Raw genomic sequence first — 57,671 nt, 5'->3', positions numbered from 1 at the left:
TAATTCCCCGAGCAGTTGATACCTCTTTCGATTGTTCAACCAATTCTTTTCCCATATCCGTAAATTCATTATCCATAATTACCTCCTGATGCATGTATGTATATATAGCCATGTAGAGTCCATAGCAACCAAAAAATTCCAAAATTAACACGCAGTCAAAAGGAAGCATACTAATTAAGGGAAATTGCTAAAATATTAGCATTTATGCTTATTGAGAATCGATCTTAGCTTGTCAGCAAGCGTATTATCAAAATCTACTCTAACCATTTCCTTGTGTAAGAATGGATATCTACGCTCAATTGTGGTTCCTCCCTTTTTAAGGTACTGGATAATTACACTTAAGCGCTCAGATTTTAGAATGGATCCGTTTAGACCAAGTATTCGAATTGTATCTTGCACTTGGCTTTCTATGAGAGTGCTCAGGCAATCGGCCGGCTTGATTGCGTTGCGCCTAAAATCCATTTCAAACCAATTGTTATTAATATGAAAGGGATCTAGCACATCTGTAGAAATGTCTTTGCTATTGTTGATGCTACCGCGGCAAAGGCGATAATTAGACCACTTATACGCGGCATTCTTATCCACTGTTTTAGGGATAAAATGGTCTATCGAACTTGCCTCGTTTCCTGTGTTTTTTGACGCTCTTGGCATCCAAGTTGCGCAAAAATTGCAGATACCCCTGTAACATGAATATAAGTCACTGTGAACATAGCTCCAATAGGCAGGGAAATCACTAGATTTTGGATTGGGATTGTTCTTTAAGAAATTCGCGCCAGGTTTCCCCACTTTATCCTGAAAACCGGGAGGTTCAGGATGCATTGTGCATTTTAACATATCCTAATCCTCTAAATAATCATCTGAGAAAAATAACCACTCAGGCCAAAATGGGTCATCATCGGCAAGCCATGTTTGCAAGTTATCATGTACTTTTTGAATTAATAATTTTTCTTCAGTTCCTGAATCGATCAATCGCCTGGCATCCGCAATAATTTTTTCCCCGCCGTTCGAGCGTGGCTCGCCTAAATCAAATAAAGTCGATGTCAAGTATCGACCTATTGGCCCTCTGTTGATGAATTCAATCATTTCAAGACTTATCCCAGAAGTGGTCAATTTGAAATTAAAAACGCCATCCTTTGAAGGTGTGTAAAGATTTTCCAGTGAGGCAACGACAAAAGGCGAATGTGTCGCGACGAGTAGTTGAACATCGAGCTCAGTATGTAGTTTGTTGATTGCCTTCAAAATTGAAGGTAGAATTGTTCTTTGCCATTTAGGATGAAGATGTGCATCTATTTCATCTATCAATATCACCATTTGAGATTCTAGCTGTAAGCCTCTCGTTTTGGCCCGTACTTTATGCTCTTCCCAGAACCATATCATCGCATATGCCAATGACAAAATACGCTTCACCCCTGCTGAGGCTTTTGTTATCGGCACCTCCCCATATGTATGACTTAATGTTGGGATTTCGCGTGGATCATCGTTTAAACGAATGGGATTTCTTATTTCAAAACCGCCAAGATCTGGGGGAGACAAAGCGATAAGCACATCTTTAAGTGTCATGAATGGACTACTATCCACAGTGTGTTGCCATTTAACCCAGTCACGAATCAGTCCCTCGCATACGCGCGGTTTTCCATCCCATAGTTCCGGGAAACTAAGCTCTAGAAAGCTATTATTGTAATGTTTGCTCTCAGATAAACCAACGGGATCCCAAAAAACACAATCCCCATTGGATTGAACATAGAGAACCAAGCCAGGAAGCGTTGCTCTTTTTTTTGAGCTTTGCCAGTCACCTATCTTATAGTTGTATTTACTTACATGCGGAAACCTTGGATTTTCCCCGGCCATCGCATGTTTAATTTCTGTTTTCTTGGGATTTAAACCTGAAGGGTATATAGGCGCCGATCTAGGCCATTCTTGTGTCATTGCCCAAAAAGCTATGTCAAATAGGAAGGTTTTTCCTAGACCATTATCTCCTGTGATAACATTAATTCTTTCTTTTGGAGCTAATTGAAAAGAATCTGCAGGCCCTAGGTTCGTTGTCTCAAGATATGAGAGAATCCCCCCTTTTTCTTGCTTAACGTCTGGTGGCCTGGGGTATCGCTCCAGCACTTCATTCCACTTAACAGGAACTGGTTGAAAGGTGTTGGAGTCATTGTTCAGTTCAGGGAGTACGCTTGTGTCAAAGAGAGTTGATAGTTCTTCCTGAGTGAGATGATAATCCTCTATAAATCTTTTAATTATGTCCTGTATACTCCAGCTCTCATCCCATGGAACATTCCGACAAATCCAAATCACGATATATGCTAATGGCATTTTCCCACGTGGATGCAACTTTTCGCTCAGCAACGAAATATAATCTTCATCCCATCCCCACAGGTCGGTATTGACGGTATGTAAAAACACTTCTTTGAATGAGCGTGTATTAATGCTTTGCAGGCCTGTTTCTGGATACTTTGGCGTTAGCCAAAACTCAGGTGAATTAAACTTGAAAACTCTTAGATAATACTCGGAGTCAGGATGTATTCGATAATGTTCATCCATGAATTCGCGATTCAGTGTATCGAGTTTTAATTTAGTTTGATCCCCTACTGGCAATTCATGCGCTTTAGCTACGAGAAATGTTATCCCAAAAAAAGTTTTATATGGCACCAGTTCTTTGAGTGCGACATCAATTATTTGCTTGCTAAAGTACTTCATGGGTCGCCCTTATTTTTTTATTCACATGGGCACAAAATTCTTTGTTCAGCTCCACGCCTATAGCTGACCGGCCACTTTTAAGAGCTGCCAACGCAGTAGTTCCTGACCCGAGGAACGGATCCAGCACTATCCCTTTTTCCGGACAGCCGATCGAAAGACAACGACGAACCAATTCCTCAGGATAAGGAGCAGTGTCTAATCCCTTGTCGCCCTTTTCGGGAGGAATTGTCCATACATCTTCGTCAAAGTTTTGATCTACCAGAGGGGTTTTGTCGAAAAAATAGTATCTGTCTTTTGCAAACATAAACACAAATTCATAACTTCGCCGTGGTCGGTCGCGTACGAATTCAGGCAAACATTTATCTCTATGCCATACGATAGGGCTTCTTAATATCCACTCATGTTCGCACATCGCAATTGCTACGCGCCATGGAATTCCAATCGCGGACTTTTTTTGTAGACCAATGCCAAGACCGCCACTTTTATCTACCGCTCGAAGGCCAAATCGTCTTTTCTTGCTTTTCTTGTCTTTACCCTGTGATTGCCCTCTACCAGAATAATATGTATCACCAATATTCAGAAACAGAGTGCCGTCTTTTCTCAGAACTCGGTAGATTTCGGTCATAACCTTGACTAAACTAGATACATACTCATCAACAGTTTCTTCCAAGCCAATCTGACCTTCTACATCATAATCACGAAGCCAATAATAAGGTGGCGAGGTAACAACGCAATTAATTGACTCGTCTGGTACATCTTTAAGTCTAGTTGCGGCGTCTCCGTTCAGAACGCACCAATATTGCCCACCTTCGAGCTGGCCTGAATAGTCCTTGCTCTTTTTAACGCCAATGGAATCGTAAATCTGACTTACCTCTGAAGACATAATGCTATCTATCCCTAAAATTATTTATTTTTCTACCGTTATGGACTCCCAATATATGTTGTCGGCTCGAATTCGTGAAGCACAATGGAGGATTACTTCCGAGGTACTTATTCTTTTTTTGCGTAGGCACAGTTCTCCCTACAAGGTGTCGCCCTGTCGGGCGAAATGGCGCTGGCGCGGTCATTTTCGCTCCGCCAATGGCGAAACTTTCACTCGTCGGAAATATCCGCCCCGAGTGCTCAAAGGCTGTCTCTCTTAAACGTCTCTTTGTTCCCTATCGTGCATTCTTTTGAGCTTCCCATTGGATTGGGAGGCCAGGTAAGCGCTCACTACACGGGTTACAGATTCGGAGAGCGTCAGCTCGTCGGCTTCCCAGTTAAATTTCGCTGTCTCGTATATGTCTTTCGAGAGGCGCGATTCATCAACCCCAAGGCATTTTAAAATGTACGCTCCTCCATTGAGCCGAGAATCGTACAAACTGAATTGAGAGATACGATCCTTTGGATCAGATTCTTTGAGCCCCATACGTGCCCATTTTGCGTACATAGCATGACATGTGCGATTAACCACATCCCATGATCCACCTGCGCGCCGAATCTTTGTAGCTCCCGAAACAGCAGCCTTTGGTAAGCCACCGATTAAGCAATGAAAATGAGGACGTCCGGTCAATTCGCCATGCTCGAAACGAAGTGCCCAGAGAAGTTCAGGAAAGTACACGTGTTGCCACTTTGCGAGGGTTCTAACCTCTGCATACCACATTTTTAGACGGTGATGGTGGGGCATGCGCTCCTTCTTAAAGGTAAGCGTGCCGAATATTTGCCACTCGATCTTGTCCATTATGTGTACTTCTGGAGTTTCCATTTTACTATGCCTCGTTGTCCGAGTTCCGGTCAGACCATTGTAAACACCGGAGGGCAGTTAAAGACGGCCCCCGCGTCTGGTAACAACTTACGCGGCTTTTGGAGCCGTAAGAATTTCTCCCCGCGTACGAATCCGACCACCGAAGCCGGCCTCAATATGAGTAAGACCGATTTCAACAATTTTACCTATGAGTTTTTCCGGATCGCCACAGGTGTCTTGATCCAGGTCGGAATAAGAATAATCAAATGTATTGATCAATCTCTTTTGCGTGTCCATATCCAGGCAGGCCAGTTGATGGCGCAGCACGCCCTTTTTAGTATCGAACTTTTCATGCCCTAGGATTTGCACTTTTACTTTCATCTTGGGTACCTCATCTTCATAAAGTCCGGTATTTCAAATTGAATATCTCCATCCCGGACTTCTTCCGATAGAGATTCCATTTCGGAAACCTTTTTCCGATGGTGTGAAATATATTCCGGTAGATCATCAAACAGCCGTAGTTGCAGAATGCCGGAGTCTTGAGGTTGATCCGCCGCGATCGAGGAAGGCTTTGAACCATGAGGGAGCAGGCGTTGCTTGATTGCTCGTTCACCGGTAGTTCCGCCCTGCGGTCGGTAGTTTTTCGCTTCGGGCGGCAAAGAAACAGGGGAGCTACGCTCCAGCAAGGATCCGCTCTTTGTTACGGACGTTTCGCTACTTTGGCTGTGTTCTGGAAAAAGGGGCGACACATCATTTTCTTCGCCGCTCCGAAGGCGCTCTGGGTGCTCTCCAGCATTGCCATATCCTCCCTCGGACATATTCCGTGATGTGCCGCCTAAAATGGTTTCGCCGGAGTGCTTCATTGTTTAGCCTCCATTTCAGAGACAACACAAATAACCATCCTGCTTTTTCTCTCGTTAGGGGAAGGGAAGCCACCATCCGCGTTCAAGCGCATTGATCCGAAGACGTTCACAATGCGCTTCAACGCTTTTACGATGATGGAGTGGATGTCGCCGAACGCACTCATTCCGAAACCTCCTTACCTGATGCAGTCCGCACAAGTGCCAGGACGGCCTCACGCAGAGGTTTGGAAAGAGTGTTCCAGCTGTTTATTACTGTCAGGAGCTGACTGTCGACGCCTGCCGTTTGAGGTGCTATTTGAGGTGGTGAACCATCATCCCCAATGTTTGCAGGGGTGTCAGGCAGGTTCGAATCCCACCCCGAGCACCATTTTTTAACCGCAGATCAATTGATCCTGCGGTTTTTTTGTGCCCGGACGGGATGTGCCCCTGAAGTCCCGTTTTTGACGGAGAGCCTAATTCAGTCGATATTGCTTTTACCCCAATGCGTGCTATATTTCCCTCGAATTCAAAAAGGTATTTATTATGACCGCAATTGCAGAAAAGGTTATGGAAAGTGCATTGGTTTTATCCCCAGTGGATCGGGCGGAGCTTATTGAACGCCTTTTTCTTAGCTTTGATGGAGCCACGGAACGCCCGATTGATGAGGCGTGGAAAAAGGAAGTGGATTCCCGTCTGGAAGCTTATGATGCGGGAAAAATTCAGGCGTCTCCGGCTAGCGAAGTTTTTGATCGGATCGCCAAAGGATGAAACTGCTTGTTCTTTCCTCTGCCGAGCGTGAACTAGTCGATGCCGTGGACTACTACAACGCACAATGCCTTGGCCTTGGCTATGAATTCGCCGCCGAAGTTCAGCGTGGCTTTAAACGCATTCAAGAGCATCCTTCCGCATGGCCTGTTTTTTCCTCTCGTTCCCGTCGCTATCTGACGGATCGTTTTCCGTATGGCATTCTATATGAAGCCCGGCGTGATTGCATTGTGGTCGGTGGCATTATGCACTTGCGGCAAGATCCGCAACCGTGGCAAGACCGTTAGGCGACTTGCTGATCCGCACTAATCCTTTTTCGGGGTGAGGCGGAGGATGGTGCCGGGATCGTTGAGGACGACGTAGACGGCGCCGTCGGGACCGCAGGCGACGTCGCGGACGCGGCCGGCGTTTTTAAGGATCACCTCTTCGTGCATGACGCGGCTTCCTTCGATGTCGAGCACGCGGACGTCTTCATACTTCAATGCGCCGACGAGCAGCTTGTTGTTCCACTTGGGGAAAAGGTCGCCGTGATAGAAGTCGATGCCGCAGACGGCGGTGGAGGGGTTCCAATACCAGACGGGCTGCTCCATGCCGTCTTTGCGGACGAACTCGGTGATGATGGAGCCGTTGTAGTTTTTGCCGTAGGTGATGATGGGCCAGCCATAGTTTTTCCCCGGAGCGATCAGGTTGATTTCATCGCCGCCGAGCGGACCGTGTTCGGAGGCCCAGATTTTGCCGGTGACGGGATGAACAGAGATGCCCTGGGGGTTGCGGTTGCCGTAGGTGTAGATGGAGGGGAGGGCGCCGCTCTTTCTCCGGAAGGGGTTGCCTTTGGGGATGACGCCGTCGCGTTGGATGCGGTGGATTTTTCCGTTGGGCTTGGAGAGGTCCTGCGCATGGATGCCGGTGCCGCGGTCGCCGATGGAGAAGTAGAGGTTTTTATCGGCGTCGAACACGATGCGCGTGCCGTAGTGGTGGCGGGTGGTGCGGTAGTCGTCGTGCTTCGCCTCGAAGAGCACCTGTTCGTCGGCCCAGGTGTTCCCGTTGATGCGGCCGCGAACAACCTTGGTCATGGCCGGAGCGCGTTTGCCGTTGGGCAGCATCTCTAGCCCGTGGCTGTAGGCGAGGTAGACCCACTGGTTGCCTTCTTGCGTGTAGTCGGGGTCGAATGCGACCGCGAGCAGGCCGCCTTGGCCTTCGGCCACCACCTTGGGCGTGCCCTCCACCGGCTTCGTATAGAGCTTGCCTTTATCGACCACGCGCAGCCGTCCCGGCCGTTCGGTGATGAGGGCGGTGTCGGCATCAAGAAAGGCGATGTCCCACGGGATTTCCAGACCCTCTGCCCAGATTTCGACGTCGATCGTGTAGTCTAAGGTTTGGAGGGTTTCGGGGATGGGCGGCTTAACAGCGCCCGCTTCTTTTTCGGCGTTGAGCAGAAACTCGGCGATGGACTTGGTCTGCGGGCCGGTCAGCGTTTTTTCATAAGCCGGCATGCCAAGGTGGGTGATGCCGTTTTTGATGTTGCTGGAAATGTGCCCGGTGCTGCCGCCAAACTGCCAGATGCCGTCGACGAGACTCTGGGCATTGCCCCCTTGGAAGTTAATGCCGTGGCAGTGGGAGCAGTGGGTTTGGTAGAGCTCCGAGGCGCTTTGGCCGCAGGCGACCGCCGCGAGAACCGCGAAGAAAGTCATGATCAGCGTTTTCATGCGAAAGACTATGAGCCTTGTTTGCTTGCTTCGCAAAGTGAAAAGAACGAATCTTAAGTCATGAATAAGGCATATGACTATCTTTTTGGCCCCGTTCCGTCGCGCCGGCTGGGCCGCTCGCTGGGCGTGGATTTGATTCCGTTCAAGACCTGCACCATGAACTGCACCTACTGCCAACTGGGCGAGACCCCCTGCGCGGTGAATGAGCGCGGCGACTATGTGCCGATGCAGGATGTGCTGGCCGAACTCGAACGCTGGAAAGCGGCCGACGGCGTTGCCGACCATATTACGCTGGCGGGTTCGGGCGAACCGACGCTGCACCACCATTTCGGCGACGTGCTCTGCTGGGTGAAGGACAACACCGATATTGCTTCGGTGCTGCTAAGCAACGGAACGTTGATGCATTATCCCGAAGTCCGTGAGGAGGCGGCCTTGGCCGATAAGGTGAAGGTGACGCTCAGTGCATGGGACGAAGCCAGCTTCCAGCAGATCCACCGCCCGGCGCAGGGGGTGACCTTTGAGCTTCTGGTAAAAGGAGAGCAGGCGTTCCGTTCGGAATATCTCGGCGAGCTGGCGGTGGAGGTGTTCATTATTGAAGGCGTCAATTCGCAAACCTCCAATATTCATAAAATTGCAGAAGTCGTTAAGTCGATCAATCCCGACCGGATCGATATCAACACCGCGGTCCGCCCGCCGGCGGACTCCAGCGTGACCGCCGTGCCGGAGGAGCGCCTAAAAGCTTTGGCTGAGCTGTTCGGCCCCACGGCCTCGGTCGCGGCTTCATTCAAGAAGCAGGGCTTCGAGTCGCTGGAGATCAGCGAGGCGGCGCTGGCGGCGCTGATTAAGCGCCACCCCGCAACCTGCGGACAGCTGGCCGATGAGTTCAACATGCCTCCGGAAAAAATATTCAAGACGCTCAAGAGCATGGTTTCGGCGGGTCTGCTGAAGGTAGACCGCAGGGGCGATGAAACCTATTATTTCCAGCGTCAGTCCTAAGCAGGGGGGAATTGCTATGAAAAACAGCGGCCGTCAAGCGTTTCGCGCGCCATGGGGGGCGTTGCTGACAGGGATCAGCGGCGGCGTGGTTGTGTTGTTCATCGCGATCTACGCCTCGGGCAACGCAGATGGTAAAATGATGGTGCTGTTTCCGCTTTTGCTGGTTTTGGCGCTGCCCTTCATTATTCGGGGCTATAAAGTTTCCGATGGCGTGCTGATCATCAAGCGGCTGGGTTGGGAAACAAGGTTTCCGCTGGACAGCCTCCGGTCGGTGGCGGTTGTGCCGAACGCCCTGCGCGGTTCCATTCGGCTATGCGGCAACGGCGGACTGTTTGTCTTCGCCGGCCTCTACCGCAACAAGGCATTGGGCAAATTCAGAGCCTTCGTCAACGATCTAAACAAAACGGTCGTGCTGTGTTTTGCGGAGCGGACGATCGTGGTTTCTCCGGACGACCCCGTCGCCTTTGTGCAGGCGGTGGAGGCTTTCGCTTCCAGACGCTAGTGCTGAGTCAGCCAATATCTCTTCTGTTCAAATCCGTCGTAAGGGGCACTAATACGGAACTAACTTGAATGGTATTCTCACGCCCGTTCCCTTTGGTCACTCAAGTTGCCAAGACACAAAGAATTCCCTGGATTGGCGTTCTTTGCGTCTTTGCGCGAAACAATTTTATTCAGGTGAATTGCATATAATTCCCTGACTGAGTACTCGGGCATTTGCCGGTAGAGCCGGAACTTGTATGCGAAGCAGCGTGGACCCGGCTTTCGTGCCGTGAGCTCCCGCCTTCGGGCTACGGCGGACCAGCCGCCCTAAGTTCCGGCATCTCAATCGTGATCCGCTCTAGTTTGAGGCCAGCATCGCTTGGGCGGAGAGGCTGCTGCAGGCTTCGTTGAATTCGCTGATGTGGTTGAGCCGTTTGGCCAGAACCCGGTCCTCGTTGAGTTCGATGGAGCATCCTGTCCGTCTTTCGACGAGCCGCTCGATTTCATGTCTGTCGAGCCGGGCCTGCGAATCGATCCGATCGAACACCGTGCGCTCCCGTTCGTTCTTCTTGTGGTCTGCAGGGAAGTAAATGGCGCCGGTTCCAAAATCAACCGCAAAGGCAACGATGCCGGGAACTAGAAAAAACAGCAGTCCGACGGCATCCATGCCCATAATCAAGAAGTCGAAACCGCCGTGCTCCTTCTGGTTGACGCGCTCGGGATAGATGATGCTTCCGCACGAGGAGAGCAGGGTCGCAGTTCCTGCAAAGATACCGGCGGTTATGAGACGTCTCTTGGTCATCGGTAATGCTCCTATTCAATAAGGGGTTTTGTCGGACTTGCTTTTCCACTGCACGAACACCGCCTGCGCTTCGGCGTTGAGGTGCTGTTCGGTTTTGAGGGACCGCGAGTGCGGGGCTTTTGCCACCTCTTCGTAGAGCAGGGCGTCGTCAAAGCCGGCGTTGGCCGCATCGTTGCGGGAGCCGGCAAAGTAGAGGGCGTCGAGCCGCGCCCAGTAGATCGCCGCAAGGCACATCGGGCAGGGCTCGCAACTGGCGTAGATTTCGCACCCGGCCAGCGAAAACGTTTCGAGGTTCGCGCAGGCGTTGCGGATGGCTTCTACTTCGGCGTGCGCCGTGGGATCGTTGGCGGAAGTGACGCGGTTCCAGCCCCGGCCGACGATTTTGCCGTCCTTCACAACCACAGCGCCGAACGGTCCGCCGTCGCCGGCTTCCATCTTTTCGAGGGAGAGCCGGATCGCTTCACGCAGGAACGTTTCGGAATACGACATGTTTAGGGCGGAATAATTTGGTGGCAGAATAATTTCCAGTGTTGCGGAAAGAGAAATTATTCAGCCTTTTGTTCTGTTTCCAGTTTTTTCGGAGCCGCTGCTTCTTTCTTTTTCGGGGAAGCGGCTTTCAGGATCTTTACGACGTCATAATGCTTGGCCTTGGCGGCGAAGGATTCGGCGGTGTCGCCATCGACATCTTGGAGGGTGGTGTCGGCCTTGTTTTTGAGCAGCAGTTCAACCACGCTGGCCTGGCCCTCGGCCGCGGCCCACATGAGGGCGGAAAAATGCTCGTTGTTGTCGACCATATTGATTTTTGCACCGCGATCGAGCAGGAGCTGGACGGTTTCTGAATAGGGGCCGCTGGAGGCAAACATGAGTGCCGTGGAGCCCGTGTTGTCCTGCGCGTTAATGTCGGCGCCCACGTCGAGAAGCTTGGCCACGACGGCGGTTTGGCCGTTGAAGGCGGCATACATGAGGGCGGTGCGGTTTTCGGGATCCCGCGCGTCAGCTGTGTAGCCCTGCGCCAGCGCTTTGTTGATGGTGTCGAGCTTGCCGTAGAGCGCGGCTTCGATGACTTCCTGCTGGGTAATGGGGGCGGCTTTCAGTACGGCTTCTTCTGCGCGGGCGGAGAACAGCGTGCCTGCAAGCAGAACGGCGGAAATTATGCGTGTAGTGGTCATGGTCGTTCCTTTGTAGTTTTAAAAGGGACATCCGACCACGTTTAAGCAGTCAAGGCAAGGCGAATCATGCCCGCTGGAGGAACGATTCGCCGCGTGGGACCGGGGCGAGGCCGAAGCTGCTTGCGAGCGACTGCGCAATGTCGTAGAAGCCCCTGCGGATTCCGAGGGATTCGCCGGAACGGCCCGGCCGGTATGCCAGCAACGGCACATATTCGCGTGTGTGATCGGTTCCTTTGAACGTCGGGTCGTTGCCGTGGTCGGCCGTCAGCAGCAGCACATCGTCTTTTCCAAGTTGGGGGAGAAAGGATGCGAGCCAGTCGTCGGTCTGCCTTAGCGCGGCGGCATAGCCGATCGGATCGCGTCGGTGGCCGTAGAGCATGTCGAAGTCGATAAAGTTGGCGAAGATGAAGCCGTCGCCTTCTTTCTGCATAAACTGCTCAACCACTTTTTGCGATTCTTCGGTGCTTCCGGAGTGGATGCTCTCGGTAATGCCGCGGTGCGCTACAATGTCTTCGATCTTACCGACGGCATAGACCGGTACGCCGGCATCGAACAGCCGTTCGGTGATCAGCGGTTCTTCGGGGGTGAAGGCATAGTCGCGCCGGTCTTCCGTGCGCTCAAACGCACCCGACTTTCCGATGAAAGGCCGCGCAATCACGCGGCCCACCTTGAGCGGATCGCAGAGCTTGCGCGCAATCTCGCAGCCACGATAGAGTTCGTCGAGCGGGATAATGGCAGTATGTGCAGCCAGCTGCAGCACCGAGTCGGCGCTGGTGTAGGCAATCCACGCCCCGGTGCGCATATGCTCTTCACCCAGCTCTTCAATGATTGCAATGCCGCTCGCCGCCTTGTTCCCAATAATTGGACGGCCGGTTGCCTTTTCAAAGGTTGCCACGAACTCGCGGGGGAACGATGGAAACTCCAATGGAAAGTTATGGAAGCCCGGAATGATTTCGAGTCCGCACATTTCCCAATGGCCGGTAATCGTGTCCTTGCCCTCCGATGCTTCCTCCATCGCGCCAAAGGAGGCGAGCGGTTTATCGACAGCGGGGCATCCGGGAATTGGAGGAATGGAAGGGAGGAGGGTTGGAATGTTGCCCAGACCGAGCTTCTGCAACGTTGGCAGCTCAAGCCCGCTGACCGATTCGGCAATATGCTGCAGCGTTGCGCCGCCCGCGTCGCCATAATCCGCCGCGTCCGGCGCCGCGCCGATCCCCACCGAATCCAGAACAATCAAGATTACTTTCATGACTCAAGAGGCTGGGGCATGGCGGCGAGGTTGGCAAAATAATTCGATCGGATGTTGTAGGCGGGGGCGATGCCCCCGCTTTGCGGAAACCGGAGTCAACGCCTCCGGCTACAGTTCCGGGTCGTCGCCCCGGGCTACAGCTTATTCGTAGCGCAGGTTGTAGGGGAAGGGGATTACGCGCGGGGCGGCTTTCTCTCCTTCGGCCATTGTTGCCATGGTGGAATAGCTGCTTTCCGGCAGCTGGCGCGAGACGGCGTAGTGGTAGAAGTAGAGCTCGATGTCGTCGAGCTCATCGATGTTGAGCACGGGGACGCCGAGGTCTTCGGTGGGGACGGTGAGCTTCCAGCCGGTGGCGGCGACGCTGCGCTCCTTGAAGATGTCGATCTCGCTGACGGTGGGCGGCACGCGCGGGTCGGCGCTGAGCTGCATCGTGACCGGTGAGCTGAGCGCTTCGCTGAAGCGCCACTTGGCGGAAGGCGCGTGGAAATACCAGTAGCGCGTGCTGTAGGCCGTCTCCTCGTTCTGCAAACGATCGAGGCGGTCGGGGTGGAAAGTGCCGACATCGAAGTTGCGGATAAGGCCGGTACCGCCGTAGGAGAGTTCGCCGGCGAGCTGGGTGCGGTTGGTGTCGGAATGGTTGCCGGGCAGGTTAATCTTCAGCCATTTAATCTTGTCGAGGAACAGCCCCGCGCTGAGGACGTTGTTATTCGCGTCGCGTCTGGCACCGCGGTAAAAGGTGCCGCCGGGGATTTCGCGCCGCGTGCTGAAGGTCAGCTTAATGTTGCCGATGGCGTCCTGTTTTGTGCGCAGGTAGCTGCGGAAGGCCATCGTAGCCGAGTTTGTGGCGGGGGCGTCAGGGTTGGCCGGATCGGTATAAAAGAGCTGATTGGTTCCGGTGTCATCGAATTCATAGTAGCCGAGAAAATCCTCCTTCACAGAGAACCAGTCAAAATAGTCGTCCGAAGGCAGCTGCACGAGGCTGTTGAAGCTGGCCATGGCGTTGTACATCTGTTCGAGCTCATCGGCATTGCGCAGTTTATAGAGGGTGCCGGTCGACCATTTGCGGCCGAGGTAGAAATAGTTCATGAACGGCGTGTTCCATTTGTATTCCAGAGCCCGCGCCATGAAATAGAGCCATTTCTGCGCCTCGTCGAACGAGAGGTTGGCGAGCAGGGTCTGGTGCTGGCTGCGCAGGTGGTGGACCGGGTCGGCGAAGTAGCGGCCAGCCAGACTGGCGCCGCTTTCGGCCAACGTCCGCTCCAGTTCATCTTTCTCGCCGATCAGCGCGGCGAGGCGCCCCAGTTCCTGGGTGAGCAGTATCGCGGCTTCCTGCGAATCAATCGCCAGCGTCTTCATGCCCAGCATCAGGGTTTCCACCTTGGCGGCGTTTTCGATGTTTTCCAGTTTGGCGTTTTCCTGGGCCGCCAACCGTTCCTTGTCGGCTTCCAATTGCCCTTTGCCCTCTTCGGCCGCGGCTTGCACCACGGAATTGACGGCATGCGCGGCCGCGCCGGGGCTCACACTTACGGTGGCGCTCAAAAAGCCGCCGGAGACCGATATGCCATCGGCGGCGGCCGCCAGTTCATTGGCAAACGCCTGCGCGGCATTGATATGGCCGATCCACTCGGTCAAACTGGCCTGCTTGTTGCCGTAATAGACGAAGGTGCTCTGAACCGATTGCGAGCGTTCCACTTCGATGCGCACCTCTTCCTCCAGGTTTGAAATTTCGGCGCGGTTGCGTTGGATTTGAAGCTTGGCGATATCGATGCTCTTGAGTTGCATCCAGATTTCGCAGCCTTCGTTCGCGTCGGGCCGCTCAAATTCGGGATCGCCGGGATAGGCGCCGGTCAGTTGGTAGAGGCGGTCTTCGGCAGCTTCAGTGATGTAGCTCAGCTGGGTTTCGAGTTGATCCTGATAGCCCCGGTAGTCGTCGTAGGAGGCAACGGCACTGTCCTGCAGCGACAAGGCATAGCGCAACGGACTGGAGAGGTCGGTGGGATTCAGCCGGAGCTCATAGGCATCGAACGAATCAAAGATATCCGCCGATTGTCCGGTAAACTTTTGCACCAGCATCAGGAAATCGTCCTCGAAACCCAGCAGGCTGGATCCGCTGCGAATGGATTGGGCCAGAGATTCCAGGGCGGCCAGGCTCACGGCCACACCTTTCGAGGCTTCCGCCAGTCCGGATGCGTCGTCAATGTCAAGATTCGGGAAGAGACCGAGCAGCTTGGCCTGCTGCAGGAAAAGGAAGCGTGCGGCATCGGTGGCCAGGGTTTTGGCTTCTGCCCGGTCGCCTGCATTGTTCCGGTTGGTTTTGAGCCGTCCCGCGGCTTCTGCTTCTCGGCCATAGTCGCGCAGGCCGTTGAGCAGCAGCACGAGATCCTTGTAGCCGTCGAACAGGAGGGTGGTGCTGCCGGTCACGGAAACCAGGTTGGTGCCATAGGTGGCCGGTTCCAGTCCACGGGTGGGTACGAGATTTTTAAAGATCGCGTATCCAGCCGGCGGGGAATTGGTTAGGCCCAGAGAGTCGGACAGAAGAGAAACACCGTCGGCGAGCGCAGATTGATACGCCTCCAAGGCCTGCTCGTGCAGGTTTATTTCATCGTCGATGACCAGGCCGCTGGCGACCGTCGCCGGCCCCATGCGCATTTGGTCGGCGGTTCGGCCATCCGTGGAGCGCATGTTTCCGGCCAGGATGAGTTCTGCAGCCAGGCGGTCGTAATACAGGTCGAGCAAAAGATTTTGCAGGAGCAGGCTGGAGGGATTCTGGATCAAGCCGTCGCGCAGATCGCTTTCGGCGTTTTGGGCGCGGGTACGCTCCGCCGTCCCGTAGAGCGTGCCCATGTTCGCGGTATTTGCGCGGACGCCACTCGTTTCGTTGGTATAGAGCAGCACCTTGTAGCGGAAGGCGGCTGCATTCTGGTCTGCGGCATCCGGCCAATACAAAATGTCCTTCACATAATCGGCAACGGCGGCCTCGTCAGTAGAGCCGAGTGCCAAAGCACTGCCGGAGCAGGCCAGCCAAGCGAGACAAAACAGCAATGTTGAGCAGATTCGGCTCATAGAGCCGACACTACACCCCTGCGCTGTTGTAGCGTTGGCTCTATGAGCCAATTCGTTTGCATGGGATTGCGTTGATTTTCGATTTGTGATGTTTTTTGGATTCAACGTTTTCATGATCATTCTCCTTCACTTGTGGAATAGAGGGAAATTTCGTTGGTGGAGGCAGCGGTGGGCGGCCGGTCCAGTACGAACGGGACGGTTTGCGCCGCATCCAGATGCGACAGTCCCGGCACCTTGACGACCAACGTCGCTTCGCCTTCGATACTGCCGGAACTCACGTTGGTCTCGCCGGAGCTGTTGGCCGCATCCAATCGAAGATCCAGGTAGCCCATCGGGTCGTCCGTATAGACCGCCAGCGGAATGTTTTTGGCCACTGCGGTGAAGGCATTGTCCGAGAACAAAAGCTGGACGAGGATATTGGTCGGGAAAAAGCCGAATCCATCGCTTTGGATCCGCCCGTTGAACGTCCCGTTGTCCTGCAGCATGGCGAGGGTGAACCCCAGCATGCCGCACTCGGTTTCGATCACGCCCTGCCAGTCGGCATCGTTTTCTTCGATGGTCACCCGGCTTGCGGTGTTGCCGGACCGCACGTAGCCCGTTCCGGCGTCCAGTTGCAGGGTCAGGTGTTCGAGCAGGCCGACTCCGGCATCATCGGAGAGGATAGCTTCGGGAAGCGGAATGACGACTGTTGTGCCGTTCACCGGCACCGTGTCGGTATAGTTCGACCCCAACTCATCCGTCCAGCTATAGGCCAGTTCGCCGGAGAAGATGCTGTTAAACACCACGACGACTCCGGCGACAGTCCGGCCTTCCTCGGTCTCGAATTCCGTGGAGGCAAAGCCGCCCTGCAGCATGCGGAAGCCCTTGATCCGGTAGAAGCCGGCATCGCCCTGCGCCGCTGCAAGATCCAGTTCATATTCCCCTCCGCCTAGATCGAGTACATTCGCGGCGGCCGTCCACGTACTGGTCGGCGAAAGATCCGGCCGGTATTCCACCACATAGTTGGTGGAGGCGGTTCCATCGTCATACATCTTCAAACGCCAGGCCTCGCCCGAAACCGGTTGCGCCTCCAGATTCAGCAGCTGCGACGGATCGACCGGTACAACCGTCAGGGTGAAGGTTTGGCTGGCGGACTGCATGCCGTCACTCGCCGTCAGCGTGATCTGCGCGGAACCCGAATGGGTTGGATCGGGGGTGATGCCAAGGCTGGAGCCAGCCAATACCAGGCTGTTTTCCGGCAGCAGGATCGGATTGTTGCATGCCACTCGAACATCCACTCCCGCCGGTGCCGCAGTGAACCACACGGAGGTACCGCCCCCTTGCGGAAGGGAAAGGTCGTCCGGTGCGGACAACGACGGTGCGCCGAAGGAGGGGGGCAATAAAGTGAACGTCCGGTCAGAGCCATCCGTCCGGCCCAGGCCGTTGGTGGCCACCGCCCGGTAGTGGTAGGTCATCCAGGGAAGCAGCTCTTCCTTAAAGGTGCTGAACGACTGGGCATTTGTTGTGATATCCAGTGGAACCGTCGGGGTTTCCTGTCCGTAACTGGCTCCCAGTCCATATTCGAACCAGGCCTGGGTTTCGGATGCTCTGGGATTAGCGGAGCCCTGCAAGGTTGCCCGGCTGACACCAATACCGGTGGCCGGTTCCGTCGTAACGGTCGGAAGGGTGGCGACCACCACCGTGCGGGAGGCGGTGCCGACCGCACCCAGTGAATTGGTGGTGCTGTAGGTCAGCACATAGGTGCCCAGAACTGCTGTATCCACGACGCCGTTTGTCGTGAGTGGAAGAAAGTTATATACACTGGAGGGAATGGTGGTCTGGTCGTGATAGTTCCATCCCCATCCGACGACCGAGCCGTCGGCCCGCAGCGCTAGGCTGTGGCTGCCGCCCGCCGCAATGGCCACTACATTGGTTACACTGGCGGGAATGTTGGTCTGCCCATAGAAGTTGTCTCCCCATCCGACGACCGAGCCGTCGGCCCGCAGCGCTAGGCTGTGGCTGCCGCCCGCCGCGATGGCCACAACATTGGTTGCACCGGCGGGAATGTTGGTATAGGAGTTGTCTCCCCATCCGACGACCGAACCGTCGACCCGCAGCGCCAGGCTGTGGTAAACGCCCGCCGCAATGGCCAGCGGCGTTGTGTGGATGGTTGTCAGATCAACAAAATTGCTGCCCTGTTCGAGGGTCAAAAACGCCGGGGCACGGAAATCGATGGCCGGCGTCCAGAAGGTTTGTTCTTGGCCACACGCCTCCATGAGGCTGTTGGTCGCGACAATCCGATAATGGTAGTGGATGCCCGGTGGCAGGTCGCTTAAATCGATCGCTACGTTGGTTGTTCCGCCGCCAACGTTGATCGACTCGGTGCGGTTGCTATAGTCGCCGTTTCGGGTGGAGCCCCATTCAAACCAGGCGCTCGTTTCGGTATCGTTTGGATTGACCGTGCCGTTGAACGTCGCCATGTCGTTGAGCAGATCGGTGGCCGGCAATGTTGTGACGACTATCTCCGGAAATTCTAAGGCTCCGATATCCACTTGTTCATTGAATATGCGAGGATTTCCTTCCCGGTCGGTTGCTCCGTCCATCCACGGCATATTGGTTCCGGCATTGATGCAGGGGGACAAAAATTGCAGATGGGTGTCGGAGCTCGAAACAAAGAGGGGATCGTTTGTGATGCAGCCTGTTCCGAAAGAGGGGGTGGTGCAGCAGTGCGAAAACGACATGCTGGTTCCGTATCTCTCCCAGTTGCCTTCGTTCGATCCTATATTTCCCCAAAGAATGCAATTGTTGAGCGTTCCTTCGTTGAAACAGTATAATCCGCCGCCCAACTCGTCTGTCGAATTGCCGCTGATCGTACAGTTGTTGAATGTGCCGCCTTGGCCGCAGACTGCCCCGCCGCCTTGATGTTCCGCTGTATTGGCGGCCAGGATGCAGTTGATGAGCGTGCCGTTGTTTTTGCAGTAAACCCCTCCACCATAATTTGCTGCATTGTTGCGGACGGTGCAGTTGATGAGCGTCCCTCCCTCGTTGCAGTAGGCTCCTCCACCTTCGAAGATATTTGTATTTCCGCAAATGATGCAGTTGGAAACCGTCCCCCCCGAATCAAACCAGACGCCTCCGCCGGATCGCTGGGGGGAATTTCCGGATGCCTGAGTATGCCCATGGGTCAACGTAAATCCGGCCAGCTCTCCCGCGTTGATATAGACGCAGCGTACGGCGTTCGTTCCGCTTGGACCGGCTCCCTCGATGAGGGTGTATTCGGGACCATTGACGCTTTCTACGGAAATCGCCTTGGTGAGTGCCACGCGGTTGCTCATGGAATTAATCTCGGTCGCGCCGGCGTTGTAGGTTCCATTGGTGACCAACACAAGGTCGCCACTGCCCGCACCATTAATGGCCGATTGGATGGTGTGGAAGGCCGTGGGCCAATTGGTTCCGGGGCCGTCCTGCGGGCTGGCTTGGGACACGTATAGCGTGCCTGCAAAGCTTGTCCCCGTGAAGAACGGGCAGGCTGCGAAGGATAGGGCTAGCGTGGCGAGTCGGATAATACGTAAGGTATTCGATTGTTTTTTCATGATGCGCTCCTGGTTAAATCAGGTTTAGGCGTGATAACGGCGCAGGCCGTTGAATGGAACCCGGCGAGCTGCCGGATGGAGGAGTGAGCGGAGGGCCCGCTGGTTTGTTCGGGGAGGTTGCAGGCGACTGGGCGTTGCACGTTCGGTGTTTTGATAAGGAATAATGAATTCATGTTTTCCTCCCGACGGAGGCAATATGTTCTTGTTAAACAGAAGGTCAATATAAATTATTAAAAATGAAACAGTATGGGTTTAGTCATGAAAGACTTGAACTTAATAATAGTTTATTGGTCATGAATTGGGGTTGCAAAAAACGGAGTCATTAGCGAAAACCAATGCATTCAACCGGAGATTTATCATGGCATTCACATTGCAGATCGGGGATCAGGCGCCCGCATTCAGCCTGCCGGCTACGGATGGGAAGATCTATTCGCTGGCGGATTTCGATGACAAGGTGCTGGTGGTTTTCTTTACGTGCAACCATTGCCCGTACGTGATCGGATCGGACGAAGACACACGGCGGATCGCCGAACGCTTTGCAGAGCAGGGCGTGCGCTTCGTGGCGATTAATTCGAACAGCAAGCACACCTATGCGGAGGACGACTTCGAGCATATGGTCGAGCGGATGAAAGAAAACAAGTTTCCGTGGCTCTACCTTTATGACGAGCCGCAAAAGGTGGCCGAGGCCTACGGCGCGCTGCGCACGCCGCATTTCTACGTGTTTGACGAATCCCGCAAGCTGGTCTACACCGGCCGGGCGATCGACAATCCGCGCGACTGGACGAAATCGACCACCCACGAATTGGCGGATGCGCTGGAGGCGCATCTGGCCGGGAAGCCCGTTGCGGTTCCGGCGACCAATCCGGTCGGCTGCAATGTCAAGTGGGAGGGCAAGGACGCGCACTGGATGCCGGCGGAGGCCTGCGACCTGGTCTAAAAGGCGTTGATCGGGCCCGCAATTATTTCCCTCAGAGAGGTTGAATTTAATAATTCCGCACATATACTGTTGCTGTTTCTAGGGAAAAGCGATTCGAATCAACTAATGGAGGCAGTAATGCAGATTAAGACAATTGCAATGATGGTAGTGGCGGGATGTTCAATTGGCATGTTGACAGGGTGCGGCATTCCTGAAGAGGAGCACAATGCGATGATTGCCCAGATGGCAAGCGAGCGCCAGACGTCGGAAGACGAACTCAATGGTAAGATTGCCGACCTCGAGTCTGTGGTCAAATCACAAAAGGCAAGCATCCGTACGAAAACCCTCGAACTGGATGACGCCGCTGAGCAGATTACCGCTTTGAAGAAGACCAGTGCTGCAGCCAACAAGGCTTTGGCTACTGAAAAAACCAAAGTTTCCGGGCTGGAACGCGACCTCGCTACGTCCAAGAGCTCAACATTGGCCGCGCGGGATCAGGCGCAGGAAGCTGAAAGCCAGCTGGCCACTCTGGAAGTTGAACATGAAGCGCTTAAGGTTCGGTTCGAACAGTTTGAAAGAAACATGAGAGCCCTCGGGGGATCTTCTGCTCCTTCACCGGTTGCCGATATCATGGCGGAAGAGGTGGTTGTTGAAACACCGAAGACCGACGCTGAAGCCGCTCTGGACATTCTGAACCAGATGGGCAACCAGTAGTTTAGTTGCATAAGCGGTTTATGAGAAAGGCCCGGAATTTCCGGGTCTTTTTTGCGTCCAGCCCGAGGCGGTCGATGGGCTATCGTATCCTGTCAATAAAGGTCTTTTTTTTTACAGAAGGTCGCGAAGCCTCATCTGTACCACCTTGGCGATCTTTGCGAAGATTGCTCACTCTCCGTTTCCAATCATCTGTTAAATTCCGACAGGAAAGGACAGTTAATTTCTGACTGAGCACTAAAACTCTTTTTTCATATTGAAGAAGGTGCGGCTTTCGCCGGCTTCCTCATCCTGCTCGTAGCTCATGCCTACACCTCGGCTGGGCAGGAAGACTTCACCGCCACTGATTTCGTATTCCCCGCTCTTGCTGTTCTTGCGAATGGTTAGGCCGGCTTGCGGGGTGTTCAAGTCGCCTACAACCCATGCACTGTTGAGCTTGAATTGCATAGAGCCGTCGCCGTGCAATTCGTCTAGGCTATATGACCCTTCGTACTGTTTGAGCTCTTCTGGGTCGATGGTCCCTGCGATCTGGTCGTAGAGTGAAGGCTTTTTTGGCAGTAAGACCTGGGGGTTGGCCTCCGGCGGTTGGTCTGCCCGCAGATAGGTTGCTGGGTTGGTGGCGGCAGAATCCGGGGCGACTTCGTTCACTGGCGGATAGACAGAGAATCGGTTGAGGAACGGCGGATTGGTGGCGGAAGCTTCGGCTGGGGCTAAGTTGGCTGTCGTGTTGGCCTCAGCGACCGGCTCGACGCGGATCCGCTCTTTCATCTGCATCAGCACCAGAATTAATAGGGCGCCTAGCGGTAGAATATATCCCAGCCTTCTCATGGCTTTAGTATTACAGATTTTGCTGGATTAGAAAGTTTCCGAGGTGCGGAAAATCCGTGTTTTTTGCTGCAGGGCCATGTAGGGTGCTTGGCATGAAATGGATCATCGCAATAGGCCTGCTGGCTGGGTCGTCCGCATGGGCTGGGCTCAGATGGGAGGCCTCCACGCAAACACTGAAGGTTCACCCGACCCAGATCGAAGCTATGGCGGTTTTCCGCTTTTCAAATGCCGGGGATCAGCTGGTTACGCTCTCCAGTGTGAATGTCACGTGCGGATGCCTGGCGCCCCGGCTTGATAAACGGACCTATGCGCCCGGCGAAAGCGGCGAGCTGGCGGTCAAGTTTGATCTGCGCAACCGCACCGGCAAGCAACACAAGGCGACCGTGGTGAAAACCTCCGATGGTGCGACCGTTTCGCTGTTCATCGACGCCGATATTCCTAAATCCTATGACATTGCGCCTATTATGATGACTTGGGCCGGCGACAATCCTGCCGCAACAAAAACCGCCAAACTAACGAACTCCAACAAGGAACCGATCAAGCTGCTTTCGGTTGCTTCGTCGCACAAGGCTCTCCCCGCCGAGCTCAAGACCATCCGCGAAGGCTTTGAGTATGAGGTGGTCGTCACGCGCCTGCCCGCGGCCAAAAACGCCCGCTCCGTTGTCCGCATTACAACCGAGCCTCCGCCCGGCCAGACCGAAGCCAAAACCCTCAAATTCTACGTCCACGTGAAATAGCATGGTTCAGTTCGTTAAAAACAAGGAAATCTACGAGCAGGTCGTGATGGACATGGTGCCGTCGGCCAAAGAGTTTGTCTGGATCGCCACGGCCGATATCAAAGACATGCACGTGGGAACCCGCGCCAGCTTCCGGCCATTCCTCGGTGTCCTTTCCGATCTCGTACAGGAGGGTGTTGCAATCCGGCTGCTCCACGCGAAGGAACCCGGCCCGAACTTCCGCAAGGACTTCGACCAATATCCCGCATTGCTGACGGGTCTCGAAAGAAACATTTGCCCGCGGGTTCATCTGAAGACGGTTGTGGTAGACGGACGGACTGTTTTTCTCGGCAGCGCCAACCTCACCGGGGCGGGCATGGGCGCGAAAAGCAAAGACCGCCGCAATTTTGAGTCCGGCATTGTATCCGAGGAGCAGGAGATCGTTTCCGGCGTCATGGAGCAGTTCGATGAAATCTGGATGGGTGCCATGTGCGACACCTGCCAGCGCCGCCAATACTGCGCCGATCCCATTGCGTAGGAACGCGTCCGTCGTGCGTGGAGGGTGAGGCTCTGTCCGAACCCCGCGTGCGCATGGCTCGGATGGGAACCCGCCCTCCACATGGGACGGCGGCTGAAGGGAGAGGAAATTGCTTCTAAGGGCGCAATTATGTCCGAACCCCCGCGTGCGCACGGCTCGGATGGAACCTCGCCTTCCATCTATCCGTTATTGAAACAGATTCCGAGCGTTCATGAAATTTGTTGTTGAGGCCGAGCCGTTTTTAAACTGGAGGTCGCCGCTGCAAACCACTGCGCCTTTGATTGCTGCGGGGATGGCCTTCTGGAAATCGGGAAACTGCATCTTTGCCAGCGTGGTCTTACCGGACTGGCGAGGCCCCGTGATGGTCACTACAGGATATTCCCGCGCCATTGTTTCAAGTTCCTGCTGAATTTCCCGCTAAATCATGAAGCGTTTATGCATTATGGATGTTGAATGTCACAGATGTATAAACATGGGGTTTGCACCGCTATTGCTGGACAATACCTTATACCTTACGTACCCCTGAGGAGGATTTCACCGGCGCAGCCGGCCATGCGGTCCCGGAGCTCATGCAGGCGCGCGGAGGTGGTGCGGGGGACGGTGCGGTAGCGCTCTTCGGGCAGGTCGTCGCGCGGGATGAAGGCCTGGAGGGCGTAGCGCTTGGAGCCCTCGACAAGCTGCCTCACTTCGTCCATCTGTTCGTCGGAGTGGACGGTTTCAATGACGGTGGTGCGGAACTCGTAGTCTTTGGCTTTGGCGCGGATAAGGTCGATGGATTGCTGGATGTTGGCGGTATTGGAATAACCAACTAAATCTGGATAGCCGGAGAAGCCTATTTTAACGTCCATGGCGAGGTAGTCGACCAGCGGCAGGCACTCGGCGAGCCGCTCCGGATTGGAGCCGTTGGTGTCGAGTTTGACGGCAAAGCCGAAGCGCTTAAAGAAGCGGATGAGTTCGGGGAGCTCGCTCGAGGTGGTGGGCTCGCCTCCGGTGATGACAACGCCGTTGACCCAGTCCTTCTTAAACTTGGTGCAGGCGGCTTCGAGTTTTTCCCACGAAAGGCCCGCCTGCTTTTTCCCCATCAGCGCGGCGTTGTGGCAAAAGCCGCAGGTAAAGTTGCAGCCGCTGATGAAAAAAACGGCGGCGAAGCGCTTTGGATAATCCACCATCGAGGGCTTTTCTAAGTAGGCATACACGTCGCTCATTGCATTCGCTCGAGTATTCGTTATTCAAATTGGCCCGCCCGGCGCGGAGGGAGGAGGATCGCGCCGGGCGAACCGGGTGATGAATAATTGTTAAGCCGATGCTTCGGCGAGGACAGATTGGATCATCTTTGGGGAGATGACCCCTTTGCCGACATCGGAATAGTCGGTTTGCAGGCCAATATATTGGTAGAGCTTGGCTTTTTTGCAGATGGCATCTTTTGCGCCGGGTTGTTTGGTGTCGACGAGCGTGTACTCGCCTTTGTCCTCGCTCCACTCGCCTACGATCATGGCGGGAATGCGCGACGGATTGATGCACTCGGCTTCGGAGAACGCCACGAGGCCGTCGATGGTTTCTACGTCGCAGTAGATCTTGTCGAAGTCGGCATACTCATCCTTGGCGAGCAGTTTGTCGAGGCGCTGGTTGAGGGTGTGGCATTTGTCGCAGCCCTGTTTTCCGAATACTTTAATCTGATATTTTGCAGCCATGATTGATCTCCTGGGCAGGTACGAGGCCTGCTCTTACGCGGTTACGATTTGCGGTTCGGTTTCTTCGGCTTCGACAATGTTGTATTTGCCGGCGTGGCGGGCGAGCAGCTCGCCGTAGCGCTTGGACTTGTTCCAGTTTTGGATCTTGCTGAAATAGCCTACCACGCGGGTTTCGCCGACGACTTCGGTAGATCCGCATTCGGGGCAGCTTTCGAGCAGGCCACGAGTCTGGTGTTGGCAGTTGTCGCAGAAGGTGAATTCCGGCGACACGCAAACCTGCGCGGACTGCGTGCGGTGGAACACCTCGGTCATGAGGTGCGCAATGGAATCAGCATCGGGGCGCTCTTCACCGATGAAGCAGTGGGTGATGGCACCGGATTCGATCATGTTGTGGTACTTGGACTGTTCAACGATGCGTTCGACGAGAGAGACATCGGCCTCGGCGGCGAGGTGGATCGAGTTGGTGTAGTATTCTGCATTCTTCGGACCCTTGACGGTTTCGCGGGATTCTTCCGGGAAATAGATCATATCGGACTTGGCCAGACGGCGCGCGGCGGATTCGGCAGGCGATTCTTCGAGGGTGAACTTGAGGTTGTATTTCGCCGCCAGCTTTTTGGCCTTGGTGTACATGTGCGCGACGATCTTGAGTCCGAAGCGCTGTGCTTCGGCGCTGTCGTGCAGCTCTTGGCCGATGAGGAACTTGACGGCGTCGTTGACGCCGATGAGGCCCAGGATGTAAGTGCAGTTTTCGAGATCGACATACGGCTTTCCGTCGTTGGCGGTCTTGCCGATCTGCCAGAGCGGGTGGCCGGGGCCGCTGAGCATTTCGGCGGCCTTGGCTTTTTTCTGCAGGTGGGCGTCGACGGCGAGCTCCATGGTGCGGTCGATCTCGGTGAAGAAGTTCTTCATGATGTCGCCGCCGGCGCGGGCCGCGCGGTAGGAGGCCTGCGGAATGTTGATGGTCACGTTTTGGAAGCCGCAGAAGCGCATGCTCTCGGGATGCTTGAGCATCCGGTTGTCGGAGATGGTGGTGCGCAGGCGGCAGCAGGCGGAGAGGGTGACTTCGTCGCGGTCGAAGATGAAGTAGGTCGAGCCGTTTTTGCTGGCGAGCTCGCAGGCTTCTTGGAAGATGGCGAACTGGGCGGGGTCTTCGTAGGTTTCGTCGGAAACGTGGAAGTCGCATTTCGGGAATTCAAAGATGCGCCCGTGGGCGTCGCCTTCGCCGAAGACTTTGAGCAGGGCGCTGCAGAAGTCCTGCGCTTCCTGGGTGTAGTCGGCGTAGGTGACGATGGCTTCGCCGGCGGTTGCAAGCGTGGCGGCGACGGCGGGATCGTAGATGCATCCGTCGTGTTCATCGGGGAGCTCGCGCAGCACGAGGCGTTTCCCGGCGGTTGGATCGTCGTAGTAAAGATCCATCATCTTGTTGCCGGTGGCGTCGGTTTCTTCGCGGAGCTCTTCGGTGAGTTCGGCGATGGCGCCGTCTTTAAGGCGCAGCTGGTAGTGGCCTCCGGGGCCGATGGCCGGCACGGTCTTGAGGTAGGACGGGACTCCGGTGTGGATGTTGAAGTCGAGGAACAGGGTTTGTCCGCCCCGTGAGAAGGCGTTCTGCGAGCCGTTGAAGATGAGTTCCTGTGCCACCTGCTTAAGCTGTTTTTCATCCATGCCGACGAGGAACGGAGCATAAAGAATGTTGATGTAGGCAATGCCGAGCGCGCCGGCATAGTTGGCCTGCATCGAGGCGAGGAAGGTGTTGAGGTGGCCGGTCAGCACGGAAGCGGAGCGGGCCGGTTTTGACGAGGTGTTGAGGTTGATCAGGCCGGACAGGCCGTATTTCTTGACGTACTCGATGGAGTGCGACGAGCAATAGACGCGGGTCGGATAGCCGAGGTCGTGTATGTGTACGGCACCGGTGTCGTGTGCGCGTTTTACTTCTGGACTGAAAATGGTGTCGAGCGCCCATTGCTTGAGGACAAGCTCGGCAATGCCGAGGTTTACGGCTTCAGGATTGTTGTTCACGATGTTCGAGTTTTCGGTGGACTTGGTGAACATCAGGTTTTCGAGGTAGTCCTTGGAGACGCGGTAGAGGGAGAGGTCGCGCAGTTGTTGGGAATAGCCGCGTTCCATTAGTTCGTTGTTGACCAGTTCGCGGATGAGCGTGGTGCTGATGATGGTCATGTCGCCGGCAATGATGCGGTTTTCAACGGATTTGGCCACGTTGATGGCCAGTTCGACGGAGAGGTCGGTCTTGTCGAGGATCTGCTTAACAATGCGTTTGCGGTCCCAAGGCAGGTTGATGTTGTTGGAGGAGGATTCAACCAGCAGGAGGCTGGCGTCGGTTACATCAACATTGCCGTTGGCGCCATCACCGCGGACGCGAATGTTGCGGCGGGCGATTTCGCGCTGTTTGCGGTAGCGCTTGTAGGTTGCAACCACGAGGGTTTCGCCCTGTTCGGCCAGAACGATTTCAACCAAGTCCTGAACATCTTCGATTTGCGGAATGCGCTTGGAGTTGTCGCTGGGGTGGACGTAGAACTCGCTCTGCGGATTGTTGAGCTGCTGCATCACCTGGTCGGTCACCTTCGATGCAAGGCCTTCGTTCTTGGAAATCTGGTGTTTGCGGGCTACGTCATCGACGGCGCGGTCGATTGCCAATTCGATTTTTTGCCAACTGAATGGTACGACGAGTCCCGAACGTTTCTGGAATCCGTCGAATGCGGCATTGATTCTTGTTCCCGACATTTTTTCCCCTTGATATTTAATGGTTTACGCGTGTGACTGGCATCCTCAGCGCTTTTCGAGGCTAAAAACTATCCAATCCAATGTGTTGCTGTCAAGGGTTCGGCACAACATCTTGTGGTATTTCTTGAAAACTGGCGGTTTTACTGGAAAATGCGTATAGAATGGTTGGGATTTTTCCGGTCGGGAATTTCGAGGCGGATGTGGCTTTGAAAATGCTGTGTTTAGATCCATAGTTCCAGTCTTTGGAACAGGAGGAGCGTTAATGTTGCCGGATTGGGTAAGTTATGTGGATGTTGGGTTTGCTGCCGTAGCGTTGCTGTTTGCGTGGAGCGGATGGCAGAAGGGTTTTGCTGGGCAGGTGGCGCATATTTTGACCTTTGTCATCATGGGCGGGTTGCTGTTCTTCGCCTATCCCGCGATTTTCAGCTATCTCGGTCGCGCGTTGCGCAACGTGAACGAAACCTATTTGATGTGGCTGATTCTGGGCGCCATGGCCGCGCTCGCGCTGGCGGTGTTCCTTGTGCTCAGCAAGATGCTTCAAAGCCTGCTCAAAGCCCAGATCTCGGATCAGTCCGACAAAGCCTACGGTTTTTCGCTTGGTTTGGTGCGCGGCATCTTGGTGGCCTTGTTCGCGATGGTGTTTCTGGTCATTCTCGGGCCGCCGAGGATCTATGAAGGCTTCAGTGGCCAGTCCAAGGTGGGCCGGATGGTCTGCCACGACATCGTGCCCCGCATCCAGCCCCACCTTACGCGAGCGGTGTTGGAGGGAAAGGCACAGCAGCTCCGCGACAAGCTGATGGAGCAGGAAGAAGCCGGGCAGTTGGATGAAACTTGAAATTTGAAACGTGAAAGGGAAGCGCCGGAGCGGAGAATTCCAGTTTCCAGTTTCCAGTTTCTAGTTTCCCGTTTCACCCCTGTCTTCCTCCCGCATCCGAAGGATCTTAAGGAAGAAGAGTTGCGTGTCATACTTCGACATCACAACAAGGGAAACAGTGGACAGAAATAGCGAAAGGATGCTCAGTGTCATTCGTTGGTTCAGCGCCGCAATGAAAATGCAGCCAAAGCCGATTAGAAAGAGCGCGAGGTAAACATTTCTCCGAATTCGCGAACCACGCATCAGCGCGTCGTGGAAGTCGGGCTCAAATGCTTCGTTCAGGAAGCGGGCGCTGTTTAGTTCTTCAAGCTTGGGCATCTTCATAGGGCGCTCCGTTGTTCGGAATGTCCCAAAAATTTAAGGAATTTGTCGAGAGGTTGCAACCCCGCCGGACAAAATTCTCACGCGCAGGATTGAGGGCGGGGCGGGGTTCCGGTATTCCTTGTGGATGGCGATGATTCCGAAAGAGACGATTGAAGATATACGCGCGCGTTGCAACATTGTGGATGTGGTCGGCTCCTATCTGCCGGAGTTGCGCCGCCGGGGCTCGACCTACAAATGCAATTGTCCTTTTCATAAGGAAAAGACGCCTTCGTTCACCGTTAACGATGCCCGGCAAATCTTTCACTGCTTTGGCTGCGGGGCGGGGGGCGATGTCTTCCGCTTTGTGATGGACTATGAAAAAGTCGACTTTGTTACGGCCATTAAAGTGCTGGCGGAGCGGGTCGGCGTGGAAATCGTCTACGAGGGCGGCGCGCCCGAAAAGAGCGGCAACAAGGATGTGCTCTATAAGCTGCACACCGACGCGGCCGCCTTCTACCACCGCATGCTGCTCGACAGCCCGGAAGGCGCCGAGGCCCGCCGCTACCTCGAAGAGCGCGACCTCCCCGTTGAGATCATCAAGGAATTCCAGATCGGCTTTGCGCCCAACGGCTGGGAGGAGTTGCTCTGCCGTGCCGTCAAGAAAGGCTACGAACCCCAGCAACTCGAAGCCGCCGGGCTCGTGGTGCCTTCCGACCGAGGTGGTAAAATCAGCCACTACGACCGTTTCCGCAACCGTGTCATGTTTCCGATCTGCGACCAAATGGGGCGTGTCATCGGCTTTAGCGGCCGGATCATGAACAAGGCGGAAAAGGGCGCGAAGTATGTTAACAGCCCTGAAACCCTGCTCTTCAAAAAGAATCAGGTGCTCTATGCGTTCGACAAGGCGCGCAAGCCGATCGTCGAATCGCGCCAGGCAATCGTGGTCGAAGGGCAGATCGATGCCATCCGCTGCCACCAGGCCGGGCTCAGCAATGTGATTGCTTCTCAGGGCACCGCGCTGACCGAAAACCATGCGCGGCTCATCAAGCGCTATGCCGACGAGGTCATTCTCGTGCTCGATTCCGATGCCGCCGGCCTGAAGGCCGCACTCGGTTCGTCCGAAACCTTCATTGCCACCGAGTTGAGTGTTCGCGTTGTTACGTTGCCGGAAAAGGAAGACCCCGATTCGCTCATCAAAAACAGTGGCGCCGAGGCGCTAACGAAGTTGATTGCCGAAGCGCCGTCGGCACTGGATTTTTTGGTGGACGCATTTCAGAAGCAGGAGGATATGAGCACCGAGGCCGGGCGCATGCGCGTGGTGCAGGCGGTCATCAACCTCATCAACCACTGCCCTTCGGCGGCGCGTCGCGATCCGATGATTCACCACGCGGCCGACCGGTTGAATATTTCGCCGTTGGCGCTCAGCCAGGATTTGAGACGCGCCCAGCGCCAGCAGCGGGCGGCGCCGCGCGCAGCAGACGACGCTCCGGTGCCGACGGCGATGCCTCCGCAAAAAACCTACCCGCGCCAGGAAACCGCGCTGCTGGAGCTGCTCGTGCATCATTACCACGATGTTCATGCGCTGGTGCACGACTATCTGCCGCCACACCTGCTGACCGACCCCGTCTGCAAAACGCTGGTGGAGACGCTCATGCTCGATCCGCCCGAAACGCTGACCGAGGGCTTTCACGACTACGATGAAGACACGCAGAAGGTGATCACCCGTGTTCAGGTGGAGGAGTCGCGCACTATTGATGCTGAAACAACGCCCGCCGAACTGGCGCAACGCTATATCCTGATTTTCTGGAAGCGTTTTTTAGAGCGGGAGCAGGCGGAGCTTAAGGCGCGAACCGATATCTCCAACGAAGAGCGGTTCAAGGAAGGCACGCGCCTGCGGCACGATCTGTACGCGCTCGCCAAGGGTTGGGAAGGCGCGATGCCTATGCTGGGCGCCCGTCTCCATTCCGACGTGGATTTTTAGGGCGCTTCGAAGGCGCGGCGTGGGGGCGGATTGCCATTTTATTGAAACGCTCCCGCTGGGCACTATTTGCTTCGCAAATTTCAAGCGCGTATGATCCGGCGTCTTTCTTGCGCGGGGCGCCGGATTGGAATCCGGCCCCACGATCTGCCCTTACATATTCGCGACGACGGCGTCGGCGAACCCGGAGCAGGAGAGCCATGTGGCGTCTTCCATCATGTGCGCAAAGTCGGCTGTGACAGTCTTGTTCTGAATGGCCTTGTCCACGGCGTTAATCACCAGGTCGGCGGCTTCCGTCCAAGGCAGGTAGCGCAGCAGCATTTCGCCTGAAAGCACGAGCGAGCAGGGGTTGACTTTATCTTGTCCGGCAATGTCGGGCGCGGTGCCATGGGTGGCTTCGAAGACGGCTTTGCCGTCCTTGTAGTTAATGTTCGCTCCGGGGGAAATGCCGATGCCGCCCACGCAGGCGGCGAGCGCGTCCGAGGCATAGTCGCCGTTGAGGTTGAGCGTGGCGATCACGTCGTAGTCCTGCGGCTTGAGCAGGATGTTTTGCAGGAAGGCGTCGCAGATGCAGTCCTTGACAACAATCTCTTCGCCGGAGTGCGGATTCTTGATTATGTAATCCTTTTCCGTTCCGTGATACATCGCACCGAATTCTTCCGCAGCCAGCTCCATGCCCCATTTGAGGAAGGCGCCTTCGGTAAACTTCATGATGTTGCCCTTGTGGACAATTGTCACCGATTTGCGGTTGTTGTGGATGGCATATTCAATCGCCGCGCGGATCAGGCGCTGCGAGCCGCTCTTGGAGACCGGCTTGATGCCGATGCCGGAGTCTTCGGGGAAGCGAATGTTTGTCACGCCCATTTCGTCCTGCAGAAAGTTGATCACCTTCTCGACTTCTGGGGAGCCTTCCGCCCATTCGATGCCGGCATAGATGTCTTCCGAGTTTTCGCGGAAGACGACCATATCGACCTGATCGGGGTTGTGGACTGGGGAGGGGACGCCGTGGAACCATTTAACCGGGCGCTGGCAAACGTAGAGATCGAGCTTCTGGCGCAGCGTAACGTTCAGGCTGCGGCGGCCGCCTCCGGTCGGGGTCGTCAGCGGCCCCTTGATGGCTACGCAATATTCGTTGATCGCGTCAAGTGATTCCTGGGGAAGCCAGGTGTCTTCGCCGTAGAGGGCGTTGGCTTTTTCGCCGGCATAGATTTCCATCCATTGGATTTTTTTTGCGCCGTCGTAGGCCTTGGCAACCGCGGCATCGACAATCTTAATCATGGCCGCGGTGATTTCCGGCCCGACGCCGTCGCCTTCGATGAAGGGGATGATCGGATTATCCGGCACGTTCAGGTGTCCGTATTCGAGCATGGTGATTTTTTCGCCGGCGGGGACTTCAATCTTATTGTAGCTCATGGTTTTCCCTCGAATTTGTGTGCGTCAGATGGAAAAGGAATAAATATGATAATTTTATCTATGTAAAGGGGTTTTGAACGCCGACAGGGCAAGCGGGTTCGTATTTTATGTTGATGCGTGGACCAAGCAGGAACGGGACGCCTTCTTGAGGATTGCAACGCTCCATCCTTGGGGGAAGGGGAATTCTCAAAGCCCAGTTTTTCGTGCCCATGCAGCGCGCCTTGGTTAGAAAAGCATGCAAGGAAGGGGAGAACAACCCCCTGAGTCCCTTTCTTATTATCCATAAAAGGCGGTATGTTGAGGTTCTGTGAAGCGGGTTGTCGATTGAGGTGGGGGATTTAGTCTCGCCGTTCAAGAGCACCCTAGCGGTACGCTTAATTGGCCTGACACGCTTTCATAATCCCTTTTGACCCTTGTTTTAGGAGCGGTATTAAACCCTTGTTGCTTAGTCGTATTTTACTCGAAGCATTTATAGAACAAATATATTTGACCCCCTTATCGCCGTAGGCTAAACATCCTCGCTTTCGAACAGGCAGGGGTATGTCTGTCGGTGTAAGTCCTTCTGGCAGAGTGATAAAATAAACACTTTACCGTGTTAAAAGAGCTGTTCAGACAGTGGTTTGGGCTGAAGAAAGCAGCTCGGGTAAGTGAGAATTAATGTACAATATCGGTTCTCAGAGTTGAGAAATCTCGGTTTGTTGATTTCCTCTACAGTCTGAAGTAATCAGGCCGGTTTTATTTTTTAAGGTTGGATCCGTATTTTATTTGTTTGATGGATGTCGCTTAAATTTTGATGAAACCGGGCCTGATCCGGAGGCGTTAAGTGGTTTCCGCCCGCTACATCGATTTTATACCTCCTCTCATTGGCATAGCAGATGCTTTAATCCGATGTGTCTGTTCATATTCTGGATCACGGTGATCGGAACCAGAAAACCTTTTAGGGGTAAAGAGGGAGCATGCGCGAATGCCAACTCAGAGGAAGAAGTCAATGCAGTTGAATAGTTTAAAAAGACATATGTCCATTTTTTTTGCAACGGGGATCGCGATGGCTTCCCTTTGCGAAGCGAATGCGGCCACCCCGCCACCGCCCGGGTCGCCGCCAGAAGCTTTGGTAATAGGTGTAGAAATTAGCGGGCCGCTCACCGTGGATGAAGGGCAAACGGCCTCGTATCAATGCACAGCCAGTTATACGGATGGAACGTTCCATCCTGTTGACGCAGTTTGGAGCACAAGCTCTGCAGGTGCAGATATCAATAGCTTGGGAGTTCTTTCTGCCAACAATGTTAATACGGATCAAGACGTAGCCATCACGGCTTCGTTTTCCGGATTTTTGGATTCGTATGATATTACCGTTAAGTTTGTGGCTCCCGTTTTGACTAGCATAGAAATTGAGGGACCTTCGGCATTGGACGAAGAGACGCCCGCTCAGTTTTCGTGCGTGGCGAATTATTCGGATGGAAGCAGCGTAGCGGTGGATCCTGTCTGGAGCTTGGACTCTGCGCATGCATCCATTAGCAGTACAGGGTTGCTCACTGCAAACGATGTGTTGTCGGATCAAAGTGTGTTGATTTCGGCTCGCTTTGGTGAACTTTCTGATTCCCAAACGGTTTCTATTCGGTATGTGCCGCCAGTGCAGACCAGCCTCTCAATCATTGGCCCTGCCGGTGTTACTGAGGGCTCGACAGCTCAATACCTTTGCATGGCCTATTATTCGGATGGAACGAGTGCGCTTATCGATCCCGCTTGGACCGTAAGCCCATCATATGCATCCATTTCAGCGACGGGATTGTTGACCGCAAACAACGTTACGGCGGATCAAAGCGTCAGTGTTTCGGCCAGCTATGGCGGGCAGATAAAGTCCCTCGCCGTGGCCATCGGCTATGTTGCTCCCACGCTAGCCAGCATTCAGGTTGCAGGGGCTTCATCTGTTGATGAGCAGGATTCGACGCAATATACCTGCAAGGCTTTCTATTCGGACGGTACGAGTGCAACCGTCAGCCCCATCTGGAGCGTAAGTCCATCTTATGCATCCATTTCATCGGCGGGGTTGTTGACTGCAAACAACGTTACGGCGGATCAAAGCGTCAATGTTACGGCAAGCTATGGCGGACAGACGAAGTCCCGTTCCGTGGCCATCAACTATATTCCTGCGTTAACCAGTCTGGTTATTGAAGGGCCGTCGCTTGTTGAGGAGCTTACGAACGGTGTCCTGTTCACTTGTGCAGCAGTCTACGATGACGACTCCTCTGAGGTTGTCGAGTCGGTGGTATGGTCTGGAAACTCCTCCGGTAGCTCTATTAGCGCAGCCGGCGACCTCAGCGTCGGAAACCTTGTGGCCGACGAGATCTTAAATATCACGGCTAGTTTTGATGGAATCACGGTTTCGCAGGAGATCATGCTTAAAGCGGTGGGCACTCGGGTATTCTATCCTTTGAGCAACGTCCATGATTCACAAGTGCGAGCCGAGCTATGGATTTGGGACGAAATTGCCCAGACTCATCATCTTGTTGAAGAGATCAGTAATCCCGAAGAGCTTGTTCTGGAGGGTCTCGACCCGGACCGTTGGTATTGGCTCGTTGTAGAGGAATACAATGAGTTGTCGGGACAGTGGGAAACGCTGCACACAAGCGGCTGGGTAAACATGTAGTAAATTGGAAGAGGTTAATCATGAAAAAATATATTGCAGCATTGATAATTTTGGCGGCCTGCGGAAGCGTATTCTCTGGCCAGGTGGGATTGCCCATGGAGCGAATTGCGCTTCCCCCTGTGGAAGGGTCGCAGTTGGTCTGCATTTGGGATGATACTGCCGGCCAGTGGGTCGGTGCCTTTGAAGACTATGACCATGCAGGGGTCTATGACTTTCAAGTTCCGGAATGGGGCAAGTGGTATTGGATTGGTCTTTGGGACGAAGCGGCTGGAGAATATGTGTTCGGCAAGTGGATTGGTCATTTCATAGTGGATTAGACCGAGGGTTGGTGGCTGGATGGACGCCTAATATTGCTTGATCGGTTGTTCGGCGGAACTTTCCCGCGCTCTTCGGAAACCAGAAGAACTTGCTTTATGCAGGCTGAATAGTCTAAAGAACAGCCCAGCAATTGAGGCTGTTCTTTTTGTGTTAAGGGGGTGTTTGTGCCAAGATTTTATGAATTAGGGGTGCTCTTGGGTGTGGTCCTTGCGATGCTTTCAGGATGCACCACTACCGGAACTGATTCACCAAGCAGTTTTTACGAACGGTCGCTGGAAGAGCCTGCCATCGACAATATGCTGCTTACGGGAGACTCGTTGGAGCTTTCCGTGGAAGCTGACGGCAGTATGGAGGTTGGCATGTACCGAACAAAGGTAGATGCCCGTGGCATTGCAACATTCCCATTGGTGGGCGAGATTAAGGTGGGTGGCATGAGGTTGGAGGAGGTTCGCAAGGTGATTGCTCTCAAGTATGGAGAGTACTATGTGAACCCACCGGTTATAATGTTTTCAGAAGTTGATGAAAGCGAGGTCAGTGAGTGGGGGCAGGTTAGGGTTTTGGGGCGTGTGAACCAACCGGGGCTTGTTCCTCTGATGTCGAGTCGCGGCATCAATCTGTCGGCGGCCATTCAAGGAGCCGGCGGGTTCTCTGGTAGCGCCAAAGCCTCCGATATTCAGGTTTCGCGTATGTCCAAGGATGGAAAGAAGGTGCGGGTTAGGGTGAATTTTGATGAAATTGGCCAGTTAGGCAACGCCGATGCCGACCTCAAGCTGATCGACGGTGATATTGTCTATGTTCCGGAACGGATATTCTAATGAAATACGGATGTAAGATTTTAAGTGCCTGCTTTCTCTTTCTGCTTCCGTGTGCCTTAATGGCTCAGCAGGTGCCCGACGATCTAGGCTTCGAGGTTGGCGTTTTTCGGATAGTTCCGGAAGTATTCGCTCAGGGGTCTTATGACAGTCGCGTGAAGATCGATGAGTCGGGCGATGCCCAAGACGACTTTTATGGTGAGATGGGTGTTGGACTGTCTTTCGACAACACCGACGCACAGTATCAGTTGTCCGGTTCTGGAAATTACGGATATCGAAAATACGATAAATATACATCGTCAGACGGCGATTTTTACGATGCGTCGGCTTCTTTTGGGTCACGACAAAATCCTCTAAAATACGGTATTTCCGGGACAGCGCAAAAAACCTTGGATTACGACACAGATGGGTATGTTGAAGAAAGGCAGGATCTTGAATCAATCCTCACCTCCGAGGAATCAACCAGTTATTCGGCCACTGCTGACATCAGCTATGAAAGGCGCCTGACTCCCAAAACGACTCTGGTTCCCGCGTATGCATTTTCGTACTACTATCAGGATTTTGAGACGGAGTCGGATGCCGAATCTCATACTCATCAAGCAGGCTTGTTGCTTGGGTACGATTATTCTGAAAGGACAGTGCTAACCCTTGCTGGCTACGGCAGCTTTCAGTCCAATGACGAGGAGGACGGCCAGGTCGGAACCATCGCCGTTGGCGCCAGAAGTTCTGTGACAGATAAAACGTCATGGAGCGCAGAGATGGGCTACTCTGCCGCGGACTATGAGGACTCGGGATCGGACCAGAGTGTTTTTAGCTCTGTGAATGTAAATTGGCAGGCGACCGAAAAAGTTTCTGTTTATGTGCGTGGCGGTGCCGATTATGAGCCGGGCTATGGCGGTGGATCTGCACGAAAGGTTTACAGGTTGGGTTACGGGGCTAGCTGGAATCCGCTATTGAAGTGGTCATTCAGTGTTCAAGCGCTTCACGACTACGAAGAAGAAATCGATGATGAAGCCGAAGAGAATCCCAGCAATGAAGAGTGGCGCCATTTTTTCAGCGCCCAAGCGCAGTATAGCCTGACCAAGCGAATGGCCATGGCTTTGATAGGTTCCTACAACAAGGATGAAGAGGATGACGATCAAATGATCGTATCCCTTCGTGCAACATACCGCTATTAGTCTTGGGTGTCGCACTCGTGCTTACTTTTTACAGTTCCGGGTGCGTTATGTATCCGGAGTGTCCGTCCAATTGAAAGAGCAAGGCTTCCTGCCTTAAGCGTTGCTGAGGCGGCGTATAGATGCATAGTTTTGTACGGCCTTGAGACATAGGATGCGGTTGATATTAGGCTGTTTCCCGCTGTTTCACTTGTCAGCCAAAGACTTGGTGCATTATATGCTTTGTTTCTAGAATGCACCTATTGAAGTTTGCGTTACGGCCCTAAATGATACACTATCCTACTACTTGACGATTCAAATGCTGTGCAACTTATATTTATATTTTAGAGTGAGTCTCGGTAAGTCAGTGTTGGACTTTGCCTGATCGACCAAGGGCGGTAGCGTGTGGCCTCTCAAATATGCGATTTATCCATTTTACAACACCGTCAGGGCTTGGTTGCTTATCTCTAGAAAAGAGGTTCTTTCAGATGATTTTGGAGGTTGATCCGCGATAAAATGGAGTTTTTAGATTCTGGAGACCTGAGTTGGCGTGCGCAATGCTAATAAAGACCATAGGTTCATGCTTTTTTGGCGGGATCTATAATCGCTCAGAAAACAACCACGGGATGCAATCGTGAGTCCGTAAGTTTTTGATAGGAGAAGTTTATAATGATAAACAATAATTATTTTAGATTGTTCGGCGCGGTGCTAGTTATCTCCGTGCTTTCCGTTTCTCAGGTTGTGGCTGGATATCCTGACGTTCAGGATCGGGTTGAGCCAACCACAATCTATCCGCCGTCCTTTTCCGCTTTCAATCCTCCCGTTGATGCAAGCATGGCCATTAATGCCGTTGCACCGCAAACCGCGGAGTGGACACGACAGAGCCAGCCGGGCGACACGATGGCGCTGACGGCAGAAAATCTGAATCAGAACTTTCTGGAGTTTGTCGTTTATGGCGAGAACGCAGAGCGCGTTGCCGTTGCATGCGATATAGTGCATGTGGATGGAAGGCAGGCCGCCGTAACGCTTTCGGATGCATTGACCCCAAACGAATTTTACCTAATGTGGTTAGGCAACGCCAACGGATTCGGTGAGCCGGTTGGGATCAATCAAACAGAGGCTTGGTGGGTTGGGTTCGATCAAGTCGATCCGGGCGAAACGTTCTATGTCTACGGGCGTAATCTAAAGCTCGGCGCTGGCGAGTGCCATCTCTACATCAAAGAGCTTGACCGCTGGCTGACCAGTGCGAATGCAAACCCCTACAGGGCTCCATTTATAATGCCAAGCAATGTTCCCGCTGGAACCTACACCATTTACGCTCACAACGGACACGGGAAGGTGTATGGCTGGGCGAAGCCCATGATTATAAAAGTTGACAACCCGTATGATTGGTCAGGCAATCAATACAATTTGGTAACTGATTTTGGCGCGAACGGAACGGACAAGAACGACGATCAAGAGGCTTTTAATGCAATGCAGGACGCAGTAAGTGCCAATCCAGGATCGACCGTAACCATTCCGGCGGGCACGTATTATTTAAGCGGTTATTTTACGGCGAAACCTTACACCAGATATTATGGCGCCGGCATGGGGCAAACTGTCATAAAGCCCTTGCCGACAAGGGGGAAAGGAGATTATTTGAGAAGCGGTTCCAGTTATGAGCTGAAGGACATGACGTTCGTTGCCGATGAAACGATAGTAACGGACAACGCCTTCAAGTTTAACGAAGCATGGGCTCATGATGCCTTGCTGGAGAGGGTCGAGTTCATTGATACCCGGGAAGAGGATTATGGGTTGCACGGGTTTCTGTCGCTCAACAAATCCGCTAGGCAGACTCTTCGCGGCTGCCGGTTCATTACGTATCACAGTGTTCTTGTGGGGCAGGCATCGTATCTGAGAATGGAAAACTGCGAGTTCCTCGGGTGTCATGATAATAACCAGATGATGACCATGGGGGGCGGTGGATTTAATGATATTTCGGGGTGCACCGCACAGAATTACGATATGTCGGATGCTTCGGATGGTTTTGGTTGGGCAAAGGGACGTTGGATCGTTGTGTCGAGTCGCTTTTCAAACATCTATCTCGGCGGCAATCGAACTGTCCAGATTCAGCCTCGTGATCCCACTCCCTTCGTTTTAGGCCTCAAAGTGTCTTCTGTTGGGGAGTTCGGCAATGTGCAGCAAACTTGGTACGGAACATTCGGCGAACAGACCCTTTCTTTTTCAACGGATATCCCTGATGAGTTGCACGGTCGAGGAAATAATAGCATTCCGTGGTCAGGGGCGATGGCTACACTGGTTGCTGATGGGGGTGCCGTTACACGCGACTATCGCGTAAGAACGTTGGATGCTCATAACAACACGCTTACGATTCAAGTTACTTCTCCCCTTGCAACAGACCAGAATTGGGAGACTGTGGAGATTAAGGATATTGTAGATGGAAATGCCGGCGAACAGATATTGTTTGAAGGTCCACAACCGCGACAGGCTGGGTGGATCACGGGAGCCACGGACGGTAGCGTTTTCATATCCTCGGCAGACGCCTCTGGCGGTTTAGGGGCAACGGAATTGTTTATAACAGGTGGGCGGGGGCTTGGGCAGGCTCGTCCGATCAATTCAATCAATGCGACGACCGGGGAGGTTATCCTTGAGGAATCTTGGCAGGTAGCCCCCGATAATACGAGTACCTATTCCATGGGGATTGGGGCGGGGAACGTAGCCATATATGACAATGATTTTTCAGGAAGGGAAAGTGGAATCGGTTTTGACCATCGGGCCACAACAGCGTTGCAGGCGAACAATGCCTATAACCTGATCTTTGCCGACAATACCCTGACCAACGTGCGAAATGGTGTCCGGCTTTACGGATATCATAGTGAAATGGATTCCTTGTCGGGGAAGAGCGCTCCTGCTCCTAACTTTTTCTTTCAGTGCATCAACAACGTTTTTTCAGGTGTGGCCGATGGTTTTGTGGTGGATGTCTTTAGCTCTGGAAGCAACCCGCTGGTACCTGGCGACTCGTGGAGTCTCGGTCATATGTTCCGGGGAAACCGCATGGAGAACATCACTTATCAGGCGGCGTTTCATTTCAGGGACGGCAATGATGCCGATGGTGCGATCGGGATGAACGTTATTGACGGGAATCAAGTCTCGGATCTGAGTTATGTGGAGAATAACGGTAGTATCGTAAGTTATGCTGACGTGCTGGATCTTGACCCCTACGCAAGTGATCAGGTTTTGGTGAACAACCGTTTTTTCGGGCATTCAAAAATTGCCGGTCTCGACAGCTTGAATGTGGTTCTTCGAGGTAACTATTGGAGCGGTTTCAGCTCAACCTATTCAACGGACTTTTCAAGGTTGAGCATTCCTCAGCCTGTTGCAAAAAGCAGTACCGTTGTTCTTTGGAACACCGGGACATCCAGTATGAACTGGACGAGTCCAACGCTTGGAGGAGGGGTCATTGTGGCAGAGGGCTCGACAAATCTTAATGACGTCCCCGAAGGAGTGCATACGATCATAGCGGGATCGCAGACAATGCAAATCGAAGTTTTTCATCTTTCTCCGGCAACGCTAACTGAGCTGGTTTCTTTTCCCGTGCTCGGTCTAGATGGCGAACTAGTTTCGGCTGAGCTGGTTAATCAGGAAACAGGGGGCCGAAGAGCACTTGGGCCATGGAATAGTCCTGCTACTATTTCTGTTGAAGGTTTATCTGGTCCGGGAGAGTTGCTTATAATTAAAAAATGGGATGCTGTGAAAAATATTTGGATCCCTGTTTCTACTAACTTGATAGGCCGTTCGCCCCGATAAATTGGTCAGGGCTTCGCGTCACATGCCTTTAAAGATAGCCTTGTTGACGGGCAATAATAATCGTTCTAAAGAAAAGAGATTCTTCCTCAAGTACTCCTGCTTGCGGAGCGGTAGGATTTTCTGTCCTAGTACATATTCCCGATTGTAAGAATACCATGATTGCGTGGGGCTCTAGTTATCTTGCGTAATGTCGGCAGAATTATCCTGAATTTAATTGGCTTTCAGCTTCATGAGCGAAACGACTAAACAATTTAAGAAGCAGTTGCCAAAAAATGCCATCATGGCATTGTTGTCATTTATTACCTATTCGATTACGGCAATATGGTTGACTCCTTATCTAATTACACATTTGGGTGCAGCGGCGTACGGTCTAATACCGCTTGCCGGGCTCTTTACGCAGTATGCTTCTATCATTACAGCACAATTGTCGGGTGCGGTTAATCGCTTCCTGACGATTGAAATTCTAAAGCCAGGTGGAAATCCAAATGTAATTTTCAACTCTGCCTTTGCGCTTTATTTGATTCTCATCGTTATTCAGCTTCCGGTCTTTGGTTTCGGAATTGTTTTTGCCGATCGCATCTTTTCTATCCCTTCAGAACTTAAGGTTGATGCCCTGCTCTTGCTTGGTTTCAGCGCCGGAAGTTTTTTGATTAACATGCTGGGCGCTGTTTTCGGGGTGTCGTTCTATTCAAAAAACCGGCTGGACATCGGTTCTCGCATGCAGCTGGTTGGGCTTAGTTTGCGCCTGCTACTCATTCTGCTCGCATTTTCGGTGTGGGGGCCAAGGCTCCGTTATATCGGCTATATAGATTTCGGACTGAATATGCTCATGCTTGGCGTCAGTGTTATGGTCTGGAGAAAACTGACGCCGGAGTTGTTTATTTCTTTTCGCAACATTGACCGAAAAATACTTGGACCCATATTTCATATGTCACTATGGACGCTTATAAACCAGTTGGGTTCGCTTCTATATTTGCGAACGGACATTTGGATTATTAATCGATTTATTTCGCCTTTGATAGCCGGTCAATATGCCGCCATTTTGGTGGTGAGCAACTTTATCCGACAGATGGCTAATCTGGGTATTGGCCAGCTTGGTCCGGTCACCATGAGTTACTGGGCTAAAGGTGAAATAGGCGAGTTGAGTCGTATGCTTTTATTTTCGGTTAAGCTTTTTGCCTTCGGCTTGGCAGTGCCTATCGCTTTGCTATGCGTCAATGCAAAGCATATTCTTTCCATGTGGCTCGGGCAGGACTTTGAGGGCTTTTCTCTATTGTTTATGGTGATGACGGTTCATTTATGCATTAACACAGCGGTCTATCCACTGTTCCAGCTTCTTTCCGCTACTAACTCGGTTCGGATTCCCGCTATCGTCACCTTTTTTATGGGAGTTACCAATGTGGCTGTTTCCTATTGGTTAGGTGTGACCCTCGGCATGGGAGCCATGGGAGTGGCTTTGGCGACTGCAATCGTACTTACTTTAAAGAATGCTTTTTTTATACCAATCTATAGCGCGCAAATCTTAAAAATGCCCCCCAGAACTTTTATCGGACCATTGCTTGGAGGTTTGTTGGTAATGGGAGCGGTTTATGTGCTAACAAAATTACCTGTTGCGGGGTGGATCCATGTTGGAGCAGGAACGCTTGCGGGAATGGTTGTTCAAGGACTTTTTATTTCTTTTCTTATGGGAATATGCGGTTGGCAATTCGCCCTAACTTCAGGAGAGCGTAAGATTGTTATAGAGACCATTCGTAGAAAGCTGGAGAAGCTCGTCCGAGTGTAGTGCTATGGAATATGGTGTTTTGATTGTTTGTTATTTTCTCCCTCGATGGCGGGTTTAATATGATGCAACAAATTGTTTCCAGTGGGTACTGTATCGGTTGCGGAGCCTGCCAGGTTGTAGATGAAGGCATTGAGATTGTCCTGAATTCACAAGGGATGTATCAGGCGCGCCTAGAAAGTGCATCAGAGAAAGGCTTGGCGCTAGCCGAGAAAGTTTGTCCGTTCTCGAATAAAGGTCCTCATGAGGATGAGATCGGTGCAGAGATGTTCGGGAATGCTTGTCAGAAGGATATCCGAATTGGTTACTACCGTTCATTGTTTATAGGATATGTTGCTGAAGGTGATTTCCGGGAGAAAGCCACCTCCGGGGGCTTGATTTCATGGATCTGTTCTGAGTTGCTCCAGCAAGGATTGGCTGATCGAGTATTGCACGTAAAGAAGTGTGACCGGGCAAATGATGGCAGGCTTTTTAAATATGGGGTCTCAACGACTCCGGAAGGCGTTATGGTTGGAGCAAAATCACGCTATTATCCTGTTGAAATGTCAGAGGTCCTTAGGGTCATAAGGGAAGTTCCAGGAAATTACGTAGTCGTCGGTCTTCCGTGTTTTATAAAGGCAGTGCGAAGGTTAATGCGAATAGATCCAGTTTATCAGGAAAGAATCAAGTATAGTATTGGCCTTGTCTGTGGACACTTAAAAAGCGCGGCATTTGCTGATTCATTTGCATGGGAGGCAGGAATTGAGCCGGGGGCGCTAGAGGATATTGATTTTAGGGTTAAACAATCCGACGCGCCGGCAAGTAACTATGCGATGTATTTGCAGGGAGGGGGGTATAAACTGGTTCGGCCAACGCGTGAGTTTCTTGGCGCAAATTGGGGCCACAATTTTTTTAGGTATGAAGCTTGTGACTACTGCGACGATGTTTTTGCGGAAACTGCGGACATTGCTATTGGAGACGCTTGGTTGCCGCAGTACGACCAGGATCCTAAGGGGACAAGCGTTGTAATTGTGAGGAATGAAAGACTGCATGATTTAATCGAGAACGCGAGATCAGAAGGGCGTCTTTGCCTAGCTGATTCAGAGGCGGATGAGGTCGCCTGTTCTCAGTCCGGTGGACTGAGGGATCGCCGGCAAGGATTGGCCTATCGTTTGTTTTTAAAGAAAAAAAAGAAGATGTGGGTTCCGAATAAGCGAGTCTGCCCCGGTACTTCAGGTGTGTCCTATACTCGCCGTAAGATATACAGGCATCGGATGTTAATGAGAGAGGCCAGTCATCAATTCTGGGGAGAAGCTGTTTTTTCCAGCTCATATGATGTGTTTGAATGTGGGATGCGGAAACTGATAACTAAAAATAATAAAATATATAAATCGCCAATTTCACGTGCGGGAAGATTGCTTAAGAAGACCGCTGATTTATTTTCATGAGGATAGAATGAAGATAGGTATTCTGACCTTCCATTTTTGCTATAACTACGGGGCTTTGCTTCAGTGCATCGGGCTCTATCGGGTACTGAAATCAATAGGCCATGACGTTGATGTCATTGATTTTCATCCTGTTCAGGAATCTAAAACTTCTTTATGGCAGGGTTGGCGATTACGCGAGGGGATCTCGAAAGAAAATTTCATGCGTCGTTGGGCGGAGCTTAGATATGGTAAAACAATGGAGCGCCGTTTCACTTCGCTTATGTCTGGTCAACTCACGTTTTCCCGGCAATGCAACAATTCCAACGTATCATATGTTGTGCAGGATTATGACGCCTTAATTGTCGGTAGTGATCAGGTGTGGAACCAGAAATACTATTATGCACCTCCGGCCTATCTGCTCGATTTTACACCGCCCTATGATGGTCTTAAAATCAGTTATGCCGCATGCTCGGGTAACGGAGTGATTCCCCGGGATGATTGGGATGAGGTCAGTGCCGCGCTGAAGGCGTTTGGTCATGTCTCTGTTAGGAACGACGTCACGAGCCACTGGTTTAAACAGTTGGCCGGCCGTGTTCCCTCTACGGTTTGCGATCCTACTCTACTGGTTGATTTTTCGGATCTTGAGGCGAAATTCAAACTACCTGTAGAAAAATATATTCTGATTTATGTTTTAGGGGACGAAATTGAAGGCGGTCATGCAAAAGCCGTTTCAGCAATCAAGAAGAAGATGGGCGACTATCCCGTGGTCTGGATCTGCCCGACAGCTCACCGTCCGGAATGCCAATGGGCCGGAGCTGATCATATTATATATGATGCCGGCCCTGGAGAATGGCTAACACTTTTTAAAAATGCAGCGTTTGTGTATACAGACTCTTTTCACGGCGCAGTGTTTTCAATGAAATACCAGAGGCCGTTTCTTGCCTATTATTGCGAAGAAATGCGTAGCCATCGCTTGCGAGATTTAGCAAAACGATATGGTGTGGAATCCGCCGTAGTAAGTGGGTTGTCGGATGCAATGGAACGCATGTGCATCAACGATGATCTGGACTATGAGCAGGTGCTAGAAAAGATTGAGAATCACCGATCGTTTTCTATTCATTGGTTGAGACAGTCGTTGGCTGGAGCTTAGTATGGATTTAGGATGTATCTAGTAAGTATTGTAATTGCAGCTTATAATGCAGAGCGAACGTTAAAGATGGCGGTCGACAGTGTACTTCAGCAACGCTATGAGAATGTTGAGGTGGTGGTGGTTGATGACGGATCGGTTGACTCTACCGCTGAGATTTGCGCGTCCTATGGTGATCGTATACGATTCTTTCGCCAGAAAAATCGAGGCTCTAGCGCGGCAAGAAACTTGGGTATAAGCAAAGTAACTGGCGAGATCGTTGGTTTTTTGGATGCTGATGACATCTACCTTCCAAACAAGTTGGATCAATTGGTAGATTTATTTGAAGAGTACCCGGAAGCAGGTGCTGTCACAGGTGCTTTCATCCAGAAAGTACAGGGAGGCGAAAAGATTACTCCTGAGCCTGGCCGGGTTTTCAAAGATGGGGCGAAGCACGGACTCATCGATTACTTCATGTGTGAATACCGGGGGTTCTGGGTGGTGCATACAAACACCATTTTAGTCAAAAAAACGGTTCTGGAGGCGGTTGGTTTTTTCAATGAAGGGTTGCGATTTGGTGAAGATGTGGATCTTTGGAGCCGAATCGCGGGACGTTATCCCTTGGCGTATCTTGATGAGCCAGTGGCCATATACGATCGAACGAATGAGCAGTCGTTGTGTTATTCTGTTTCGGTGCTTGATCATGGTTTGGAATATCTCTACGGGCGGCGTGAAGAAAAGATGTATATAAGCCGCGGGCGTTTGTCGAGTTACCGATTGTTTCGAGATAAAATTCTCTTGGCCCGGCTGATGTTGAGTATATACGAAAAGAATCGGGCCTGTGTTTGGGGCTGCCTAAAAAAATTGAATCCGTTGCCGCGTAATATAAGGATATTAATTGCACTGGCCGCGCTCGCATTACCGGTTTGTTTATGGCCGAAGAGTTTACGTTAAATATGTTGATGGATACTCCGATCAAAGTTTGTTTGGCCGCGGATAGAAAATATCTTCGGCATCTCTTGGTAACGATGTCCTCCATCCTTCTGCACGCCGCGGAAAAGGAGCGGTTTGAGTTCCTTATTCTTTCGGATGGAAGTTTGAGAGACGCCCATTTTTCGAAAGTCGGAGGACTTGGGGATTGCGAGATCCAGATTGTCCGGGCAGATCAAATGATTCATGAGCACATGGATCTGGTCTGCAACCCGCAGTGGCCATTCTCGGTTTATTACAGATTGCTGCTGCCGTTCCTGTGCAGCGGTGATGAGCGCATTATATATCTTGATTGTGATATCATTGTTCGTTCTTCACTTGCGCCGCTATGGAACATCTCATTAGAGGAATCGGTCGCGGGTGTTGCCGATGCCGGGTTTGATCATCTCAGACGCTTAGGAGAGAAGGGGATCGAAATTGCAGGGCCTTATATTAATTCCGGAGTGATGGTTTGGAATCTCGAACGTATCCGTTCGATGAACTATTCCGCTCAATTGAAAAAAGTAAAAAAACGTCTTCCGAATCCTGATTTTCCCGATCAGGACTGGATAAACATCATGTTTGAAACAGAAAAGCAGATCCTGTCTCCAGTATGGAATTGTATGAGTCATTTGTTTTCGCCTGAAGCCGATTTGTTTGCTCCCTACACTGAAGAAGAAGTTAGCATCTCCAGGGGAAATCCGCGTATATGCCATTTTACAAATATCAAGCCTTGGACTATGACCTACAATGAACACCCATATTGGTTTGAGTATTGGGAGGTATTGAGGTCGACGCCCTATGCGTGGCTGTATCCAAAAGGGAGGGCCAAAAAGATTCTTTTTTCTAGCGAGGATTCTTTTTTTCTTAAAAAAGTAAGACCGGTTGTTAAACGATTGACGGGGAGGGCATAATTAGTATGAGAGTGCTTTTTTTGTTTGGGGTTTTTGCAAAAGTCGGAGGTATTGAGGAGTTTACTGTTGATCTAGCCCTAGGGCTTGTCCGTGCGGGTGTTGAGGTCGAAATATTATGCTCATCATTGCACAACCCAGCTTTAGGTTTGTTAAAGAAAGCGGGGGTGAAAATTTCCAGAATTCCAGTTGTTCACGGATGTAATTGGAACATTCCTGATTATGTTCTTTTCCCATTTGCGTTGAGCAGGGCGCGGAAGGCGGATGTTGTCATTCACCAAAAGATATTTGACAAGTTGTTTTATAAAAACTTGCCAAGAAGCGTCAGGCATGTGTTTATTACGGCTTACCGACCTAGGGAGATCAGTCCCGAACTTGATTCAAGGTGTCGCTTTTATTCGTTTTTCGATCTCGTTATAACGCAGGAAGAGACCTTCCGTGAGGATATTATTGAGTCTGGGGCGAAGGTTTTAATTGAGGTCGTTCCCTACATTCCTCTTGGCATCATTCCTCTTCAGGAGAGAGCGCAAGACACTGTTTTGCGTATTGGGATGATGGGTCGGCTTGAACCTCAAAAGAATCCCTTAATGGCTCTGGAAATTGTATCCTTACTCCGGAATGGTCCTCCTGCTGGCTGGTCATCGGTTGAGTTCAATATATATGGATCCGGTACACTTGAGGCAGCAATGCGCAACGAGGCTGAGCCGAAAGAACTCAATGTGAATTTTCACGGAACCTATAAGCGTTCGGATGTTCCAAATATAGTTGCCGCCAACAATTTATTTATCATTACTTCCCATTCCGAGGGGCAATGTATTGTGGCCCTTGAAGTTCTTGCTTCAGGAAGACCGCTTTTTGCCACGCCAGTCGGGGCCTTGCCTCAAATACTTAGCGAGCCTGAAAGAGGAGCACTCCTCAACGTTGAAGACATTGAGTCTGCGGGCGAAACAATACGGTGCTGGTTGCAGAACAATCAGTCGGTCAGTGCTGCTGGCATTCAACGCAGTTATTTAAATAGTTACAATCGTGAAGCGATTATTGAGCGATATTTAAATGTGCTTTCGACTGTCGCGGAGTAATGCGTGAACTTAATCGCATTAGTGCTATACGGCCTGGTGAATGGTGCGATGGTCGGAGTTCATCTGCTGAAGAAGAACCGGGTATATGAGTTCCCCTTTTGGGCTGGTGCATTATCTTTGGGGTGGTTCTTCCCGATGGCGATTGGCGGATTTGTGAATGCCAAGATGTATCCAGATGCGGCTTACAGTACTGGGATGATTTTTGCCAGCCTATGCTCAATTGCTCTGTGGGTGGGGTTTAGCAAGGCGATCAAGGAGCGGCCACCGAAGGTCTCGTGGCTTGATGCGCAGTTTGACCGGGATAAGCTTTTTGTGGCCGGGGCAGCACTCTCGGTTATGGGTTTTTATTTCCTCTGGAAGCTGAACAATCTTCCAGAAGAAATGCTGCGTCAAACGCAGTGGTCTGGTGCCACGGTTAAGTATCTATTTTTAGGCAGTATTGCGGTGATCGGCGCTTTGGTGCTTTGGATCCTTTATCTGGATCAGGATAAAATTTTAGCCCCGAAGTTACTCTTGTTTATTGCGCCTACTTTTCTGTCCTTGCTGCAAGCCGCAGTGGGTGGCCGTAGGGGCGTCATGATGAATCTGGCGGCCTATATTTTTGTAACTCTGTGGTTCGTGAAAAGAATTATTCTGCCTCGATGGCTGCTGTTTTCCGGCGTACTTTTTGGCTTGGCTCTGGTCAACTCGATTGAATCTTATCGAATTATCATGAGCAAAAAGAACGTATCGCTTTCTGAGCGTCTAAAAGAGACTTCAAGAATTGATTTTACCAGTGGATCTAAGGGGGCAATGAAGTCTGTTGCTGGAGATTTCAGCAATTATATTTTTCTAAGGCAGGTTGTGGCTGAAGATTTTCAGCTGGACTTCGGACTCAGCCATTGGAACGGCATGATCTTTAACTTTGTTCCGGGGCAGTGGGTCGGGAAGGATCTCAAAAAAGCGTTAATGGTCAACACGGAGTATAATGCCTTTTCCGTGGTCAGTGAAAGATATGGCCATCATTTCGGGGTTGGTACGGTCACGACAGGATATTATGACGCTTTTGCTTCATTTGGCTGGTTAGGTTTTTTTAAGTTCTGGTTAATTGGTTGGATGATGGGAACGCTTTACAGAAATGGAATGAATGGGAGCTTTCTGGGGATATTGCTGTATGTATACATGCTCTCTTCTGGCATGCATGCTATTTCACATGGAACACATGCCGTCTTGGTTTCAAATTGGATATACTTCCTCGTGCTTGGATATCCAGTCATTCACTATGCAAAAATAGATCAAGAGACCGAAACACAGGCATTGTACCAGAAATGCTAAACCGCTTCCGAATGCACTCTGAGATGGTCAAACTTCCGCAGGTTCTCGTGTGCCAGCGCGGGGCAAGGCATCGGTATATGATTTCGGCGCTGTTTGAAAAGTCGGGCATGCTGGCCGCTCTTTATACGGACTCAACGGCCTATAGTTTTGCAGGAAGAGTGGCCTGCTTTTTAAGCAGGATCCGAATAAGAACCCCAAGGATGTCTGCGCTCATTTCGAGGGCGCCTGAGGGGATTCCAGTTGAAAAGGTTTACTCTTTTGACCGGTTTCCGCTGATGTTGAAATTCAGCAATCTGGGTAAAGCATACAAAGGCTGCGGACTTCAGGGCGCGCACGTTCTATACAGCATGTGCGGCGAGGAGTTTGAGTTTCTTTTCTGGGCTAAATCACAAGGGATTAAACTGATCATAGACGTTTTTATTCATCCTAAAACCCTTCGGAATGTGGCCGACGAAGAAGCGGTTTATATGAAGAACAGTGAGATTAAACGGTCATGGATCGATGGATCGGAAGCTCATTTTAAAAGAGTGATTGATCTCGCGGATATCATTATATGCCCTTCGAGTTGGGTGGCTGAAGGGGTCCGGGAATTGCATGAAAAATATAATGAAAAGATCCGGATTGTCCCATATGGGAGCAGTCTTAAGTCTCGGCACGAAGCCAGCGCGCCGGAAATGGGCCGCATTCTGTTTGTCGGTCGTGATGCCTTGCGCAAGGGCGTTCATTATCTGGCCGATGCCGCCGAGATTGTGAGAAGCCGGGGCTTGGATATTGATGTTCGTGTGGCGGGGGTCTCGGCCGGCCAGATTAAGTGGATAAGCAAACGCGAGCAATTGAACTGCCTAGGTGAACTGAATTCGGGGCAGTTGTGCAGGGAGTTTGAGTTAGCGGATGTTTTTGTTTTACCGTCTCTTTCAGAGGGGCAGGCGGGAGTTGTGCTGGAGGCGATGGCCTGCGGTTGTCCGGTTATTGCAACCCGCGAAAGCGGCGTCGATTTCCGGGATGGAAGCGGCATCACAGTCCCCGCTCGTAATGCCGAGCTTTTGGCGGATGCAATTATTCGGGTGATCGGCAACAGGGAGGAGCGGAATATGTTTGCAGCGGGAGCATTGAAGCATGCATCCGATTTCTCAATGGAAGCCTGGGGTCAGCGTCTAGTCAATGTGGTCCGTGAAGCGGTGCTTGTTTAGCTCATGCGAGCACTAGCCGTTCAATTAAATATGCAAACCAAGATCTCTGTGTTTTGCCAATTTTTAAGGGATAGGATTTTTTACAGCTTATGCGTGTAGTTCATATATGTCAGCGAGATGACCCCGATGTCGGCGGTTCGTTGCGGGTTGCAGAGGCACTGGTCCTGGAGCAACGTAAGGCCGGTTTGGATGTTTGGTTAATTTTTTTATATGGCGAGGTGTCCCAGATTGCTAATAGTTTAGCTCCCTTTTCGGTTTGTTTGGGGCTGGATTCATCGCGTCAGGCGGCAAAGGGCATTATTGCGTTAAGAAAATCCATCAAGCGAATCAATCCAGATATCATCCATGCCCACGAAGGAATTCTTTGGCCTCGCTTGGTATACTTGTCGTTGAAGACTCCCGTGGTTGTGCATGCCCACTCAGCGGCTGACAAGTCGAATGGAATATTTGCATGGATGCTGATCAGAAATACAACGGATGCGTTGATTAGTATATCTGAGCCGACAAGTGCTAGTTGGAAACAGGCAGGATTCCCGCCGGACAAGATCCAGCATATTTCAAATGGGGTTGATTTGAATCGATTTAGAGAGGTTGATCGAACAACGCAACAAAGTTTGCGAAGACGGCTGGGGTTGCCTGAAAATAAAAAGGTATTGCTTTGGCTCGGGCGAGTAGATTGTTCCATGAAGGGGATTGATCGCATTGAGTGTATTGGGAATGTGCTGCCTGATGACGTCGTACTTGTTGTTGTGGGAAATGGTCCGGCTTTTGAGAGGTTGAATACCCGTAATGCTGATTTATTGCGCGCCGGCAGGTTGATTGTTACAGGCTCCACTTATGACCCGCAGGATTATTTCCAAGCGGCGGATATTTTTATATTTACATCTCATTATGAGCCGTTTGGACTAGTGATTTTAGAGGCGGTTGCCTGCGGACTTCCACTGATAGCATTTCCGGTTGATAAGGGAGGTGGCGCTATTGCTCTTCTTAACGAATTTGGAGCCCGTTGGCTCCAGGAGAATGCGGGTCGCGAGGAGGTTGAGGCAACGGTTCGTGATGCTCTAGCGAATTCATCCGCACAGAACGCAACTAGGAAAATGAAGGTTGATAAATATGATTGGGGGTTGAAATCCAATCAAATCATTCAAGAATACAGAATCTTGCTAGGAGCGCCTAGGGAGGTTGCTGGCAAGGCTTGGCCGAGGGTTCTGGTTTGTCAGCACGGCGCACGGCACCGATATGCAATCCCTCGAATGCTAAACGAAGCGGGTGTTTTGTGCGCTTTCTATACTGACTCATCGGGAAAAAGCAATGTCGGTAGGTTTGTGAGGTACGCTGGTCATATCGCACCTGCATCGTGGAGTGCGGCTTCCCGATGGAAAATTAAAGGCATTCCCTCGGAGAAAACCTTCTCGAGTGATACGGTCTATTTTCATGAACTGGCACAAAAAATCGGCGGCATTAGGAAGAAAGGAATCGTTCTCTATCATCAAAGGCATCAGTTACTTTCAAGCAAAATGAAAAAGTGGGGATTACGTGACGCTAATGTTGTATACTCTATGTATCATGAAGATCTTGATTTTTTGCGTTGGGCAAAAGATCGTGGTGCAAGGAGTGTTGTTGATGTTTTTATCAGTCCAATTACAGAAGAGATCATGGGGAAGGAGACTGCGCTATTTCCAGAGTGGGCTGATGAAAGAGATGTGGACGGGGTGGAGCTCGAGCGGCGCCTGTGGAGGGAAGCCAGCAATCTGGCCGATTTGTTAATCTGTCCATCTGAATGGGTCGCTGAGGGGGTACGCAAAATCTCACCGGAATATGTGAATAAAATCAGAATCGTGCCATACGGCTGTTCGATTGATTATTCTGGACGGGTTAACGAACCTGTTTTCGGCCGAGTTTTATTTGCTGGGCGAGAGGCGCTTAGAAAAGGATTACATTACCTCGCTGAAGCGGCTACCAAATTAAAAGAAACCATCCCTGCCCTGGATGTCCGAATTGCGGGCGAACTTCCCGAAAAAGTAATCAGACACCCGCTAAGTAAAGACTTAAACTTTCTCGGGCAGCTAAATGGACGGCAGATGAGGGAGGAATTCTTGACGGCGGATATGTTGGTTCTTCCGGCTTTGTCCGAGGGATTTGCAGGCGTTGTTGCTGAAGCGATTGGAGCGGGATGTCCTGTCATTGTAACGAAAGAAGCAGGAAGTCCGGTTATAAATGGGAGGGAAGGCCTTGTTGTCCCATCTCGAAATGCCGATGCCTTGGCCGATGCTATGCAACGCATGCTTACGGACCGGAATTTCAGATCTAGATGTTCTGAAAACTGTTTGAGCCAGGTTCCTTTTTATTCTGAGGGACAGTGGCTGGATCGCTTGGTGGGGGTCCTGAACGAGAGTCTAGAGACCTGTTCCGCGAAGCCGGGTGAGGAAATGAACTCGATGAGCAAGAGTCTGGCATGAAAGCATCATTCGTTATTGTAACCTACAACCGAGCGGGCGATCTTCAACGATGTCTCGATTCTGTTCTGAAGCAAGAGGACTGTGAGACCGAAGTCATAATCGTTGATGATGCCTCCAAAGATGAAACGTGCGAGGTGGCAGCCAATGGGCCTAGGTAATACAGTTCAAGAATCTAAATACGACATCTACTGGTGGTATGTTAAGAAAAGGCTAGAGGCTCCCAGTGTTAGTCATGGAATTATAATGGGAGGCGAGTGCGGGTTTTTTGGAAATCTGTTCATGACTCTCAACGGGATCAGGGCATGTGAAATTGCAAAAGCGACCCCTCATCCATTATGGTCTCATAACTGTCTTTACTGGGATAAAAAATACGGCAGCAATGCTTGGGATTACTTTTTTGAACCTTTTGAGGAGTTAGATCGCTCTGCAGAAGGAGGCCATAGGGGCTGGGCGTTCAAGCCATTGGCCACATATATTCATCCCTGCTATGAAGCCATGGATGTGCAAAGCAGTTATGCAGAGATCATTCGTAGATACTTGAAGGTTCATAACGATATTGCTGAAAGAGTGGATTCATTTGCTTCACATCATTTTGGGAAGCAAGAACCGCTAGGGTGTCACATGAGGTTTACGGATGTTTCGGCAGAGTATGGTCGAGCCGTATCATTAGAGAAATATTGGGAGGCGATAGATTTTTATTTAGATAACAACGAATGCGATAAGTTTTTCGTTGCAACTGATGATCAGGAAGCCCTCAAAGCTACTCAGAATAGATATCAAGGAAGGGTCGCTTTTCAAGCCGATTGTATTCGTTCTTGTGATGGAAGGTCTATTCACGGGCATTATGATTCAGGGATTGCCGCCTCTGGTTATCAAAAAGGACTAGACGTGCTAACTGATGCTCTATTGTTGGCTCGGTGTCGTCATTTGATCGGGATAAGTTCAACGATTACCCGTTTTTCAGCTTGCGTGAATGAGCGGCAAACGCAGGAAGTGTTAGGTGGGCATTCGTTATGGTAGGTTTTGGTTGGCGTGTTCGGATAAGTAAGTTGGCCGTTTCTCATCGCTTCTATGGCCTGCCGGGTTTTTCTGGGGCATCGCTTAGCGCACTCGTTGGGATAAGGGTCTTGAACAAGAGTCTGATATGAAAGCATCATTCGTTATTGCAACCTACAACCGAGCGGACGATCTCCAACGCTGTCTCGATTCTGTTCTTAAGCAAGAGAACTGTGAGATCGAAGTCATAGTTGTTGATGACGCCTCCAAAGACGAAACGTGCGAGATGGTCAAAAGCCGGTACGGAAATGGAGTTCAGCTTATTTCTCGTGAGACGAATTGCGGTTCAATAAGAAACCGCAATCATGGAGCTAAACTGGCAACCGGAGACGTCTTGTTTTTGATCGATGATGATACTGAGTTTCCGGGCATCAATACCGTGGGTGAAACGATTGCCGAGTTTGACGATCCCCGCGTGGGTGCTGTTGCTATACCTTATTTGCAAGATGGAATGTTGCATCATGCTGGGCCGCTTTGTTTAGACTACGATAGATATGTTGTGGCTAGTTATGTCGGCTGTGCCTGTGCTGTCAGGCGTAGTACATTTCTCTCTCTGGGCGGTTATGAAGAGTTTTTTCATCATGGCGTCGAAGAGGATGACTTTTGCATTCGAATGATTAATGAAGGAATGTTCTGCATAATCGGAAAGGTTTCTGAACCGATGGTTCATTATGAATCCACTGTAAGAAATTTGTTCAACTGGGATTACTACCCGCGCAGGAGTTCAATCCTATACATTTGGAAAAACTGCCCGTTGGCGTATCTGGTCCCTAATTTAGCAATGACGACTATTAGAGGGGGTATCCACTGTTTCAAGGTTAAGCGAGTCAGAGGTAATATCCGAGGACTTTGGGATGGCTATGCCTCAATCTTGAAAAGTATGGTCGGGAAAGGTTGCAGGAGAAAGCCGGTAAGAAGTGATATATACAGATTGGCTCTAAAACTGCGGAAGAATCCAGTTTTGCTGACCCAGATTAATCAATAATGACTAGGCTCAAGCATTAATGTTTTTTAATTGGTTCAGCGCAGAAGGCAAGGATAAGGTGTTTGTGTAAATAATGACTTTAGAGCAAGTGCTGTTGCATAGTTATATGCGCCAGACTTTATTTGCATAAATTTATATTCCGCGGTGATCGATTGGTCTGAATTCCCGGTGTGCAGTATTGCCACTTTGTAGGAGCTACGCAGGGGCTTGCTGGCAGGACTGTTCCGGTTCCAAGGTTCATTTAGTGAGAAAAGATAGGTGCTGATAAGCCATGAATATTTTGGGTAGAATTTGGTTTAAACTACGGAGCTTGTCATTGCCTGTAATGAGATTTCTTGCCCGCCCGCTGGGTTTAAAGGTGATTGATAAGAATGAATATCAAATGTGGTCGGACCGATATGGGGCGGGATGCGACCTATTGCAGTTATGCATCGATGAAAACATAGGGGGCAAAAACTCCAAGGAGGCATGCTGCATCATTTTTTCCATGGACCGGGCAATTCAGTTGCATGGCCTTCTATGCGGATATTTTGAAAAAATTAATCGACCGGTTCCAGTTTACATTCTTTACCGAGCCACCAGCGAGCCGCACAGAGTCGCATATGAAGAGGTTTTTTCTCTCTTTAAAGACAAGCAGGTTTTTCCTGTTTATCAGGAGCAGAACACCTTTCGAGAGCAGCTGCTTAACCTCCTGGAAACAATTCGGTCTGAAAAGCTGTTTTTTCTGGTTGATGACATATTGTTTACCGAAAATATTGATTTAGATGTTTTGCTTAATATTAACAGTCGCATGTATATCCCGACCCTTCGTTTGGGGAGCAATCTTACGCGTTGTTATACGCAGCAGAAGAATCAATCTCTTCCGCCGTTCCAGCGGAAAAACTTTGGAGGCAAAGATCTGCTCGCGTGGCAATGGAGTAAAGGCGAGCTGGATTGGGGATATCCATTATCGGTCGATGGAACGATTTTTTACCGGGATGAAGTGCTCGCTCTTGCGCGAAACGCTGCCTTTTCTAATCCAAATCAGTTCGAGGGCCATTTGCAGAGATTCTCTGAAATGTATAATTTTCGATTTGGAGTATGCTTTGAAAAATCTCCAATCATCAATGTTCCGGTCAACAGGGTTCAAACGGAATATTTGAATGTGCATGGAGATATCCATCAGGATTATCTGCTGGAAAAATGGAATGAAGGATTCCGGATCGAGTATCAATCGCTCTATGGCTTTATGAATGAAAGCGCCCATCAGGAGTTGCCGATAGATTTTGTCAGAAGGGAATATGATAGCTGTAATGATAAAAAGTAAATATATAGTAAAGGCTTAAAAATTAAGGGCTCCGGCCTGTGTGTCGCGAGGTCGCCCTATTTCCGAAGCAGCAAATGCTGCAATAGGAAGTGAGAGGAGTTAGGAACATATTTTCATGTCTTTATTTTCTGTAATCATACCAGTTTATAACCGGGCTCAGCTGATCGATAATACGTTGCAAAGCGTGTTTCAGCAGAGCTTTCGGGACTATGAAATTATTGTAGTTGATGATGGCTCCACCGATAATTCGCGCGACGTGCTGCAAACCTACGCGGGCCGGATAGTCGTGCTCAGCCAGCCAAACTCCGGCCCTGGAGCGGCCCGGAATCTGGGGGTGCAACGGGCGCAAGGAAAGTATCTGGCGTTTTTGGACAGTGATGACCTCTGGTTCCCATGGACTCTTGAGACCTATCGAAAGGTTATCCTTGAAAAGGGGGAGCCTTCATTTATTACGGGCAAGCAATATGTATTTAGCAGCGCGGCATCGTTGAGTGGCGTTGATAACAAAGGCCCGCTAAGGGTTGAGGAGTTTCCGGATTACCTTGCATCGGGAGACGAGTGGCGCTGGTTCGGGGTTTCGTCATTTGTTATTCGGCGCGATGTATTCTCTAAAAATGGCGGCTTCGATGGCGGGAATGTAAACGGAGAAGATGCGGATTTGGCGCTGCGGCTAGGGTGTGCGGATGGTTTTGTGCACGTGTGTTCTCCTGCAATGTTCGGATACCTCGAGCATGAAGGGAATATCACATCGGATCTAAAAAAAAACATCGAAGCCTCGGAACGACTCATTGCGAGGGAACGAAAAGGCATCTTTCCCGGAGGTGCTGAGCGGGCAATGGAACGATATAGCATAATCTGCCGCCATATCAGACCCTGTGTGCTGAGCGCTTTTTCATCAGGATATACGAAGGATGCGGTCAGGTTGTTCTTGGGGACGTTTAAGTGGAACTGGAAGCTGAGGCGGTTCAAGTTTCTGGTTGGAGCTTTGGGGATGATGATTGGAAGGGGAGTGCGACGGTGAGGAAAATGCTTCTAATGGTTCTGCGGGTATTCACTGGGCTTGCATCCCGTTTCCGCAATGTCTATTTCCGGGTTCTTGGCGTACGTATGAACGGGTATGCCTGGCTTCGCGGCGTGGAAATTCCACGAAACTATTCTGATATTCAGCTGGGAAAAGTATCGCTGGATCGCGGGGTTGTTTTATTGAGCTCTGGCGAGGCGAGCGACCAGCCTCGCATACTGATCGAAGACGGCGTCTATATAAACCGTCACACTTTTTTGGATGCTTCTGAGCATATCAGGGTGAAATCCGGAGCGATGATCGGACCCTTTTGCTACATCACGGATCATGATCATGCGATGAGTCCGGACGGCGTGGATTCCGGGGGAGGGCTTGTGGGGAAGCCGACTGTGATTGGAGCGAAAGCCTGGCTAGGGGCCCACGTTACGGTGTTGAAGGGGGTTGCCATCGGTGATGGCGCTTTAATCGGTGCGGGCAGCGTAGTCACCAAGGATGTTCCGGGCGATTGTGTTGCGGTTGGCAATCCGGCTCGCGTCATAAAACAACTCGATTAGAAG

Annotated in this window: 52 protein-coding genes (1 of these 52 only partly in view); 30 read left to right on the top strand and 22 right to left on the bottom strand. The window is 51.6% G+C overall.

Annotated elements, in window-relative coordinates:
• The 8 genes from SCARR_RS18605 to SCARR_RS28305 all read right to left on the bottom strand — a co-directional run.
• A protein-coding gene (locus tag SCARR_RS18605; protein ID WP_136063158.1) for a hypothetical protein crosses the window boundary here: on the bottom strand, window positions 1-76 show its beginning. 491 nt of this gene lie to the left of the window's left edge; the window shows 76 of its 567 coding nt (coding positions 1-76); it begins with the start codon at window positions 74-76; its stop codon lies off the left edge, out of view.
• A gap of 119 nt (window positions 77-195) precedes the next feature.
• Window positions 196-834 (bottom strand): hypothetical protein, encoded by a 639-nt coding sequence (locus SCARR_RS18600; RefSeq protein ID WP_136063157.1) that lies wholly within the window; start codon window positions 832-834, stop codon window positions 196-198.
• Between the two features lie 3 nt (window positions 835-837).
• Window positions 838-2,700 (bottom strand): AAA family ATPase, encoded by a 1,863-nt coding sequence (locus tag SCARR_RS18595; RefSeq protein ID WP_136063156.1) that lies wholly within the window; start codon window positions 2,698-2,700, stop codon window positions 838-840.
• Complete coding sequence (locus tag SCARR_RS18590) at window positions 2,687-3,583, bottom strand: DNA-methyltransferase (RefSeq protein ID WP_136063155.1); 897 nt, start codon at window positions 3,581-3,583, stop codon at window positions 2,687-2,689. The genes SCARR_RS18595 and SCARR_RS18590 overlap by 14 nt, the downstream gene beginning before the upstream one ends.
• A 255-nt stretch (window positions 3,584-3,838) precedes the next feature.
• Window positions 3,839-4,420, bottom strand: coding sequence for a hypothetical protein (locus tag SCARR_RS18585; protein WP_136063154.1), 582 nt, complete (start codon window positions 4,418-4,420; stop codon window positions 3,839-3,841).
• A gap of 111 nt (window positions 4,421-4,531) precedes the next feature.
• Window positions 4,532-4,804, bottom strand: a complete 273-nt coding sequence (locus tag SCARR_RS18580; RefSeq protein WP_136063153.1) for a hypothetical protein — start codon at window positions 4,802-4,804, stop codon at window positions 4,532-4,534.
• A complete protein-coding gene (locus tag SCARR_RS18575; protein ID WP_136063152.1) occupies window positions 4,801-5,286 on the bottom strand; it encodes a hypothetical protein in 486 nt (161 codons plus the stop codon). The genes SCARR_RS18580 and SCARR_RS18575 overlap by 4 nt, the downstream gene beginning before the upstream one ends.
• The gene (locus tag SCARR_RS28305; RefSeq protein ID WP_168433431.1) at window positions 5,283-5,450 is read right to left on the bottom strand and encodes a hypothetical protein; all 168 of its coding nucleotides are present in this window, start codon (window positions 5,448-5,450) and stop codon (window positions 5,283-5,285) included. The genes SCARR_RS18575 and SCARR_RS28305 overlap by 4 nt, the downstream gene beginning before the upstream one ends.
• Window positions 5,451-5,808: 358 nt before the next feature.
• Between SCARR_RS28305 and SCARR_RS18570 the strand changes: the two genes are divergently transcribed.
• Both SCARR_RS18570 and SCARR_RS18565 read left to right on the top strand, forming a co-directional pair.
• Entirely contained in the window at window positions 5,809-6,033 is a 225-nt protein-coding gene (locus SCARR_RS18570; protein ID WP_136063151.1) for an addiction module protein, read from the top strand.
• Window positions 6,030-6,317, top strand: a complete 288-nt coding sequence (locus SCARR_RS18565) for a type II toxin-antitoxin system RelE/ParE family toxin (protein ID WP_136063150.1) — start codon at window positions 6,030-6,032, stop codon at window positions 6,315-6,317. The genes SCARR_RS18570 and SCARR_RS18565 overlap by 4 nt, the downstream gene beginning before the upstream one ends.
• 18 nt (window positions 6,318-6,335) lie before the next feature.
• Here the strand turns inward: SCARR_RS18565 and SCARR_RS18560 are convergent, their stop codons facing one another.
• Window positions 6,336-7,736, bottom strand: a complete 1,401-nt coding sequence (locus tag SCARR_RS18560) for a PQQ-dependent sugar dehydrogenase (protein WP_136063149.1) — start codon at window positions 7,734-7,736, stop codon at window positions 6,336-6,338.
• Between the two features lie 60 nt (window positions 7,737-7,796).
• Here SCARR_RS18560 and SCARR_RS18555 point away from each other — a divergent pair, with 60 nt between their 5' ends.
• Window positions 7,797-8,732 (top strand): radical SAM protein, encoded by a 936-nt coding sequence (locus tag SCARR_RS18555; RefSeq protein ID WP_136063148.1) that lies wholly within the window; start codon window positions 7,797-7,799, stop codon window positions 8,730-8,732.
• Window positions 8,733-8,748: 16 nt separating this feature from the next.
• Window positions 8,749-9,234: a PH domain-containing protein gene (locus SCARR_RS18550; RefSeq protein ID WP_168433430.1), complete on the top strand. Its 486-nt coding sequence runs from the start codon at window positions 8,749-8,751 to the stop codon at window positions 9,232-9,234.
• A 336-nt stretch (window positions 9,235-9,570) separates the two neighbouring features.
• Here the strand turns inward: SCARR_RS18550 and SCARR_RS18545 are convergent, their stop codons facing one another.
• From SCARR_RS18545 to SCARR_RS18520, 6 genes are all read right to left on the bottom strand, one after another.
• Window positions 9,571-10,014: a polyribonucleotide nucleotidyltransferase gene (locus tag SCARR_RS18545; RefSeq protein WP_136063146.1), complete on the bottom strand. Its 444-nt coding sequence runs from the start codon at window positions 10,012-10,014 to the stop codon at window positions 9,571-9,573.
• Window positions 10,015-10,029: 15 nt separating this feature from the next.
• Window positions 10,030-10,503: a nucleoside deaminase gene (locus SCARR_RS18540; RefSeq protein WP_136063145.1), complete on the bottom strand. Its 474-nt coding sequence runs from the start codon at window positions 10,501-10,503 to the stop codon at window positions 10,030-10,032.
• Between the two features lie 56 nt (window positions 10,504-10,559).
• Complete coding sequence (locus SCARR_RS18535; protein ID WP_136063144.1) at window positions 10,560-11,183, bottom strand: ankyrin repeat domain-containing protein; 624 nt, start codon at window positions 11,181-11,183, stop codon at window positions 10,560-10,562.
• A 64-nt stretch (window positions 11,184-11,247) separates the two neighbouring features.
• The gene (locus SCARR_RS18530) at window positions 11,248-12,432 is read right to left on the bottom strand and encodes a phosphopentomutase (protein WP_136063143.1); all 1,185 of its coding nucleotides are present in this window, start codon (window positions 12,430-12,432) and stop codon (window positions 11,248-11,250) included.
• 141 nt (window positions 12,433-12,573) lie between these two features.
• On the bottom strand, window positions 12,574-15,495 hold the full coding sequence (locus SCARR_RS18525; protein WP_168433429.1) for a hypothetical protein: 2,922 nt from the start codon (window positions 15,493-15,495) through the stop codon (window positions 12,574-12,576).
• Window positions 15,496-15,611: 116 nt separating this feature from the next.
• Entirely contained in the window at window positions 15,612-19,067 is a 3,456-nt protein-coding gene (locus SCARR_RS18520) for a choice-of-anchor Q domain-containing protein (RefSeq protein ID WP_136063141.1), read from the bottom strand.
• Between the two features lie 358 nt (window positions 19,068-19,425).
• On the opposite strand from SCARR_RS18520, the gene SCARR_RS18515 reads away from it, so the two are divergent.
• Both SCARR_RS18515 and SCARR_RS18510 read left to right on the top strand, forming a co-directional pair.
• Window positions 19,426-20,004, top strand: coding sequence for a thioredoxin family protein (locus SCARR_RS18515; protein ID WP_136063140.1), 579 nt, complete (start codon window positions 19,426-19,428; stop codon window positions 20,002-20,004).
• Between the two features lie 117 nt (window positions 20,005-20,121).
• Window positions 20,122-20,697, top strand: a complete 576-nt coding sequence (locus SCARR_RS18510) for a hypothetical protein (RefSeq protein WP_136063139.1) — start codon at window positions 20,122-20,124, stop codon at window positions 20,695-20,697.
• Between the two features lie 234 nt (window positions 20,698-20,931).
• Here SCARR_RS18510 and SCARR_RS18505 read toward each other — a convergent pair whose 3' ends face one another.
• Window positions 20,932-21,522, bottom strand: coding sequence for a hypothetical protein (locus SCARR_RS18505; protein ID WP_136063138.1), 591 nt, complete (start codon window positions 21,520-21,522; stop codon window positions 20,932-20,934).
• A 92-nt stretch (window positions 21,523-21,614) separates the two neighbouring features.
• Between SCARR_RS18505 and SCARR_RS18500 the strand changes: the two genes are divergently transcribed.
• A complete protein-coding gene (locus tag SCARR_RS18500) occupies window positions 21,615-22,259 on the top strand; it encodes a DUF1573 domain-containing protein (protein WP_136063137.1) in 645 nt (214 codons plus the stop codon).
• Window position 22,260: 1 nt separating this feature from the next.
• Window positions 22,261-22,776, top strand: coding sequence for a phospholipase D family protein (locus tag SCARR_RS18495; protein ID WP_136063136.1), 516 nt, complete (start codon window positions 22,261-22,263; stop codon window positions 22,774-22,776).
• A gap of 186 nt (window positions 22,777-22,962) precedes the next feature.
• Here the strand turns inward: SCARR_RS18495 and SCARR_RS18490 are convergent, their stop codons facing one another.
• The 4 genes from SCARR_RS18490 to SCARR_RS18475 all read right to left on the bottom strand — a co-directional run bounded on the left by SCARR_RS18490 (window position 22,963) and on the right by SCARR_RS18475 (window position 27,206).
• Entirely contained in the window at window positions 22,963-23,166 is a 204-nt protein-coding gene (locus tag SCARR_RS18490; protein ID WP_136063135.1) for a hypothetical protein, read from the bottom strand.
• 122 nt (window positions 23,167-23,288) lie between these two features.
• Window positions 23,289-23,981, bottom strand: coding sequence for an anaerobic ribonucleoside-triphosphate reductase activating protein (locus SCARR_RS18485; RefSeq protein ID WP_136063134.1), 693 nt, complete (start codon window positions 23,979-23,981; stop codon window positions 23,289-23,291).
• Between the two features lie 90 nt (window positions 23,982-24,071).
• Window positions 24,072-24,467: a hypothetical protein gene (locus tag SCARR_RS18480; protein ID WP_136063133.1), complete on the bottom strand. Its 396-nt coding sequence runs from the start codon at window positions 24,465-24,467 to the stop codon at window positions 24,072-24,074.
• 33 nt (window positions 24,468-24,500) lie between these two features.
• Window positions 24,501-27,206, bottom strand: coding sequence for an anaerobic ribonucleoside-triphosphate reductase (locus SCARR_RS18475; protein ID WP_136063132.1), 2,706 nt, complete (start codon window positions 27,204-27,206; stop codon window positions 24,501-24,503).
• A 262-nt stretch (window positions 27,207-27,468) separates the two neighbouring features.
• Here SCARR_RS18475 and SCARR_RS18470 point away from each other — a divergent pair, with 262 nt between their 5' ends.
• Window positions 27,469-28,041, top strand: a complete 573-nt coding sequence (locus SCARR_RS18470; RefSeq protein WP_136063131.1) for a CvpA family protein — start codon at window positions 27,469-27,471, stop codon at window positions 28,039-28,041.
• A 60-nt stretch (window positions 28,042-28,101) separates the two neighbouring features.
• Here the strand turns inward: SCARR_RS18470 and SCARR_RS18465 are convergent, their stop codons facing one another.
• On the bottom strand, window positions 28,102-28,404 hold the full coding sequence (locus tag SCARR_RS18465; protein ID WP_136063130.1) for a hypothetical protein: 303 nt from the start codon (window positions 28,402-28,404) through the stop codon (window positions 28,102-28,104).
• Window positions 28,405-28,534: 130 nt separating this feature from the next.
• On the opposite strand from SCARR_RS18465, the gene dnaG reads away from it, so the two are divergent.
• Window positions 28,535-30,364 carry a DNA primase gene (gene dnaG / locus SCARR_RS18460; RefSeq protein WP_168433428.1) on the top strand — a complete coding sequence of 610 codons (1,830 nt, stop codon included), beginning with the start codon at window positions 28,535-28,537 and terminating at the stop codon, window positions 30,362-30,364.
• A gap of 150 nt (window positions 30,365-30,514) precedes the next feature.
• On the opposite strand, the gene icd is transcribed toward dnaG, so the two are convergent.
• Entirely contained in the window at window positions 30,515-31,774 is a 1,260-nt protein-coding gene (gene icd, locus SCARR_RS18455) for an NADP-dependent isocitrate dehydrogenase (RefSeq protein ID WP_136063128.1), read from the bottom strand.
• Between the two features lie 1,045 nt (window positions 31,775-32,819).
• Between icd and SCARR_RS18450 the strand changes: the two genes are divergently transcribed.
• From SCARR_RS18450 to SCARR_RS29135, 20 genes are all read left to right on the top strand, one after another.
• On the top strand, window positions 32,820-34,421 hold the full coding sequence (locus SCARR_RS18450) for a hypothetical protein (protein WP_136063127.1): 1,602 nt from the start codon (window positions 32,820-32,822) through the stop codon (window positions 34,419-34,421).
• A 20-nt stretch (window positions 34,422-34,441) separates the two neighbouring features.
• On the top strand, window positions 34,442-34,738 hold the full coding sequence (locus SCARR_RS18445) for a hypothetical protein (RefSeq protein WP_136063126.1): 297 nt from the start codon (window positions 34,442-34,444) through the stop codon (window positions 34,736-34,738).
• A 165-nt stretch (window positions 34,739-34,903) separates the two neighbouring features.
• The gene (locus SCARR_RS18440) at window positions 34,904-35,554 is read left to right on the top strand and encodes a polysaccharide biosynthesis/export family protein (protein ID WP_136063125.1); all 651 of its coding nucleotides are present in this window, start codon (window positions 34,904-34,906) and stop codon (window positions 35,552-35,554) included.
• A complete protein-coding gene (locus SCARR_RS18435; RefSeq protein ID WP_136063124.1) occupies window positions 35,554-36,729 on the top strand; it encodes a DUF481 domain-containing protein in 1,176 nt (391 codons plus the stop codon). Before SCARR_RS18440 ends, SCARR_RS18435 begins: the two co-directional genes overlap by 1 nt.
• Before the next feature lie 645 nt (window positions 36,730-37,374).
• Complete coding sequence (locus tag SCARR_RS18430) at window positions 37,375-40,512, top strand: glycosyl hydrolase family 28-related protein (protein WP_136063123.1); 3,138 nt, start codon at window positions 37,375-37,377, stop codon at window positions 40,510-40,512.
• A gap of 229 nt (window positions 40,513-40,741) precedes the next feature.
• Window positions 40,742-42,295: a lipopolysaccharide biosynthesis protein gene (locus SCARR_RS18425; RefSeq protein ID WP_136063122.1), complete on the top strand. Its 1,554-nt coding sequence runs from the start codon at window positions 40,742-40,744 to the stop codon at window positions 42,293-42,295.
• A gap of 59 nt (window positions 42,296-42,354) precedes the next feature.
• Complete coding sequence (locus SCARR_RS18420) at window positions 42,355-43,719, top strand: Coenzyme F420 hydrogenase/dehydrogenase, beta subunit C-terminal domain (RefSeq protein ID WP_136063121.1); 1,365 nt, start codon at window positions 42,355-42,357, stop codon at window positions 43,717-43,719.
• Between the two features lie 7 nt (window positions 43,720-43,726).
• Complete coding sequence (locus SCARR_RS18415; RefSeq protein ID WP_136063120.1) at window positions 43,727-44,848, top strand: polysaccharide pyruvyl transferase family protein; 1,122 nt, start codon at window positions 43,727-43,729, stop codon at window positions 44,846-44,848.
• 12 nt (window positions 44,849-44,860) lie between these two features.
• Entirely contained in the window at window positions 44,861-45,778 is a 918-nt protein-coding gene (locus SCARR_RS18410; RefSeq protein WP_136063119.1) for a glycosyltransferase, read from the top strand.
• Window positions 45,757-46,707: a glycosyltransferase family 8 protein gene (locus tag SCARR_RS18405; protein WP_136063118.1), complete on the top strand. Its 951-nt coding sequence runs from the start codon at window positions 45,757-45,759 to the stop codon at window positions 46,705-46,707. Before SCARR_RS18410 ends, SCARR_RS18405 begins: the two co-directional genes overlap by 22 nt.
• A 5-nt stretch (window positions 46,708-46,712) precedes the next feature.
• Complete coding sequence (locus tag SCARR_RS18400) at window positions 46,713-47,783, top strand: glycosyltransferase family 4 protein (protein ID WP_136063117.1); 1,071 nt, start codon at window positions 46,713-46,715, stop codon at window positions 47,781-47,783.
• 3 nt (window positions 47,784-47,786) lie between these two features.
• The gene (locus SCARR_RS18395; RefSeq protein ID WP_136063116.1) at window positions 47,787-49,097 is read left to right on the top strand and encodes an O-antigen polymerase; all 1,311 of its coding nucleotides are present in this window, start codon (window positions 47,787-47,789) and stop codon (window positions 49,095-49,097) included.
• A 107-nt stretch (window positions 49,098-49,204) separates the two neighbouring features.
• Window positions 49,205-50,287 (top strand): glycosyltransferase family 4 protein, encoded by a 1,083-nt coding sequence (locus SCARR_RS18390; protein ID WP_168433427.1) that lies wholly within the window; start codon window positions 49,205-49,207, stop codon window positions 50,285-50,287.
• Between the two features lie 89 nt (window positions 50,288-50,376).
• Window positions 50,377-52,746 (top strand): glycosyltransferase family 4 protein, encoded by a 2,370-nt coding sequence (locus SCARR_RS18385; RefSeq protein WP_136063114.1) that lies wholly within the window; start codon window positions 50,377-50,379, stop codon window positions 52,744-52,746.
• Entirely contained in the window at window positions 52,743-52,904 is a 162-nt protein-coding gene (locus SCARR_RS29585) for a glycosyltransferase family 2 protein (protein WP_136063113.1), read from the top strand. The genes SCARR_RS18385 and SCARR_RS29585 overlap by 4 nt, the downstream gene beginning before the upstream one ends.
• The gene (locus SCARR_RS18375; RefSeq protein ID WP_168433293.1) at window positions 52,891-53,766 is read left to right on the top strand and encodes an O-fucosyltransferase family protein; all 876 of its coding nucleotides are present in this window, start codon (window positions 52,891-52,893) and stop codon (window positions 53,764-53,766) included. The genes SCARR_RS29585 and SCARR_RS18375 overlap by 14 nt, the downstream gene beginning before the upstream one ends.
• 124 nt (window positions 53,767-53,890) lie before the next feature.
• Window positions 53,891-54,787, top strand: a complete 897-nt coding sequence (locus SCARR_RS18370) for a glycosyltransferase family 2 protein (RefSeq protein WP_136063111.1) — start codon at window positions 53,891-53,893, stop codon at window positions 54,785-54,787.
• A gap of 271 nt (window positions 54,788-55,058) precedes the next feature.
• Window positions 55,059-56,093, top strand: coding sequence for a hypothetical protein (locus tag SCARR_RS18365; RefSeq protein WP_136063110.1), 1,035 nt, complete (start codon window positions 55,059-55,061; stop codon window positions 56,091-56,093).
• A 115-nt stretch (window positions 56,094-56,208) separates the two neighbouring features.
• The gene (locus SCARR_RS18360; RefSeq protein WP_136063109.1) at window positions 56,209-57,114 is read left to right on the top strand and encodes a glycosyltransferase family A protein; all 906 of its coding nucleotides are present in this window, start codon (window positions 56,209-56,211) and stop codon (window positions 57,112-57,114) included.
• A gap of 5 nt (window positions 57,115-57,119) precedes the next feature.
• On the top strand, window positions 57,120-57,668 hold the full coding sequence (locus SCARR_RS29135; RefSeq protein WP_136063108.1) for an acyltransferase: 549 nt from the start codon (window positions 57,120-57,122) through the stop codon (window positions 57,666-57,668).
• Window positions 57,669-57,671 lie beyond the last annotated feature (3 nt).

This window comes from Pontiella sulfatireligans, from assembly GCF_900890705.1.
Classification (GTDB): Bacteria; Verrucomicrobiota; Kiritimatiellia; order Kiritimatiellales; family Pontiellaceae; genus Pontiella; species Pontiella sulfatireligans.
The sequence above is the reverse complement of the archived record's forward strand: the minus strand, read 5'-3'. Positions and strand labels throughout refer to the sequence as shown.

Bases quoted from the DNA above. Each gene is read 5' to 3' on its own strand.
- SCARR_RS18600 (WP_136063157.1), bottom strand. From the start codon at position 834: ATGTTAAAATGCACAATGCATCCTGAACCTCCCGGTTTTCAGGATAAA.
- SCARR_RS18595 (WP_136063156.1), bottom strand. From the start codon at position 2,700: ATGAAGTACTTTAGCAAGCAAATAATTGATGTCGCACTCAAAGAACTG.
- SCARR_RS18590 (WP_136063155.1), bottom strand. From the start codon at position 3,583: ATGTCTTCAGAGGTAAGTCAGATTTACGATTCCATTGGCGTTAAAAAG.
- SCARR_RS18585 (WP_136063154.1), bottom strand. From the start codon at position 4,420: ATGGACAAGATCGAGTGGCAAATATTCGGCACGCTTACCTTTAAGAAG.
- SCARR_RS18580 (WP_136063153.1), bottom strand. From the start codon at position 4,804: ATGAAAGTAAAAGTGCAAATCCTAGGGCATGAAAAGTTCGATACTAAA.
- SCARR_RS18575 (WP_136063152.1), bottom strand. From the start codon at position 5,286: ATGAAGCACTCCGGCGAAACCATTTTAGGCGGCACATCACGGAATATG.
- SCARR_RS28305 (WP_168433431.1), bottom strand. From the start codon at position 5,450: ATGAGTGCGTTCGGCGACATCCACTCCATCATCGTAAAAGCGTTGAAG.
- SCARR_RS18570 (WP_136063151.1), top strand. From the start codon at position 5,809: ATGACCGCAATTGCAGAAAAGGTTATGGAAAGTGCATTGGTTTTATCC.
- SCARR_RS18565 (WP_136063150.1), top strand. From the start codon at position 6,030: ATGAAACTGCTTGTTCTTTCCTCTGCCGAGCGTGAACTAGTCGATGCC.
- SCARR_RS18560 (WP_136063149.1), bottom strand. From the start codon at position 7,736: ATGAAAACGCTGATCATGACTTTCTTCGCGGTTCTCGCGGCGGTCGCC.
- SCARR_RS18555 (WP_136063148.1), top strand. From the start codon at position 7,797: ATGAATAAGGCATATGACTATCTTTTTGGCCCCGTTCCGTCGCGCCGG.
- SCARR_RS18550 (WP_168433430.1), top strand. From the start codon at position 8,749: ATGAAAAACAGCGGCCGTCAAGCGTTTCGCGCGCCATGGGGGGCGTTG.
- SCARR_RS18545 (WP_136063146.1), bottom strand. From the start codon at position 10,014: ATGACCAAGAGACGTCTCATAACCGCCGGTATCTTTGCAGGAACTGCG.
- SCARR_RS18540 (WP_136063145.1), bottom strand. From the start codon at position 10,503: ATGTCGTATTCCGAAACGTTCCTGCGTGAAGCGATCCGGCTCTCCCTC.
- SCARR_RS18535 (WP_136063144.1), bottom strand. From the start codon at position 11,183: ATGACCACTACACGCATAATTTCCGCCGTTCTGCTTGCAGGCACGCTG.
- SCARR_RS18530 (WP_136063143.1), bottom strand. From the start codon at position 12,432: ATGAAAGTAATCTTGATTGTTCTGGATTCGGTGGGGATCGGCGCGGCG.
- SCARR_RS18525 (WP_168433429.1), bottom strand. From the start codon at position 15,495: ATGAGCCGAATCTGCTCAACATTGCTGTTTTGTCTCGCTTGGCTGGCC.
- SCARR_RS18520 (WP_136063141.1), bottom strand. From the start codon at position 19,067: ATGAAAAAACAATCGAATACCTTACGTATTATCCGACTCGCCACGCTA.
- SCARR_RS18515 (WP_136063140.1), top strand. From the start codon at position 19,426: ATGGCATTCACATTGCAGATCGGGGATCAGGCGCCCGCATTCAGCCTG.
- SCARR_RS18510 (WP_136063139.1), top strand. From the start codon at position 20,122: ATGCAGATTAAGACAATTGCAATGATGGTAGTGGCGGGATGTTCAATT.
- SCARR_RS18505 (WP_136063138.1), bottom strand. From the start codon at position 21,522: ATGAGAAGGCTGGGATATATTCTACCGCTAGGCGCCCTATTAATTCTG.
- SCARR_RS18500 (WP_136063137.1), top strand. From the start codon at position 21,615: ATGAAATGGATCATCGCAATAGGCCTGCTGGCTGGGTCGTCCGCATGG.
- SCARR_RS18495 (WP_136063136.1), top strand. From the start codon at position 22,261: ATGGTTCAGTTCGTTAAAAACAAGGAAATCTACGAGCAGGTCGTGATG.
- SCARR_RS18490 (WP_136063135.1), bottom strand. From the start codon at position 23,166: ATGGCGCGGGAATATCCTGTAGTGACCATCACGGGGCCTCGCCAGTCC.
- SCARR_RS18485 (WP_136063134.1), bottom strand. From the start codon at position 23,981: ATGAGCGACGTGTATGCCTACTTAGAAAAGCCCTCGATGGTGGATTAT.
- SCARR_RS18480 (WP_136063133.1), bottom strand. From the start codon at position 24,467: ATGGCTGCAAAATATCAGATTAAAGTATTCGGAAAACAGGGCTGCGAC.
- SCARR_RS18475 (WP_136063132.1), bottom strand. From the start codon at position 27,206: ATGTCGGGAACAAGAATCAATGCCGCATTCGACGGATTCCAGAAACGT.
- SCARR_RS18470 (WP_136063131.1), top strand. From the start codon at position 27,469: ATGTTGCCGGATTGGGTAAGTTATGTGGATGTTGGGTTTGCTGCCGTA.
- SCARR_RS18465 (WP_136063130.1), bottom strand. From the start codon at position 28,404: ATGAAGATGCCCAAGCTTGAAGAACTAAACAGCGCCCGCTTCCTGAAC.
- dnaG (WP_168433428.1), top strand. From the start codon at position 28,535: ATGATTCCGAAAGAGACGATTGAAGATATACGCGCGCGTTGCAACATT.
- icd (WP_136063128.1), bottom strand. From the start codon at position 31,774: ATGAGCTACAATAAGATTGAAGTCCCCGCCGGCGAAAAAATCACCATG.
- SCARR_RS18450 (WP_136063127.1), top strand. From the start codon at position 32,820: ATGGCTTCCCTTTGCGAAGCGAATGCGGCCACCCCGCCACCGCCCGGG.
- SCARR_RS18445 (WP_136063126.1), top strand. From the start codon at position 34,442: ATGAAAAAATATATTGCAGCATTGATAATTTTGGCGGCCTGCGGAAGC.
- SCARR_RS18435 (WP_136063124.1), top strand. From the start codon at position 35,554: ATGAAATACGGATGTAAGATTTTAAGTGCCTGCTTTCTCTTTCTGCTT.
- SCARR_RS18430 (WP_136063123.1), top strand. From the start codon at position 37,375: ATGATAAACAATAATTATTTTAGATTGTTCGGCGCGGTGCTAGTTATC.
- SCARR_RS18425 (WP_136063122.1), top strand. From the start codon at position 40,742: ATGAGCGAAACGACTAAACAATTTAAGAAGCAGTTGCCAAAAAATGCC.
- SCARR_RS18420 (WP_136063121.1), top strand. From the start codon at position 42,355: ATGATGCAACAAATTGTTTCCAGTGGGTACTGTATCGGTTGCGGAGCC.
- SCARR_RS18415 (WP_136063120.1), top strand. From the start codon at position 43,727: ATGAAGATAGGTATTCTGACCTTCCATTTTTGCTATAACTACGGGGCT.
- SCARR_RS18410 (WP_136063119.1), top strand. From the start codon at position 44,861: ATGTATCTAGTAAGTATTGTAATTGCAGCTTATAATGCAGAGCGAACG.
- SCARR_RS18405 (WP_136063118.1), top strand. From the start codon at position 45,757: ATGGCCGAAGAGTTTACGTTAAATATGTTGATGGATACTCCGATCAAA.
- SCARR_RS18400 (WP_136063117.1), top strand. From the start codon at position 46,713: ATGAGAGTGCTTTTTTTGTTTGGGGTTTTTGCAAAAGTCGGAGGTATT.
- SCARR_RS18390 (WP_168433427.1), top strand. From the start codon at position 49,205: ATGCTGGCCGCTCTTTATACGGACTCAACGGCCTATAGTTTTGCAGGA.
- SCARR_RS18385 (WP_136063114.1), top strand. From the start codon at position 50,377: ATGCGTGTAGTTCATATATGTCAGCGAGATGACCCCGATGTCGGCGGT.
- SCARR_RS29585 (WP_136063113.1), top strand. From the start codon at position 52,743: ATGAAAGCATCATTCGTTATTGTAACCTACAACCGAGCGGGCGATCTT.
- SCARR_RS18375 (WP_168433293.1), top strand. From the start codon at position 52,891: ATGGGCCTAGGTAATACAGTTCAAGAATCTAAATACGACATCTACTGG.
- SCARR_RS18370 (WP_136063111.1), top strand. From the start codon at position 53,891: ATGAAAGCATCATTCGTTATTGCAACCTACAACCGAGCGGACGATCTC.
- SCARR_RS18365 (WP_136063110.1), top strand. From the start codon at position 55,059: ATGAATATTTTGGGTAGAATTTGGTTTAAACTACGGAGCTTGTCATTG.
- SCARR_RS18360 (WP_136063109.1), top strand. From the start codon at position 56,209: ATGTCTTTATTTTCTGTAATCATACCAGTTTATAACCGGGCTCAGCTG.
- SCARR_RS29135 (WP_136063108.1), top strand. From the start codon at position 57,120: ATGCTTCTAATGGTTCTGCGGGTATTCACTGGGCTTGCATCCCGTTTC.